The sequence below is a fragment of the Bifidobacterium colobi genome (assembly GCF_018555455.1).
GTDB classification, from domain to species: domain Bacteria; phylum Actinomycetota; class Actinomycetes; order Actinomycetales; family Bifidobacteriaceae; genus Bifidobacterium; species Bifidobacterium colobi.
Genome location: NZ_JAFEJU010000007.1, coordinates 57,672 through 113,191, shown reverse-complemented (window position 1 = coordinate 113,191; position 55,520 = coordinate 57,672). Strand labels below are relative to the sequence as shown.

The following is a 55,520-nucleotide window of genomic DNA, read 5'->3' as shown; positions in this document are numbered from 1 at the left end:
TTGACTATAAAGAAGTAGTACAAACACGCTCTTGAGTTCTCAAACCACCACCACACCAGCAGGCAGCCAACCAACCACAGGAAGGAAGCCCGCCGCGCTGAGCGGCAACAGATGAATAACCTACACGCAAAACCATAACCACGCAAATCGGCATGGTGAAAACCACCGACAAGCGGCTCTATAAAGCCATTCTATCGGCGTGTCGAAAACAGACTCCAAACGCTGTATTACACCCAGAATATCCCTCTCAGCATTGCCATGGAGTAACAAAACAATCTGTTCACCGGCGTGTCGCAACAATTCATCCCACGTTCAACTCCCTCAGTCAGCTTCCTTATCGACACTTCCCTCATCTATGAAGAGAAAACTGCAGATGTATTCCCAACATCCTTGTCCGCGGAAACAGCCACCTCGCCCATGAGGAATCGCAATGAACGCATGCAGCCATGCAATACATCAATTGCTGAATGATACGAAAAAGGGACTCCCCTTTCGGGAAGTCCCTTATGTAGCTTACTCAGCTAGCCTCGCTCAGGCCAGGGTGTTCGGGTCAACCGGAACGCCCGGGTTCATCGTGGAGGTGATGGTTGCCTTGGTCAGGTAACGGCCCTTCACGGTGGTCGGCTTCAGACGCTTGACTTCGTCGGCCACAGCCTTGAAGTTCTCGTCCAGAGCGGACTCATCGAAGCTCATCTTGCCGATGAGGAAGCTCAGGTTGCCGTTCTTGTCGACACGGAACTCGATCTTGCCGCCCTTGATGTCCTTGACAGCCTTGGTGACGTCCATGGTCACGGTGCCGGTCTTCGGGTTCGGCATGAGGCCACGCGGACCGAGCACACGGCCCAGACGGCCGACCTTGCCCATCATGTCCGGGGTAGCAACCACGGCGTCGAAGTCGAGGAAGCCGCCCTGAACCTTTGCGATCAGGTCGTCATCACCGACGATGTCAGCGCCAGCCTCGGTAGCCTCGGTAGCCTTCGGGCCACGAGCGAACACGAGGACCTTAGCGGTCTTACCAGTGCCGTGAGGCAGGTTGACGGTACCACGCACGAGCTGGTCAGCCTTGCGCGGGTCAACGTTCAGACGGAACACAGCTTCGACGGTCTGGTCGAAGTTGTAGGAGGGCATGCTCTTCAGGAGAGCGATGGCCTCGTTGGCGGTGTAGAGGTTGTTGCGATCGACGCGCTCAGCGGCTTCGCGGTACTTCTTGGAACGCTTTACCATCTGTCTATCTCCTTATCAGTCCGTAACCGTGATGCCCATCGAGCGAGCAGTGCCCTCGATGATCTTCATGCCGGCCTCGATGTCGCGAGCAGACAGATCTTCCATCTTGATCTCAGCGATTTCGCGAACCTGCGCCTTGGTGACAGAGCCGACCTTGTGGGTCAGCGGGTTCTCGGTACCCTTGTCGATGCCAGCAGCCTTCTTCAGCAGAGCTGCGGCCGGCGGGGTCTTCAGAACGAAGGTGAAGGAGCGATCCTCGTAAACGGTGATCTCGACAGGGATGACCTGACCCATCTTGTCCTGCGTCTGGGCATTGTATGCCTTGCAGAAGTCCATGATGTTCACGCCATGGGAGCCGAGGGCCGGACCCAGCGGCGGGGCCGGGTTGGCCTTGCCTGCCTGAATCTGCAGCTTGATCAGCGCTGAGACTTTCTTCTTTGGAGCCATAATATGGTTCTTCTTTCTATAACGCGGTTCAAATGGTGGCCGTATCTGTTCTCAGCATCCCATCGCGCACGGTCTTGACTCATTATTTATCCGTGGGTGATTGAGGCTGCTGATCCGAGACCGGTCTCCTCCCGCAACTTATAATTGCTGTGCTGTGCTAGCGGGTCTTCCCTCCAGACACAAGCTTTCCTATTATGCGAGACCAAGTGGACAACACGCCGCAATACAAAAAGAGCCCGACCGGAGTCGAACTCTTTTCAACAACTTTCAGCTACTGACGTGCAATGATGCGTGCGGCTTCAAGGCGCACCGAGGGAAGCGGTACAAAAGTACCGCGACTGAGGAGCAACGCAGAAGACGCTCCATCATTGTGCGTCAGTCGAGTTTCTTGACTTGGTGGAAGCCCAGCTCCACCGGCGTATCGCGGCCGAAGATGGACACGAGCACGGTGAGCTTCTGGGTGGTGGGCTCGACGTCGGAGACGACGGCTTCCATGGTGGCGAATGGGCCGTCAGTGACGGTGACCTGATCGCCAACGGCGTAGGAGACCTCGACCTTGCGCTTCTTGGCGGCGGCAGGCTTATCGCCAGCGGCCTTCAGAGCTTCGGAAGCAATCATCGGAGCCATCATGGCAACGACTTCCTTGCGGGAGAGCGGAGCCGGATCCTTGGTCGGGCCAACGAAGCCGGTGACGCCTTCAGTCTCACGGACAATGCGGCGAGCGTTCTCATCAGGCCACATGCGAATGAGCACATAACCGGGAACGCGCACGCGAGTGATGACCTTCTTGCCCTTTTCGGTGTGCTTCTCGACTTCTTCCATCGGAACTTCAACCTGGAAGATCTGATCTTCCATGCCGAAGGATGCCACACGGGATTCGATGTTGGTCTTCACACGCTTCTCGTAACCGGAGTAAGTATGCAGGACGTACCACTTACCATCGAGGGAACGCAGGGACTTGGAGAACTCTTCAACGGCCTGCTGTCCGGCATCAGTGCCTTCTGCTTCTTCAGACTCGTTGACTTCAGGCTCGTCTTCTTCGTCCAGTGCCACAGGAGCGGAAGTGGACTCTACGGATGCGACAGGAGCTTCAGCAGCCGGGGCCTCAGTGGTCTCGGAAGCGTCAGCCGGAGCAGCAGCTTCGGATTCCTCGTTCGGAAGAACAGCGTCGAGGTTTTCGAGATTCAGTTCGTCACTCATGCGTGTGTTTCACCTTAGGTTGTTGGAAATCAGCCAAACAGCCACAGAGTCGCCTTGCCCAGACCGAAGTCCATGCCAGTGACCAGGGCCATCAGCAGCAGCACGAAGATGAACACAGCCAGAGACCAGAAGAACAGTTCCTTGGCGGTAGGAGTAACGACCTTGCGAAGCTCGTCAATGATCTGCTTGATGAACAGACCAATGCGCATGAAGACATTCGGCTTGACTGCCTTTTCATTGTTGCTCGTCTTAGCCATTCTGTACCTCGCGTCAGCTGCTTGATTATTAGAAAGACTTGGCAGGGAAGGCGGGACTCGAACCCACAACCTACGGTTTTGGAGACCGTTGCGCTACCAATTGCGCCACTTCCCTAGGTGTTATCCACCTCAGCTGGCGTTCTGTAGAGAACGCTTCGCCATGGCGAAAACCGCCAAGCAGATAGTGTAACGGCTGAGGTGGATTAACGCAAATCGCGTGTCGCGATCAGTGCACTACTGCTCGATCCATTCCTTCATGCGCTTCATGCCTTCGGCCAAATCGGCGTCGGCAAGCGCGTAGGAGAAGCGGAGATAGCCGGGTGCGCCGAAAGCCTCGCCAGGCACGGCGGCCACATGGGCTTCGTCGAGCAGCGCGGCGGCGAAATCAGAGGAGGTCTCAGCTACAGTACCGTTCGGACCGAGCGGCTTGCCCAGCAGTGCGGTGATATCTGCGAACGCATAGAAGGCACCGGTCGGGGTCGGGCAGTGCACGCCTTCGATATCGTTCAGTGCAGCCACGATGGCCCTGCGACGCACGTCGAACGCTTCGCGCATCTTGTGCACTTCATCCAGTGGACCGGCCACAGCTGCCAGAGCAGCGCGCTGGGAGATGTTGGCCACGTTGGACGTCATATGTCCCTGCAGCTTGGTGGCGGCCTTGGCCACTTCCACCGGGGCGACCATCCAGCCCACACGCCAACCCGGCATAGCGTAGGTCTTGGCCACACCGTTCAACACCAGCAGCTGGTTTCGGCATTCGGGAACCACGGCACCGATGTAGGTGGTGTGGGCGTCGTCGTAGTTCAGGTGCTCGTAGATTTCGTCGGAAATGATCCAGATGTGATGGTCAACAGCCCAGCGACCGATGGCTTCCACGGTTTCCGGCTTCCAGACGGCACCGGTGGGGTTGTTCGGCGAGTTCACGATGATGGCCTTGGTGCGCTCAGTACGAGCGGCTTCCAACGCCTCCAGAGATGGCTCAAAGTTCACATCGGCACCAGCGAACACTTCCACCGGCACACCACCGGCAAGCTTCACAGCCTCCGGGTAGCTGGTCCAGTACGGGGTCGGAATAATGACTTCATCGCCCGGGTTCAACAAAATCTGGAAGGATTCATACACGGCCTGCTTGCCGCCGTTGGTCACGACCACCTGGTCTGCGGTGACCTCATAGCCGGAGTCACGCAGCACCTTGGCCGCAATAGCCTCGCGCAGCTCAGGCAGACCCGGGGTGGGCGTGTACTTGTAGTTCTTCGGCTCCAGGCAAGCGTCAGCGGCTGCCTTGACCACGTTGGCGGGGGTCGGGAAGTTCGGCTCGCCAGCGCCAAAACCAATGACATCGAGGCCGGCGGCCTTCATTGCCTTGGCCTTGGAATCGACGGCAAGGGTGGCACTTGGGGCCACGGTGTTAATACGGTCGGAAAGTGTTTGCCATTCAGCCATAGTCATGGTTCACACGATAGCCCGAACGCACGATGTTGCCAAGAGTGAGTGCCGTCATAGCCAATCGCCCTTCCACGGTGTTGTACATTCTCCACCGTGTGGCAACCCTCATTATTCACATTGGCGGAATAACGCCATTATTAGAGATCGCACTACAAGCGATTTGCCACACCGTGGAGGAAATGTCACACCAACACGAGATTGTCGCGATGCACCAGTGGGTGTGCGTACTCGGGACCAAGGAATCGCTTCAACTGTGCGGTATTGCGGCCGAGCATCTGCGGAATCTCCTCGGAATCAAATCCTGAGAGACCGCGCGCCAAGTGTGTGTCAGCTTCATCATCAATCCACACTGGGTCTCCAGCGGAGAAGTCACCGCGCGCTTCCAATGCACCGGCTGCCAGCAGCGAGGCACGGCCGCCACGGATGGCTGTGGCTGCACCGGCATCGACGATGATGGTGCCGCGCGGCTCGGCGGCAAATCCGATCCATAGCCGTCGCGCGGAACCGCGCGCTTTCACGGGCGCAAATACCGTGCCCACCGGGTCGCCCATCATGGCTGGGCCAGCATTTGCCGCACATGTCAGCACAGTCGGAATGCCGGAGACGGCAGCCACGCGCGCGGCTTCAAGTTTGGTGACCATACCGCCGGTACCTACCTTGGAACCGGAGCCGGAAACAGTGATATCACCCAACGCGTCAATCACATTGGGCACGTATTCCACGCGTCGCGAGCCGGGCTGGGAAGGCGGGGCCGTATACAATGCATCCACATCGGTGAGCAGTACCAATGCTTCCGCACGCACCAGATTGGCGATAAGCGCGGAAAGCCGGTCGTTGTCGCCGAAGCGAATCTCATTGGACGCCAACGAATCATTCTCGTTGATGATGGGCACCACACCAAGGTCAAGCAGACGGTCCAGCGTACGCTGCACATTGCGGTATTGCGTAGCGCGAATCGTATCCTCTGCAGTAATGAGAATCTGGCCTACGCGAATGCCGAACCGGCCAAACGCAGTCTCATACCGGGCCATCAGCAAACCTTGTCCGACTGCCGCAGTGGCCTGCTGAGTAGCCACGTCGGCAGGGCGCGCATCAAAGCCGAGCGGGCCGAAGCCGGCCGCGATGGCACCGGATGATACCAGTACCACGCGGCCACCCATCAGTCGCACTTGAGCCAAGGCTGCGGCCAGCGCATCCAGCTTGGCAGGATCCAAGTGGCCGCTTGGCTGGGTCAGCGAACTTGAGCCGACTTTGACCACGATGGTACCGGCTGCAGCAATGCTGCTGCGGACCTCAGCTTGGCTCGGTGTGCTCATGATTACTCTTCTTCTGCGTCGTTGTCCGATGTTTCGCCGCGACCAAAGAGACTGGTCTCGTCGTGGCGATCGTCATCAATGGACGGGTCGGCCCAATGGCCGGCCTTACGTTCGGCCATCATAGCTTCACGGACTGCGGCGCGGGCGTCCATCATCTCGTGGTACTGGGCGCGGCGTTCCGCGTTGGAGCGGCGACGGGCGCGCGGATCCTGCTCTTCAAGTCGCAGATCCTTACCGCGTGCACCCAGGTTGGAGCCGTCGAGGTTTTCGGCACCGGCGGAGATGGTCGGATCCCAATCAAACTCGACCATGCGGGCACCGCGACCGATGCGGATCTCGTCGCCGGGGTGAGCACCCTTGCGGCGCAGCTCGTCTTCCACACCGAGCTTGGCCAGGCGGTCAGCCAAGTAGCCCACAGCCTCGTCGTTGTCGAAGTTGGTCTGCATCACCCAGCGTTCCGGCTTGGTACCGAGCACCTCGTAGAACACTTCGCCATCGCCGAGCTCGCGGCGTTCCACGGTGAAGTCCAGCTGAGCGCCATTCTTGCCGGTGTTGCGGCGCTGGCGACGACCGGTTTCCAGCGGGTTGATGACCACGCGGGCTTCTTCTTCGGCCTGTTCGCGGTTGGCGACTTCCTCGCGCATCTCCTTGACCAAGCCAGACAGCGCGAAGTTCAGCTCCTTCAAACCGGCATGGGATGCGGTGGAAATCTCGTAGACCTTGAGACCAAGCTTCTCGAATTCCGGCTTGACGAAATCGGCGAGTTCCTTGGCTTCCGGCACATCGATCTTGTTCAGAATAATGATGCGCGGACGCTCAGGGATCGGAATCGCGCCGAGCGGCAGCTCCAGCTTGTCCGCGTACAGGGCAAGCTCTTTTTCGAGCGCCTCATAATCGGACATCGGATCACGGTTGGGCTCAAGGGTGGCGCAATCGATCACATGGGCGATGATTTCCGTGCGCTCGATGTGGCGCAGGAATTCGAGGCCCAGGCCCTTGCCTTCGGAGGCGCCAGGAATCAGACCAGGCACGTCGGCGATGGTGTAGCGGGAGTCGCCGGCGATGACCACGCCGAGGTTCGGCACCAGCGTGGTGAACGGGTAGTCGGCGATCTTCGGCTTGGCTGAGCTCATCGCGGCAATCAGGCTGGACTTGCCTGCGGACGGGAAGCCCACCAATGCCACGTCGGCAATGGACTTCAGCTCCAGAATCACATCGCGCTCCTCGCCCGGCTCGCCGAGCAGGGCGAAACCAGGGGCGCGACGGGTCTTATTGGCCAATGCGATGTTGCCGAGGCCGCCGTTACCGCCTTCCGCAGCAATGTAACGGTCGCCTTCGTGACGCAAATCGGCGAGCTGCTCGCCGGGGTGCTTCGGCTTACCCTGCGCACCACGAGCCTCGAAGATCACCGTGCCGCATGGCACCGGCAGAATCAAATCGGCGCCCTTGGAACCATCCTTGTTGTCGCCCAAGCCCATCGTGCCGCTGCCTGCGGTGCGATGCGGGATGAAACGATAGTCCAGCAAGCTGGTCGCATTACGGGTTGCTTCAAAAATCACGGAACCACCGTCGCCGCCGTTGCCGCCATTCGGGCCAGCCAACGGCTTGTACTTCTCACGGCGGATGCCTGCCGAGCCATTGCCGCCGTCGCCGCCCTTGACATGGACGGTCACTCTATCCACAAAATCACTCATAGCATTCCACTCTACCGATTGGGGGTGATGGGGTCAGTTTGCTTGGGGCGTAGCGGCTTTCTTCTCCCTATATTCATCGAACTCGTCACCAATCACGGGCCAGAATGGACGTTTTCGGCGATTCACAGCGCCAAAAGGACGTTCTAGCGGCTAATAATGTCCTATTTCGTACTGCGAATCGGTCAAAACGTCTATTTGAGCCCGTATTTTCATGCAGACGCATGAAAACGTATGTCTGCAACGGGTACCGCAGGTTGGCTCAGACGCGCCTGCACGTATTACACCCTGTACATGCGTCTACACTTGGTATATGAGAACGCATTATTCGGTTAATCTGCTGTTCGATACTGCACAGCGAGAACGTCGATGCGCCGTGCCGCGCACCGATACAGATATCAAGGCGGTTTCTCGTCGTGTCAAAGCAGGAACAGTAAAACGCGTCTACCGCGGTCTCTATGCCAGGCGACAGTATTGGGATACTCTCAATCCCCACGAGCAGACACGCCATATTGTGCGTTCATTAGCCATACAGCACCCTAATTGGATTTTCTGCGGCCCAACTGCCGCCATCATGTACGACCTCGACTGTTCATACCGTTTTTTGCTGCCCATTTGTATCGTCGCAAAACCAAGAACCCACGTTCGCGATACACCACAATTAGCCCACTACTCTATGGCTCATGCCGAAAGCACCATTGTTGACGGAGTACCCATCACCGGGTTGCTGCGAACCCTGTTCGACTGCGCAGCTAAGCTACCGTTGCGCTTCTCGTTGAGCATGCTCGATTCAGCGTTGCGAAACCACATGGTTGATCAACATGTATTAGCGGCATATCCGCATACAGTCAAATACACCAGGAATCGAAAAGCCGTATTGCGTGCGTTTTCTTTGGCTGATGCACGCAGTGAAAACGGCGGTGAGTCTGAGGCACGAGGCGTGCTAGCGGAAATCGGATATCCCGTCCATGAATTGCAAACAAGTTTCCCATGCTTGACACATTCGTCACGCACTCATCGCGTCGATTTTCTATGGACACGCGAAGATGGTACAAAAATCGCCGGCGAGTTCGACGGTGTCCGCAAATACGTAGATCCTACAATGACTTCAAATCAGGACATCCGCTCAGTCGTATCACAGGAACGCGAGCGAGAACACTGCCTAGCACAGCAACAAGTCGATGTTGTGCGCATGTTCTACGACGAACTCAACAAGCCAAAACAACTAGCCGCAAAGCTTGAGGCTAAGCGAGTGCCACACGGTTGATACGAGTCTGGAATACAGGGAGAATGCTACTGAGCGAATCAGAATTGGAGCGGTACTTCGAACTTGACTTCATAACGACGCTTGCACTGCCGGCCACAAGATGATTACCGATCTGAAGGAACACAATCCGGCAATTGGATCGCGCTTCAATGGGTGCTCTCCCACTTATGTGCCAAAAAACAGGCTCAAATGGACGTTTTGACTACTTCGCAGCGTGAAATAGGACATTTCAAGCCGCAATAACGTCCATTTGGCACTGCGAATTACGAATAACGTCCGTTTCAGCCCGCATTGAGAGCCTGGAGAGGCATCACCATGCCGCGAAGAGGTGTGAAAGACGCAAGAGACGCGAAACGCACGGTACGCAAGAGACGCGGAAAGCACGGGTACGCACGGCGCTGAAGTGCACGGTGGGCACGCCGGCCAGTTCGAGGAAGGAACACACGAGCACGCACGGCGCTGAAAGCTGCGAAACGCAAAAACCGCACCGGCGCTTGGGGAAGCGCACAGTGCGGTTTGAAAGTCTGCTAGACGTCTAGCGAATCGCTCAGGCAGCGATCACGTCGACGACCTTGCGGTCGCGGCGGACAGCGAACTTCACAGAGCCGTCAGCGAGGGCGAACAGCGTGTGATCCTTGCCCATGCCAACGTTCTGGCCCGGGTGGAAGTTGGTGCCACGCTGGCGAACGATGATGTTGCCGGCCACGACAACTTCACCGCCGAACTTCTTCACGCCGAGGTACTGAGGCGACGAATCGCGACCGTTACGAGAGCTGGACGCACCCTTCTTATGTGCCATGATTCATGGTCCTTTCTATGACTCAGGCGATCGCCGTGACCTTGACGGCGGTCAGCTTCTGGCGGTGGCCCTTACGACGAGCAACACCGGTCTTGTTCTTGTACTTCTGGATGTTGATCTTCGGACCCTTGGCCTCGTCGTCAACAACTTCAGCCTTGACGGAGACAGCAGCCAGATCCTTGGCACCGAGGGTAACCTTGGAGCCGTCGACCAGGAGAGCAACCGGGAACTCCACGGTGTCGCCCTTCTTGGCGTCGAGACGATTCACGAGGATGGTATCGCCAACCTCGACCTTTTCCTGATGGCCACCGGCCTTCACAATCGCGTACATAGTAATTCCTTTTATGTTTTGGAAAGCTTCCTTGCCCAACGCGCACCGAGCCTGCGGTCAGACACCGAATTTCGAATCTACACCTACATGCGGACTAAATCAACTGATTTATACCCGCGTGTCAAGCACGACACACCCGAAGTGGCGCGGAAAAGCGCCATCTCGGGGATTCACGTCTCATGCTGTGCTATAAGAGCCTCTCGTGAGCGGCGAGCGTTTACTCCTCGCCGGCATTGTTCGCGGCCACTGCTGCGGCTGCGATTTGCGCCAGCTTGGCTTTGACTGCGGCGCTGGACCCCGCCGGTTCGGGAGCGGGGGTGGTGCCACGGCCGTGCTTGTTGGTCTTGACGAACGGGTCGCCGCCGCGAAGCGCGTACGGGTCATCGTAGTCAGCTGAGACAGTCGGCTGATCATGCAGGATGAAACCGCGGCCCTTGCAGGTCGGGCATTCCTCGGAGAAGGCCTCCACCAGACCCTGGCCGATGCGCTTACGCGTCATCTGCACCAAGCCCAGCGACGTCACCTCAGCCACCTGATGCTTGGTGCGGTCGCGCGCCAGGCATTCCACCAAGCGACGCAGCACCAGATCGCGGTTGGCTGGCATCACCATGTCGACGTAGTCAATCATCACCATGCCACCAATATCGCGCAGACGCAGCTGGCGAGCGATCTCTTCGGATGCTTCGAGGTTGCAGCGGGTCACGGTTTCCTCCAACGACTTGCCGCGGCCGATGAAGCGGCCGGTGTTCACGTCGATGGTGGTCATGGCCTCGGTGCGATCGATCACGATGGAGCCGCCGGACGGCAGGTAGACCTGACGTTCCATGCCCTTGCGGAGCTGGGAGTCGATCTGCCACTTGTCGAACACGTCCTTACCTTCGTGCTCGGCCGGGTCCCACTTCTCCAGCTTGTCCTTCAGGTCAGGGGCCATCGTATCGAGGTATTCCTCGATACGGTCGTAGACCTTATCGCCTTCGACGATGAGCTTGTTGAAGTCATCGTTGAAGATATCGCGCACCACGCGGATAGCCACGTCCGGCTCGCCTTGCAGCAGCTTCGGACGCTTGCCATGCCAGAATTCCTCACGCTTGGCGTTAATGCGCTCCCACTGGCGCACCAAGGATTCGAGATCCTTGACGATGGCCTCTTCGGAAGCGCCTTCAGCCGCCGTGCGAATAATCACGCCCATGTCCTTCGGCGCGATCTTGGAGACGATGTTCTTCAGGCGGCTGCGTTCACGCTCCGAAAGCTTGCGGCTCACACCGGTCATGCCGCCGGACGGCACGAGCACCAGGAAGCGGCCGGCGAGCGTGACCTGAGAAGTCAGGCGGGCACCCTTATGGCCAATCGGATCCTTGGTGACCTGCACCAACACCGGATCGCCGGACTTGAACGCCAGCTCGATGCGGCGAGGCTGACCCTCGAGGCGAGCGGCATCCCAGTTGACTTCACCGGCGTAGAGCACACCGTTGCGCGCCTGGCCGATGTCCACAAAGGCGGCCTCCATGCTCGGCAACACGTTCTGCACGCGGCCAAGGTAGATGTTGCCCACGGTCTGCACTTCCTGAATATCGGAGACGTAGTGCTCCACGAGCACGTTGTCTTCGACCACGGAAATCTGGGTGTGATGTTCGCGTTCACGCACCACCATCAGGCGGTCCACGTTTTCGCGGCGAGCGAGGAAGTCCTGCTCCATCAACTGCGACTGACGGCTGCGTTCGCGGCGGTTGTCGCGGCGGCGCTGCTTCTTGGCTTCCAGACGCGTGGAACCTTCCACATCGGTGATCTCATCGATGTACTGCTGCTTACGGGAGCGGCGGATAACCGGCTCTTCGGTCTGTGCTTCCTCACCAGCTTCAGCGTTCTTGTTGCCACGGCGGCGGCGACGGCGACGCGTAATGGTCTGTTCGCCATCATCATCTTGGGCATCGCGGTCGGCGCGGTCTTCACGCGCACGACGGGAATCGGCATCATCCTCGCCGTTCTCGCTTTCGGCGGAATCCGATTCCGCAACGGCTACCGTTTCGCTGCGTGAACCGCGACGGCGGCGACGGCGGGAACGGGTGCGCGTGGAATCGGCGGATTCGTCATCGCCTTCTTCCTCGGTGATGGGCGCATACGCGATGTCGTCCAGTTCGAGGTCTTCCTCGATCTGCTCGACCTCAGCTGCGGCACGACGCTCCTGCGCGTTCAGGCGGCGGGAGCGACGGGAACGACGGGAATCATCGCTGGAATCCGTATCATCTCGCGTATCGGCATCGGCAGCGCGTGCGGACGCATCAGCCTGGTCAGCCTGATCGGTCTGGTTATCGCGATCGCGATGATCGCGCGAACGGCGGGAACGGGTGCGGGTGGGACGATCCTCTGTATCGGCATCGTCTTCAAAACGACGGGCACGGGAGCGACGACGGGCACGCGGCTCCTCATCGTCTTCGTCATCATCGTCGGCATGATTGCTATAACGGGTTGCCGGCAGTACCGGTTCCTGGAACAGCAGCGAGGTCATCGGCTTGCCGCGATGCACTGGCTCGTGGCCTTCCGGCAGCGAGTCGACAGCATCAAGCACGCGCTCCTCCGGATCATCATCGCGGGAATCACGGGAGCGATCCTGCTGCGCCGCACGGACGCGGGTCGGTCGGATGTCGCGGGCGCGATCATGATCGACATCGTCATCATGACGCACACGAGAACGACGGCGCACAACGTGGCGCTCTTCGCGCTCTTCGTGCTCATCATCATCAAAAACATCGGCAGCGCGCCTGTTGGCGTTCTGCGCCGTACGCTGCGAGGAATCCTCACCGCTGTTCGCAGCGGCTCCGGCGGTAGGCTGATCAGCCTTGGGCTCAGCCGGCAGTACCGGAGCTTCAAACAGCGGCGCCGAATGATCCTGCACCTGCAATTCCAAGGACGCGCCGGCAGCGCCTGTTCCACGCACCACGCGACGGCCACCACGGCGGCGACGAGTCACCGGGGTAGCCGCAGCAGAGGATGCCGCAGCAGATACAGCGTTGCTTGCCGAATCATGAGAGCCGGCATTGGATACGGTTGAGTTATCGGTTTCGCCGGCGGCGAAACCTTCAGGGTTTTCAGTGGGCACAATGCTCCTTGCGGCGCGCTGCATCACGACGCCATCCGGGCCTGTACGCTTCGCTCACACCATGCTCTCACCACGGCCGCGCGAAAATGCGCTTCGCGTAAAGGCAACTTCGTCTCAAGTCTGTCCTGCGAACGGCGGACACCGGCGCTTGCGTTGTCTCTTTCTCGAGAGCCGCAAGGGGATCGACGCCATTTCGCACGCTGATGGTTATGCAGAACCACCGTCTTTCAGTATGCCACACTTTTTGACATCGACGTGCGCGCGGTGAGTGCCGGCCAGAAAAGCCAAATACAGGTCAGATGAGAGTCACGCCGGAATCACACGAGCCAAGCCAGCAGCAGGTCGGCGAGCGCCGCCAATTCAGACTCAGGCACCTGCTCATCATGCTTATGCGCCAGCAGTGGCTCGCCCGCGCCCAAATTCACGGCAGGAATGCCGAGCTGGGAAAATCGCGCCACATCGGTCCAGCCGAGCTTGGCCAGGGGATCGCGTCCTGTGCGCTCCTTAACCAGTCGGACCAAGTCCTGAGCAAGCGGCGCGGAGAGCCCTGGGCGCGCAGACGTCGATTCGTCCTTCATCTCGATGCCGTAGCCCTCGAATACGCCGCCGGTGGCCACGTGCTCGCCGTTGCCCAGCTCAGCGCCGGCATCCGCGCCCATCATCAGTGCTTTGGCCTGCGCCAGCGTCTTGTCTGGAGCGAATCGGTAGTTGACGTGTACACGGCATTCGTCGGGGATCACGTTGGTGCCTTTACCGCCGGAGATCAGCGTGGCGTTGAGTCCTTCGCGGTAGTCGAGGCCGTCCACGTTCACAGTGGCCGGCTCATAGGCATTGAGACGGTTCAAAATATCGGCCGCCTTGTGGATGGCGTTCTCCCCCATCCATGCGCGCGCCGAATGTGCCGCTACACCGTGGGTGATCACGTCGAAGCGAATCGTACCGTTGCAGCCGCCCTCGATGCCGCAATTGGTGGGTTCGCCGATAATGGCGAAATCACCTTGGATCCAGTCGGGATGGGCTTCGACCACTTTCCTCAAGCCGTTCTTTTCGGCGGCGACTTCCTCATGATCGTAGAAGATATAGGTGAGGTCGACTTTTGGATCGCTTTGCACCGTGCTGCCGTCGAGCACGGCGGCCAAGTAGAGCATGACTGCGTCGGATGCCTTCATATCGGTGGCACCGCGTCCCCACAGCACGCGTTCGCCCGGATGAGCTGCGGCGATATCCTCGCGAATCAACGGGTCGCCGGGCTCCAGCCAACGCGGCGGGAAGTTGTCGATGACCGGCACGGTGTCGATGTGACCGGCGAGGATTACGCGGCTTGGCTTGCTGAAATCGGTGGAGGCCACCACGGTGTCGCCGTGGCGACGAACGGTCAGATGCGGCTGGGTCTTCAGGAAAGCCTCGATCTCGTCGGCGAGCGGACCTTCGCTATCGGAGACCGAGTAGTTCTCCATGATCTGAGTCAGCAGGCTGGAAAGCTGCTCAGCAGCAGCGGTATTACGGTTCAATGCAAGAGTCATGCGCACAGCCTACCGCGTAGTGAGATACGAAGCCCGCTCTGTCTCGTCATCCACACGCCGGATTCCGGTAAATCCGTCGTATAAGCACCTCCCCCACGCTGGATTCCGCCGAATCCGTCGAAAATGGGCTCAAAAAAGGCCTCTTAACGACGGTTTACCCGGAATCCAGCACTATGGTGGCCTCTCCGCGACGGATTCCCCGGAATCCAGTGAAAACGTATGAGGAAAACAGCCGCTACGTGAGATTTGCACCCCATATACACCCCACTGTGCCACACTGGGGGTGCGGTAGAGGGAGGCATCAGCAGCAATATGACCGGTTTGATTAGCGCCATGCAGGGCTTCTGCGTGATTGGCATCGTGATTTTCGTGGGATATGTGGCAGCCCGCATGCGCATTGGTGGCCCGTCCGCGCAAATGGTGCTCAATCGTTTCTCCTTCTTTGTATCCAGCCCCTGCCTGATGTTCGCGATTCTCTCCAAGGAACCGATTTTCGACATCTTCCATCCGTCGATTATCGTGGCGTTTCTTTCCGCCATGCTGGTGGGCATCGTGTTCCTCATCCTGAACCGCATGTTCTTCCATTTGAAGGCCCCGGACGCCACCATCGGCGCATTGAACTCGTTGTACTTGAACTCCAACAACATCGGTCTGCCGGTCGCCACCTACATTCTGGGCAATGGTGCACTGGTCGCCCCGATTCTGGTGATGCAGCAGGCGCTGTTCACACCGATTGGCTTGACCGTGCTGGATGTGACCACCAAGGGCAAGGTGTCGGTCAAGGAAATCGCCAAGCAACCGTTGCATCAGCCGCTGCTGATTGGCTCGCTGCTGGGCATTGTGGTCTCTGCGTTGAACGCCAAGCTCGGCTGGTTCCCAGTGCCGAACTTCATCTATGACCCGATCAATATGATCGGTGAATCCGCGGTGCCGATGATTCTGATGGCATTCGGCATGTCGCTGCACGGCACCAAACCGCTGCAAAAGAAGGGTGACATTCCAGCCATCTTCACCGTGGCGGTGCTGAAGAATATTGTGATGCCGATTATCGCTTTCCTGCTCGCCTACTTCATGATGGGCTTCCGCGGCCCGGAACTCTACGCCTGCGTGGTACTCGCCGCGTTGCCAACCGGCCAGAACGTCTACAATTACGCGGCCCGCTACAACGTGGGTCTTACCTTCGCGCGCGACGGCATTCTGTTCAGTACGATGACCAGCCCGGTGTTCATCGCGATCATCGCATTCCTGCTGAGCTAGTTCCCGCACAGTTCGCGATAATCGCGAATCACATAGTCATATAGTCCGCAGCCGGTCACATCCGCGCGCGCGTGACCGGTGACGGCGACGACAACGGCCCCAGAGGCATGCGCTGCGGTAAGACCGGGCAGGGAATCCTCGAAAATGACGCAGTCGCGCATGGTAACGTCAGCCATGCGCGCGGCAGACAGATACGGCTCTGGGCTGGGCTTGGGCGGCAGCCCATCGCTGCCGCTGATTGCACCGATGAACGCACCGGCTGGCGCCTGCCGCAGTACATTGTCCGCGATGACGCGCGGCGAACCGGTGACCAGCACGGAGGGAATTGCCGCGGCCGCCAGTTGAGTCAGCAGTTCCTGAGCACCTTCCACCCATGGCAGATGCTCCGATTCCATGCGCATGACTTCATCGGTGAGCACCTGCACAATCTCATCAGCTGGCAAGGCAACTCCACGCTCGCGCAACAGCCGGGTCAGCACTGGCAGCGAAGCGCCCTGCATCGCTTCGGCGAGCGCATCATTCCAAGTGCCACCATATGATTCCAGCAATGCGCGCTCGGCAGTCACCCAGTAAGGATCGGAGTCAATTAACGTGCCATCCAAGTCCCACAGCACTGCTTTGGACTTATGGACGACTTGAGCGGCATGATTCACGGACATGCTCAGCCTGCCTCTCCTATCATCGCGGCAATCCTTGACCTACACACGTATGGGATGACTCCGGCATACGCCAAGAGTCATCCCATAATCATTGCATCAGCTGCGTAGCCGTTGCGATCACGCCGTGTGCAGCACGGTCTGATACACCGGCTGCAGTTCGACGGATTCCAGACCGGCTTGCTGACCGTCAACGTTTTCCATGCGGGCCGCCATGGCGGACTCCACGTTCACGTTGGCGCCTTCCTTGATTGGCGTGATGGTGAGCACCAGCTGGTTACGGTGGTCTTCGAGCAGCTGCACGTATTCCTTGAGACCGATCTCCCATACGTCGCCGTTGCAGAAGTTGTCGTCCACCAGTGTGCTGCCGCACCACAGCCAGCCGATATCACCCGAGTAGCGCACGCGCAGACGCATGTCGGCCACGCCATCGGCGGCGAGCAGATCGTCGGGCAGGTCGATGACATAGCGGGTATCGGAGAGCTTGTGCACGCTCGGTTCCACGGCAACCGGCTTGTATTGGACGCTCTGCTCGGCAAGGAATTCGGCTGGGTATGAGGTCACAGGAACGTTGGCTTCAGTGGATTCCACGATGATGCGGCCATCCAGTTCGTAGACGGCGGCACCATGGTTGGTGATGCTCGGCTGGGCGGCGTCCTGGGAGACTACATCACCGGCAAAGACCAAGGCGGCGCCGTGGGCGACCACGGTCATCGAATCGGCCTTGGCACGGCTGACGCAGACGATATCCACGGTGTGGCCATTGCCGTCCGAAACCGGGAAGGTTTCCGTCTCCGCTTCCGCCGGCACATGGTGCACGGTGCCGTCCGCGAAACGGAACCAGCAGTCGTCCATGCCGTCGGGCTTCAAAAAGACGAAGGTGCGGTGGTTGGCACCGGCCGGGGCGATCACGGTAACGGGCTGCGCGGTGGCGGCGACAAGCGTCACGCCATCGAGATCCATGTTGAATGGCAGGATGCAGTTCTCGTCGGAAGCCAAACCAATGCCGTCGAAGGTCACGGTTTCGCCGGAGGCCAAGGTGACCGACACCGATTCGCCGTGCTTGGCCGGCATGCTGGCGTGATCCTGGAAGTTGTTGAGGAACACGAAGCCACGCTCACCATCGGTACGCACGCACCAGCGCAGCGACTCCAAGTCGGTCGGAGCCACGGATTCCTGGCCTTCCGGCACTGCCACGCCCAGCGGGCACAGGCGGTCGGCGAATGCCAAGGCAAAGTAGTGCACGGCCTTCATACGGCGGTAGGATTCGCGCGTCTGACCGAATTCGCCAAGCGCCGCCTGGAAGTCATAGGAAATCTTCGGCAGCTGGCTTTCGTTCAGGTAAATGCCGTCGCCAATCGGGTTGGAACCGCCCTGGAACATGTAGTAGCCGAGGAAATTACAACCGGACGCCATCTTGATGTTGGACATGGCGTCCACCGACTTCATCGGCAGCACGAAACGGTAGTTGTAGGAGCTGAACATGCCGCCGCCCATCTCGCAGCAGGCGTACGGCTTGGTTTCCGGCTCATAGGTGGGCGCGAATTCCTCGCCGCGCGGGCAGTCGTTGGAGTGGAAGTTGCGGTACACGTATTCGTCGGTGACCGGATGCTCGCCGGGGCCGGCGTAGAACAGCCACGGACGGTAGGCGTAGCCGCCCCACAGTGGCAACACGTCGTCCGGCACCGGGGAGCCGCCCCAACCGGTGTTCGTGTAGAACGGCACCGAGATGCCTTGCTCTTCGGCGATGCGGCGCAGCGCATGCACGTAGGCGAAGCCGTCGTGGCCGCCGGGCACCCATTCGTTGGTGATGCCGGTGGTCATCTCCCACGGGGAGGAGGAGTGCATGTATTCGTTGTCGAGCTGGGCGGCGACGATCGGACCACCATCCTTGAAGTACAGGCCGTCGAGCTGGGCGGCGACATGCGCGTACAGGTCGCGAACCTTGTCGAGGAAACCGGGATCAACGGAACGCACTTCGTAGGGCTTGCCGTACATCCAGTCCGGAATGCCGCCGTTGCGCACTTCGCCGTGGTCGAACGGTCCGAGACGCACGATGACTTTGAGCCCGTGCTTGGCGCACAGTTTGATGAATCGGCGGATGTTGCGGCGGCCGCTGAAGTTCCACTGGTTCTCATGCTCTTCATGATGATTCCAGAACACGTAGGTGGCGATGACGTTCACGCCGCCGGCCGTCATTTTGGCGAGCTGCTCATCCCAGCGCGAGGGGCTCATGCGCGAGTAGTGGAATTCGCCGCAGACACCGTAAAACGGCTTGCCGTCGAAGGTCATGTAGTAGTTGGTGAAGTCCACGACGGTACCGTCCGGCGCCACACCCCAATCATTGCGGGTGATGGAAAACGGCGTGATGGCCTTCGGCGTGAAACCGGTCAGGTCAAGCGTGTGATTCATGGGATTACCTTTCAAAAAAGTACGCAATTAAGGACTCGCCTACGGCGAGAGACGTTGATACCTTCGCTCGGCTACCGCCTCGCTCAGGCTGAGCCTACGAACAGCCCACAGGGCTGTTCGCTTAACGCGTCAGTCCTGCAATTACGGACCTCGCTACGCGAGGACTCAATATGACCTTCGCTCGGCTACCGCCTCGCTCAGGCTGAGCCTACGAACAGCCCACAGGGCTGTTCGCTTAACGGCTCAGCCTTTGACCGATCCAGCTACCAGGCCGGCGACGATCCACTTTTGGCAGAAGATGAAGAAGAGGAACACGGGGATCAGGGCGATGGTGGTGATGGTCATGAACAGCGGCCAATTGGTGCTGAACTGACCCATGGCGTTGAACACCTGCAGCACCAACGTCTGCTTCTCGGTCGAGGAGATGTAGATGTTCGGGGTCATGAAGTCGTTCCACGTCCACATGGTTTCGAATACCACCACGGTGATCAGGATCGGGCGAATCAGCGGCAGTACAATCTGCCAGAAGATGCGGAACGGGCCTGCACCATCCAAGCGTGCGGCTTCGAACAGCTCACCGGGAAGCCCACGCATGTACTGCACAATCAGGAAGTAGCAGAATGTGGCACCGCCCAAGTAGAGCACAATCAGACCAAGCAGCGTATCCACCAAGCCAAACTGCGCTTCCATCTTGTACTGCGGAATCAGCAGCGTCTGACCAGGAATCACGAACGAAAGCATCAGGAAAGCACCGATGCCAGCCGTGAGCTTGCTGCGCTTCTGCACCATGCCATAGGCGGCGAGCGCGCCGATAATCACCATGAAGAACACGCCCACCACAGTCACAATCAGCGTATTGATTGTGGCCTGCACCACGGGCAGATTCTCCAACGCATAGGTGTAGTTCTCCAGCGTGAAGTGGGTGGGCAGTCCGAACGGGTCGGCGGCCATATCACCGGAGTTTTTGAAGGTGTTCACCACCACCACGTAGAGCGGTACTGCGCAGATCAGTGCGATGGCGATGACCACCACTGAGCGGATGGCAGAGCGGATACGTTCGCGCTGGCTTAACGAGAGTCCGCGGGCAGTCGGCGCGGATGCGGCAACCGGCGTCGGAGCGGAGGAAGTGTGCTGCGTTGTCATGACAGCCTCTTTTCAATCAGCGAAGTGACGATTTGCTGCAGTGCCACGAGAATCACGCAGCACAGGAAGAACATCACGCCGAGCGCGGAGCCTACGCCGTAACGGCCGGAGCCGATGCCGGTAACGATGATGGACTGGGTGACGGTGTAAGTGGCGTTGCCGGGGCCGCCGGTGGTCAAGGTGAACGGCAGATCGTAGACCTTGAGGCCGCCGGTCAGGAGCATGAAGATGGAGACGCCCATCGCGGGCACCATCTGCGGCAGTGTAATGTGCACGAATTGCTGGCCGCGGGTGGCGCCATCCACTGAAGCCTGCTCGTAGAGGTCAGCCGGAATGGCTTGCAGGTAGGCCAGGTACAGCGTGGCGTGCCAGCCGACCTGAGCCCAGACGGCGATGAAAATCACACAGAACTTGGCGAGCGCCGGATCGGAGAGCCACGGTACCGGGCTCACACCGAACTTGCCGAGGAATGTGTTGACGGCACCGGTGCCGAGCGGGGAGAAGATGTACTGCCACACCAAGCCGAGCACGGCCATCGATGGTACCGAGAAGAAGAAGAACAGGGAGCGTGCGAAGTTGCGTCCGAAGAACTTCCGGTTCAGGGTCACGGCCAGCGGCAGCGCGATGGCGGTGATGAGCACGGTGGTGGCCACGGTGTACAGCAGGGTGAAGCCGAGGCCGGCGAGCAGTGTCTGATCTTGGAAGATCGCCTGATAGTTGCTCAGCCCAACGAACTTGGCGTTGGCGAAATCGTAGCCGTCGTAGTCGGTAAGGCTGAAGACGATGCTCTGGAGGAATGGAATCAGTACGATGATGATGTAGACGGCGAGCAGCGGCAGCAGGAATCGCACGGAGGTGAGGTTCTCCATGAGATTGCGGCGTTTGCGATCGCGGGTGTGCGAGGCTTCGAAATCCTGGACCGAGCGGGTTTCCGTCCGGGCCGGGACCACGCCCGCCTCAGCGAGGACAGGCGTGGCGGCGATGGTGGTTGCTTGTGTCATGGCACTTCACCTTCAGGACAGTGTCTTGAGCTTGGTGTTCAGGTTGGCGGTGGCCTGGGCTGGGGTGATGGATCCGAGTGCCACCTGCTGCAGCTGGGCGAAGGTTTCGGCGCGCAGGGCGCTACGGCCGCTGGCCGGCCAGCCGAGCGTATTCAGGTACACGTTGCCGGTCTTCAGGTAGAGGTCGTAGGGCTCTTTGAAGGTTGCGTCGATATCCGGCGTGTAGTTCTTGGTGGACGGAATCAGACCCATGTTGTCTTGGATGAGCTTCAGGCCTTCCTTGGAGGAGAGGAAGTCGAGGAAGGATTCAGCGGCTTCCAGTTTCTTGCCGTCAATCTTGGCGTTGATGGCGTAGCCGGAGTCCGCGGCACCGGGGGCGTATGGCGTATCTCCCTTGTGCAACATCGGCATCCTGCCGAACGCGAAGTTGATGCCGGCGTCCTTGAACGTGTTCACATCCCAGTATCCGGACGGCATGACGGCCAAGCGGCCGGCTGCGAACTCGGAGCGGACCTGATCGTCCGCGAGGCCGGTGACTTCGGAGCCCATTACGCCCGCATCGAAGAGCTTGGCCCACTGCTTGTAGTACTTGGTGTAGCTCTTGGCGAAGGTGGAGTCGCCGTCGCCGATCTGCTGGTCGATGCTCTTGGACTGCTTGGAGGAATCGTAGCCGATCCAGCCTTCCACCAGAGCACCGAGGCCTGCCTTGGGCTCCAGATAAGGCTTCTCCACGCCGGCGTCCTTCAAGGCCTTCAGCATGTCGACGAATTCGTCCCACGTCTCAGGAATGGAATCGTAACCGGCCTTGGCGAGCAGGTCTTTGTTGTAGGCGTAGGCGTTGGTCCATGCGGTAATCGACATGGCGTACACCTTGCCGTTCACGCTGGCCTGGGCTTTGTTCGTGTCGCCGATACGGCTCATGAACGGTTCGTCGGTGAGGTCCTTGGCCACGCCGTTCTTGACCAGGTCGCTCAGCTGCTCGGGCGGTGCCACGTATACGTCGGCGAGCTGGCCGCCGGAGATGCGGGTCTGCAGGGTCTGCTGGTAGCCAGCCTGGGCACCGTTGGTGGTGCTGAACTTGATGGTGATGTCCGGATTCTTCTTTTCGAACGCGTCAATCACTGGCTTGTAGACATCCTGCGTATTGTTCGCGAAGAATGTGAGCTCGGTTTTACCGGAGGCGCTGCTCGAGCCGCAGCCTGCAAATGATGCGATCATGGCAATCGCGGCACCGGCGCCGACGATGGTCTGCCAGGTTTTCTTCATGATGGTTCCTTTCATCAGAGCATGCTTGCGCCAAGCCTGTGAGTCGGGGGATTCGGCGCACATCACGCTCAAGGTGTGTGGCAAAGCGACGGCTGAACTGCTTCGTTCTCGTTGTCGCTTTGTTGTTATTGATTTCATACTATTGCGCTATTTGCTTGATTTACCGGCATAAATTGCGCGCCAATATGAAATTATTGCTATTGGTTATGGATGATTGCGGAGCATAGTGCCACTGTCTTTTATTGCCGGCTGACTGCAATCAGTCGTGCGACATTTTCGGCAGTGCGCGCAAGGTTGCGCGGCCCTGCGGCGAGCGCCTGCTCCAAGGATTGGGCTCCCGGAACGATGCCGAATATCGCATCAATGCCGAGACTGTAGAGCGGACTGATGCCGCAACCCACGTATCCGGCCAGGGCGATGACGCCGATGTTCGGATTGTGTTGACGCACGGTCTTGGCGACGCCGATGGGCGTTTTGCCGTATTGGGTTTGCTCATCAATGCCGCCTTCGCCGGTGATGCAGTAGTCCGCATCGGCGGCTCGTTGCGCGAGTCGCACGGTTTGGGCCACGATTTCTACGCCGGACTGCATCTGCGCGTTGGTGAACGCCAGCAATCCCGCGCCAAGTCCACCGGCCGCGCCCGCACCTGGATGCTGCGCCACGTCGCAGCCAAGTTGGCTGTTGATGACGGCAGCATAATGGGCGAGGTTCGCATCCAACTGGTTGACCATCGCCGGCGTAGCGCCTTTTTGCGGTCCGAACACGGCCGACGCCCCTTGCGGACCGACGAGCGGGTTATCCACATCGGAGGCGATGAGGATTGCCGTGGATTGCAAACGTGGGTCAAGATGAGCGGTGTCGATGGCGCTCAGTTGACCGAGCGCACCTCCCCCGCGTTTGATGGCGTTGCCTTGGTTATCCAGGAATCGGACGCCCAACGCTTCGGCCATACCCGCCCCGCCATCATTGGTGGCCGAACCACCGATGCCGATGATGATGCGCCGAGCGCCGTCGTCAAGAGCCGCGCGAATAAGCTGACCGGTGCCATATGTGGTGGCGATCAGCGGATTCTCGGTGGACTCGTTTACGAAACCGATGCCCGAGGCTGCGGCCATTTCGATGACGGCGGTTGCCGCGGAGTCATCGTCTTGGCCAGCGCCGTCGATATCCGCGCCCAGCAATCCGTAGGTTGCGGATACCGGGCGTTGCAGCGGATCGAGCACCGTGGCATGGCGCAACGTGCCACCGGTGGCATCCACCAGTGCTTGCACCGTGCCTTCGCCGCCGTCCGCCATCGGTACCATGTCGTATTCGGCATCGGGGAACACTGCGGCAAGACCGGAGCGGATGGCCTCGGCTGCCTCGCGGGCGGTCATGCAGTTTTTGAACGAATCAGGAGCGATCACGAACTTCACTTGAGCACCTCCTTACCGCACATCTCTTGGTGTTGGACAGTACTAGTATCACCGAGAAGGCATGGTACGCACAACCATCTCTAGGCCATGAAAACCGCTTTATTCTGAGATTCGGATAGTACATGTAACATATATATACTGCTATGCAATCAGTGCTGATTACCAGTTCTGATTACCAGTTCTGATTACACGTGGATAGGACTACCCCTCAGTCAGCTGCGCTGACAGCTCCCACGACAAGGGGAGCCGAGGAAGGTGCCCGCACAACACAAATCAGGCAAAGGAGCCGTTAGATGGATATCGATCCGCGCATCGCCTCCACCATCGTGGAGAACATCAAAGGCGCGTTAAGCCATGACATCAACTTCTTCGACACCAACGGCCACATTATCGCCAGCACCGACCCGGCGCGCGTCGATACCGACCATGAAGCCGCGCGTCTGGCCGCCCGCACCGGCCGCAGCGTGGCGGTGGATGCCGCGCACCCGTTCGCCGGAGCACGCGACGGCATCAACGTACCGGTGATGCAAGGCGACGCGGTGATCGCCGTCATCGGCATCACCGGCGAGCGCGCCGAAGTGGAACCGTTCGGCAACATCATCAAGAAGATGACCGAAATCCTAGTACGCGAGAACCTGGAGCAGGTCTCCCGGTTCGACAAACGTATGATGGCCGCGAATCTCACGAATCTGCTCATCGCACCGCAGCCGGATACCGGACTTATCGATTATCTGACGGACACATTGAATGTGGATCTCACCATGCCGCGCGTGGTGGCTGTAGGGCGACTGCATGTGCCGCAGAAACTACGTAACGAAACCATGCAGCACGTTGGCACCGAGCACAGCAGTGTCGCGCACGATAGCACCTATGACGTGGTCGACCGGCTGATGGCAGACCAACCGCACAGTTTGTATTCGGTGTATGGTGGCGAGTTTCGTCTGATTCTCGCCGCGAACAGCGATGCTGTAGATTCTGATGCTTCAGCGCATCGGGAAGTGCTCAGCAGTATCGCGCAGGCGGTGTCGCAATCCACTGGATATCCGCTGGTGTTTGGTATCAGCGAACCGGTGAGCGCTATCGCCGACTACCGAGAGGCGTATCTGCAGGCGCGCAGCGCTGAGCTTTGGCTGGCTTTTCTGCATCAGCAGCACAGTATGGAGACCCAAGCCGCAATCGAACCTGCAGTCAGCACTGATTACCCGCATACCCTGGATTATGATGATGCCGCACTGGGTATGGCGTTGTGCGCAATCAAGGACACTACCGCCGAACGATTCTCGAATCGTATCTTGAGCGGACTCACCGAGGAGGAGAAGGATGAGGCGGCTGTGCTGTTCGACGCGTATACGAAGCACAATGGCAGCATCGGGCACACCGCCGAGGCACTGTTTCTGCATAAGAACACGGTGCAGAATCGTTTGAATAAGATCGCTCGCGTAACCGGCTACAATCCGCGCGATTTAAGCGATTACACGTTGCTGGCCTTGGCGTTTGCGCTCAGGCGGCTGCTGAAGTTCTGGTGGACCACGCCGTGATTGCGGCATGCTGCGGCATACTGCGGCATAAGGGAGCGCCGGCTCCCCCGGAGGAAAGGAAGCCGGCGCTCGCTCAGTAGGCAGGAAATCACAGGATGTGACGGTTCATCACCTCATCGGTGAAGAGGTTGGCCTGGATGTGGCTGGGGTCGGCGGTCAGGGCTTCGGTGAGGAAGCGTTCGGCCTCCTCATGCTCGCCGCGGCCGATGTTCGCGAGTCCCATCAGGTATTCGCAGTGCACGCGGTTCATCTTCGTGTAGTCGTTTTCGAAGATCAGGAAGTCCGGCAGCGAGACGGCGAAGTAGTCGATCTTGACCTGATCGTCGAGGTGCTGCTCACCGTAGTCCAGCAGGCGGTAGAAGCGGGCGTTGGCCGGGCCGTCCTCGCCGAGCGCCTTGTGGGCGAGACCTTGGAAGAGGATCATTTCGGCGGGCTGGTCGTTGTAGTACATGGCACCCTTCACCTCATCCGGGCCGATAGTGGCCTGGCGGAATTCGGCGCGAGCGGCCTCCTCGTTGCCAAGGTGGCGCTCCACCACACCGAGGTAGTAGTGAATGTCGTTGTCCTTCTGGCCCTCGAGCTTGCCTTCACCCAAATTCTCGGGGTAGGCGAGCGTCTTGACCAGCAGTTCCTTGGCCTTGGCCCAGTCGCCGGAGGCCATCGCATCCTTGGCGAGCAGGGTCAGCGCGATGCGGTACTGGCCGGTAATCTTGCCTTCGCCGCCCTCCCACGGGTGGAAGCGGCGCTGGCTCATCAGCTCGTAGGCCTTGGCGTAGTTGCCGGTCAGGTTGAGCACGGTCAGGTATTCGATGAACAGGTCGTCGCGCTTGTCCACCACGTCGAGATGCTTTTCGAACTCGGTGAGGCGCTGGGCGTAGGTCCAGCCGATCTTGCGGTGCAGCTGGTCGGTTTCGAGGAACACGCGGGCATCGGATTCATCGAGCGCGTACGCCTGCTCGATCTCGACCTTGGCAGCAGCCGCATCGCCGCGCTTGTTGTAGTAGGCAAGCGCCAGATTGCGGTGCACGGTCGGGAATTCCGGGTCACGATCGCGCGACTGCTCCCACAGTGCGATGGCCTTGTCGGCCTGCACCTTGTCGTAGTAGAGGCAGCCGAGATAGTACGGCGCCTTGGCACCATCGACCACCGCAATGGCCTTGTTAAGCACGGCGATGTCTTCGAGCTTGTTCGGGAAGCAGTAGTCGCTCGGCGCAGCCTCGGCGGCCTCGAATGCGGCCTTGGCTTCCGCTTCGCGGCCGAGCTCGGCGAGATAGTAGCCCTCGTAGTACTTGACCATCGGCTTCGACTGGTCGGCCTTGGCAAGCAGAGCCAGCGCTTCCTCGTAGGCGCCGAACAACGCGTAATCGCGGGCGGCCTGCAGGTAGTTCTCGAAGAAGCCGCGCATCAGGCGTTCCAGTTCGGCCGGCTCTCCCCCGGCCAGCACGCGCTCGTAGCCAGAAACGAAGTCGAACTCGTCGATGGTGAGGTTCTCGGCGAGCGCCGCGGCCGCCTCGTCCGTGCGGCCGAGCTTGCGCAGCACGTAGGCCTTAAGCCCGCGGGCCTTGATGTTCATCGTGTTGCGGGTCAGCGCGTTGTTCACATACTCCAGTGCATCCGCGAAGTCGCCTCGGCGGGCGGCGATGGCGGCCATGTAGAAGAAGGCGCGCTCCTTCTGCGTATCATCCCAGGTCGCCTTGAAGAAGGCGTCGAATGCCTTGTCGTACTTACCTTGCAGGAATAGGGCGAGGCCGAGGTTGTAGTGCGGTTCGGAATCGTAGGGCTGGGTGTTGTGCTTGGTCAGGCGCTTGATTGCCGTGCGGAAGTGGGTTTCGGCGCACTTGAACACACCACGGCGCAGCTGCAGACGGCCGTACGCATTGTTGATGCGGGCGTCTTCCGGGTCGCGCTTCAGGCCTTCGAGATAGTACGGGTCAGGCATGTAGGTGGCGTGACGGTACTGCTCGAGGTGCAGGCCGGCGAGCAGCAGCTCCTCGTTGGTGGCGATCTTTTCCGGCTCGTCGGCGGCCTTGGCCGGTTCGGGCAGCTTGTCGATCTTCTTGGGTTGCGGGGTGTAGTCGATGAGCACGGTGCCGTTGGCGTCCGCTACGGTGGCGGTGATTTCGGTGGCTGGAACTTCACCGGTTTCGAATTCGGCGCGCACGGTGTCGTTCGGGCTGATGGTTCCGGTGTAAGCGTACAGCGTCTTGCCGTTCTTGGTGGTCACGGTCACGGTGGCGTTCTCGTACACGCTGGTGGCGTACACGGTGACGCGGCCCTGACCGGCCTTCAGACCCTGGGCTTCAATGCCTTCGGTTTCGCCGGCCGAGCCGAATGTGTCTTCCGGGCCGATTTCCAAGTTCACGGCGGCGTTGATGGACGCGTTCTTGACCTGTCCCACGGCCTTGTATGGCATGAAGTACTGGGTGAAGGTCTTGCCTTCGTAGGGCTTGAGCCAGGTGAAGTCGGGCTGGTTGTCGGTGAAGACACCGGTCATCAGCTCCACGTATGGGCCGTTCGCGTCGGTCAGGTTGCGGTCCCAGGCGCGGCCGAAATCGCCGTTGCCCCAGGTCCACTGCTTCTTGCCGGGGCTCACGTGGTGGTCGGCCACATGCAGGATGCCTGCGCCTACGCCGAAATCGTAGCCGCCGACGAAGTTGTAGTCGGAGTGTGCGGCCATGTAGCTGGTCGGCACCGGCACGTTCTTGTAGCGGCCGATATCCACGCCACGTGAATAGTCGTGCTTGTAGTAGGTGCCGGTGGCGATCGGGTAGCGGGAGACGTCGCGCTTGCCGTGGTCCATGACGGCGGTCACGTCCGGCGGCATCACGGTTTTGGTGTGCTCGTTGACCGGTACGGCCGGGTTCGCCCACCACAGGAAGGTCTGCGGCAGTGCGGTGCCGTTGTACAGTTGCGCGGTGATTTCGATGTAGGCCTTGCCGGGGTGCAGGGCGATGGTGGTGACCACCTGGGTGCCGTACATCTGATCGGTGTCGTGGCACAGCACGGCTTTGCCGCCGTCGGGCAGGTCCTTGATGTCGTAGTCCACCGGCGAGTAGGTGGTCGGGCGGTGATGCTGCGGCCAGTTGAATTCGATGCCGCCTGAGATCCACGGGCCGGTCAGGCCCACGAGCGCCGGCTTGATCACATCGTTGTGGTAGACGAAGTCGTAGTTATTGGTTTTGTCTTTGGCGTACTGGATGCGGCCGCCGAGTTCGGGCAGCACGGTGATTTCGAGGTATTCGTTCTCGATGATCACGGCCTTGTAGGCTTTGTCGTGCTTCTCGTCGCTGATGGTTTCGATTACCGGGTAGGGGTAGACGCGGCCCGAGCTGCCCTGGTAGACGCGCTTTTCGATGAACTGCGGGTTCTTGTCCGCGGCTCCGATTCCGTAGGTTGGGATGGTGATGACTGTGTCCTGAATGGTAACGGCCATGATTGCTCCACTTCGTTGTAGTGTTTACCGTTTTGGCTCCGCTTGGCCGCGATGGCATTGGGCTCACCTCGTTTCCGGCTCCCCTTGCCAGGGGAGCTGTCGGCTAAAGCCGACTGAGGGGTAGTCTCACCATCTCGGTTACACGAAACCTACCGTTGTAGTTCATATTGGTTCTTGCGAACCACAATCTTTTGATTGATTGCCTACAGTCTATGGCCAGAAATATCGTTGACATCTAGAGTAATTGTTCTTCAATATGAAATAATTGCTATTCGATGGCTGCTGTTGCCAGCAGCGGATCAATACAGCTCGGCGCAAGGAGGCGGCGATGAAACCGGCGGAACATGGAATCATCAACGAAGGCTCGGAATTCTATATCTATACGCCCAGCAAAACGGCATTGCGCACGTTCCTGCATCCGCTGCGCGCAGGATTCTTCCATTACCAGGCCGGCTACCGGCAGGAGCGTAGCTCGTTCGACAGTTTCCTCATCATGGCGATTCGTTCCGGCTCGTTTGACGTGGTCTCAAAGTTCGGGGAGAGCGCGCAGCATGCATCCGCCGGCGACTTCGTATTGGTTGACTGCTACGCCCATCATTCCTATAGCACTTCGGAAGACAGCGACGTACTGTGGCTGCATTTCGACGGCCCCACCGCACGGGCCTATTACGAGCTGATTCACGAACGTCTTGGCACGGTGTTTACGCTGCGCGAACCGGGGTATGCGATGACCCAGCTGACCAAAATCTATGAGACCTTCCACATGGCCGCACGCATTTCGGAACCGTTGATGGCCAAGTACATCACCGATGTGCTTACTGAGTTTGCATTGGGCGCAGACGATGCGGCTTCGGCCCCGGCGGGCGGCGGAACAGCGGCCGGCCGCAACGGCAAGGCGACCTCCGCTGCCGCTGGAGCGTCCGGACTTGCCGCCCGGCGCGGACCGCACGCCATCGAAAGCGTGCTGGCGTACATTGCCAATCATCTGAACGAGCCGCTCACCGTAGCTGAGCTGGCTGGACTGGTCTATATGAGCGAATACCACTTCATTCGCGTCTTCAAAAAGGAGACCGGTTACACGCCGTACGCCTACGTGCTGGACGCCCGCATGCATGCGGCGAAATATCGCCTCATCAATTCGGATATCTCACTGCGGCAGCTGTGCGAGGAATGTGGCTTCACCGACACCAGCTCGTTCTGTGCCGCATTCAAACGCAAGAACGGCGTCTCCCCCATGGAGTTCCGCAAGCAAAGCGAAATTCGACAGGACTAGCGGCTACGCAACCAATACAAATGACTTCGGACTATCTGCAGTTTGATTCCTCAGCCAGCTCGTTGAGGCGGGCGGCGAAGCGAGGCCAGTCGGTTTTCATGGCGGTCAGCAGCTTGCGGTTCGGCACGTCAGCGATCGGCACCCAGCAGATCTCCATGCTTTCATCGTCGTTGGCCTTGGGCTCAACGCGGTGGCCGGGCTTTTCGAATGCGAACACCGTGGTGTACGCCCAGTTGCCGTGGTCTTCGCGGTAGGAGCCGACCACTTCGATGTCTTCGGGCGTGATGTTCGCCTCTTCGTAGCTTTCGCGCAATGCACCCTCAATCGGCGACTCACCATCCGCCGTGGCACCGCCCGGAATACCCCAAGTGCCGCCTTCGGCGCTCCATGCCGCACGATGCTGCATCACCACATGCGTCACCTTGCCGGTCGTCGCATCGCGGCGGGCCAGCAGGATGCCGGATGCACCATTCGTGCCCCAATGCTTGCGACCGCATGCGCAGTCCACCCAGCCATCGCCGGGCTGATGCACGTTTTCCACAGGTGGCAGATTATCCTTTCCCGCCATGGCAATGCCGGCGGCGTCCGCGGATTCCGGCGCGATTTCACCGCGCTGCACATTCCACAAATCAGTCCATTCCACGCCCAATTCAGCGGCAAGCTTGCGCAGCAGCGGCAGACTGATGCCGATGATGCCGTGCGGGTCGCCTTCGATGCCGTCGATGAACGCGCCGCCGAAGCCTTCCAAGGTGAACGAGCCAGCTACTTCCAGCGGTTCACGGGTGGCGATATAACGCTCGATATCCTTATCGGAGAAGTCACCGAAGTGCACAGTAGCACGGCTGGCACCGCGAGCTACGCGGCCGGAAGCGAAGTCGATGATGCAGTGGCCAGTCCACAGTTCGCCGCTGTTGCCGCGCATCTTGCACAGGCGTTCGCGCGCGACTTCAGCACTGTGCGGCTTGCCATAGCATTCGCCATCCATCAGGAACATCGAATCACAGCCAACGATCAGCGGACCGACCGTAGATCGTGTCAGTCCCGGCTGCAGCGCGATGATGTTGGAAATCGGTTCGGTCACGGTTGGCATAGTGATGCCGGAGAAGTCGCGCGTGGTGGCGATACGGTCGGAAGAATAATCAATAGAAGAGCTCGAGGATGCCGCATCGGCACTTTCAGCAGCTGCAGCATCTTCGGCTTCGACTTCCGTGGCCCTGAGCGGATAGGCGATCACACGGTTGCCGGTGGCGGCGGCCGCGGTATCGGCCACGTTACGGTACGCGCGATGTACGGCCTGCGCTTTGGCTTCGGCCAGAATCATCACCCGCTGTTCCACAGTCAGATCGTCAACAGCGACCCCGGCTTTGGCTGCCGCAGTCTCCAGCGCCGCCGGCTCATCCACATGGGAGACGCGAATCGTGGGGCAGACGCCAGCCGCATACAGCACATCGCGGCGCGGCTTGGACTGAGACGCAAGAATCAGCGGAATAGACATATACCCTCCTGGCTTCGGTTACTACCTTGCATTGTATGGATGGGCGCGGGCATTGCAGACCACAATGCCGCCGCAAGCAGCATCACTGCGCACTCGCAAAAGACACTAAGTATGCGCCCCAACCATGGACTCGCATACATAGTGAGGATTATCGTGCCAAAACCAGCACTATGTATGCGGCTCGACCATAATCCCGCATACTTAGTGAGGATTCCCATACCAAAACAGACACTATGTATGCGGATGCTTCGTTCAGCCGCATACATAGTGTCTGTTTAGCGATAAAATCAGCCTGGCCGAGCTGAGAGCCCGATACAGCACGACTATCGGCGTTCGATTTCGACGCCCTTGGTGTTGATGGGCAGGTGCAGCACACGCCAGTGGCCGGATGCCAGCTGGGCTGCGGCCACCTGGTCGATGGCTTCGCGTGCGTTGCCGTAGTGCAGCACGAGCACGCATGGGCCGGCACCGGAAACGGCGGCGGCGTAGCCCTTGGCGCGGAACAGCTCAATCAGTTCGGATGATGGCGGCATCAGTGGCGTACGGTACGGCTGGTGCAAGCGATCCTGCGTTGCCGTGAACAGCAAGGCGTTGGCCTGCGCCGCCGCAGTGGCGAATGCGGCGGGGGTCACCTGAGCGGCACCCGCAGCGCCAGTACCCAGTGCATCGGCACCACCCTGAGCCTCGGCCTGTGCCAGCACCACCGGGTTCATCGCGGCCGGCAGCAGGCCCACGCGGGACACGTTGTATACGGCGTCCTTGTGCGGCACGTCCTTCGGCAAAGCCTGACGAGCCTTCTCGGTGGACAACTCGTAATCCGGCACGAATACGGCCGCGGTGATGGCCGGGTCGACCGGATAGTTGACGGTATGGAAACCACCATGCAGCGGCTCACCGCCAGGGATGGCGACCGAACCGACACCTTCAGCCGTGGCGAAGTCCCAAGACACCGTGAGACCACCGAACACGGCCGGCGCCACATTATCCGGATGGCCTTCAATCTGCGCGGCCATGTCGAAGATAGCCGGACGGTTGAGCTCACCCGGCTGGGCGAAAGCGGCGGCCGCCGCAATGCCGGCCACGATGGCTTCGGCGGAGGAGCCCATGCCGCGAGCCTGCGGAATGTTGTTGGTGGCTTCGAGCGTGAAACCGACGCGCCCCAGACCGAATGTGGCGCAAGCGCGGCGGAAGGTGGAGACCACCAAATGGGTTTCGTCGCGTGGCAGCGTGTCCTCGCCCTCGCCGTGAATGAACACGTGGGCGATGCCGTCGGTGGGATCCGGGTTCAGTGTGAATGTGAGCTCGTCATGGTAGTCGAGCGCCAAACCCACGGTGTCGAAGCCGGAGCCCAGATTGGCGGACGTGGCCGGCACGCGCACGCGCACCTGAGTACAAATCGGATTCATAGGTCTCTCCCTCAGCCAACTTCGTTGGCAGCTCCCTCATCAGAGGGAGCCATTTCCATCAGCGCCAACCATCGCACTGCATGCGACACTATTGCTGCTCGCTGCTATGAAAGCTCGCAGGTCTTTTTAGTCCAGTACGCGCAGGATGGACGGCTCACCGGTCACGAAGTCAAGCGACTGTACGGCCTTGACGGTTGCGCGCAGCGTCTCTTCGTCGGTCAGGTGGGTGACCACACGCAGCTGCTGGATTTCGCCATCGTAACCAGGATCGGTCATCGTGGGCTTCAAATCCTGATTCACACCGTTGATGGAGACACCGTTCTTGGCGAACTCGGCGGCAATGGCAGCCAGCACGCCCGGCTTGTCGTGAATCAGGAAGCGCACCGCGAATGCGGCCTTGGATGCGCTGGCCGGAGCCTTGGGCAGGTCCTTGTACAGCGGAATGGAGGGGCCGGTGCAGCCGGCTGCGATGTGGCGAGCCTCGGTCACCACGTCACCCACCACTGCGGAGGCGGTCGGAGCGCCGCCGGCACCGCGGCCGTAGAACATCAGATCGTCTGCTGCCTCAGCCTTGACGAAGATCGCATTGAAGGAACCGTGCACGGAAGCCAACGGGTGGGATTCAGGAATCAGCGCCGGGTAGACGCGAGCGGATACGCCGGCTTCACCGTTCTCCACCACGGCGAGCAGCTTGATGACCTTGCCTTCGGCGGTGGCTGCGGCGATGTCGTCGGCCGTGATCTTGGTGATGCCCTCCACGGACACATCGTCGATGGTCACCGGGGTGTGGAAGCCGAGCGTCGCCATGATGGCGGCCTTGTTCGCGGCATCGTAGCCCTCAATGTCGCCGGTCGGATCGGCTTCGGCGTAACCCTTGGCCTGAGCATCCTTCAACACATCGTCGAACTGGAGACCCTTGGTGGTCATTTCGTCGAGAATGTAGTTGGTGGTGCCGTTGACGATACCCAGCATGCTGGTTACCTTGTCACCCACCAAGGATTCGCGCAGCGGGCGCAGGAATGGAATCGCGCCGCCCACAGCGGCTTCGAAGTAGATGTCAACGCCCTTGGCTTCGGCGGCAGCGTAGATTTCCGGGCCGTACTTGGCCAGCAGCGCCTTGTTCGCAGTGACCACGGAAGCACCGGATTCGATGGCGGCGAGCACGAACTTGCGTGCCACCGTGGTGCCACCGATCAGCTCAATGACGATGTCCGAGTTGGTGGCCACGCTCATCGTGTCGGTGGTGACGATGGACTGGTCGATCCACGGGAACTTTTCGGTTTCCTTCGGGTCGAGGCAGGCCACGCCGGTCAGTTCGATCGGACGGCCGATGCGAGCGGAGAGCTCGTCCTTCTGCTCAACGATCAGTCGGGCGGTCTGGGAGCCGACGGTGCCTGCACCCAGCAGGCCTACGCGAATCGGGGTTTCGTTCAGTTCTGCCACTTCAAATCCTTCCAAAACAAGCTTGTTATCCCATGGCCATTGTACGGATTGATTGCTACAGCGGCCGGAAATCGTCCATTCGCTTGAGCAGCCCGCCCGCAGACTCACTCGCTGACGTCGAGGTCCAGCAGATCGTCGATGGCCTGGCGGCGCAGCATCACATGCGCGCCGGCCTCGCTCACACCCACGACAGCTGGAATCAGCGCTTGATTGTAGTTCGACGCCATCGTGCGGCCATATGCGCCGGTGACCGGCACGGCGAGAATATCGCCGCGCTTCAAATCGGCGGGCAGACGCACCTCGTGCACCACAATGTCGCCGGATTCGCAGTGCATGCCGCACACGCGGGCCAGCATCGTCTCCTCGGAGCCCTTGCGGTTGGCCAGTCGCGCGGTGTAGTCGGCGCCATAGAGCGCCGGGCGGATGTTGTCGGACATGCCGCCGTCCACGGACACGTACACGCGTTCGCTGATCGGGTTGCCTGCGGAATCCTTAGGTGTGTGGTCGCCTTCGCCGCTCAACTGCACATGCTTGATGGTGCCCACTCGGTACAGGGTCACGCCGGCCGGCGCTACGATGTAGCGGCCCGGTTCGAAGCTGATGGCGGGTGCCGGCATGCCGAGCGCACGGTTGGTGGAGGCCACGGCGTCGGCGAGACGGGCGAGTTCCACGTCGATATCCATCGAATCCTCGCCGTCCGTGTAGGCCACGGAGTAGCCGCCGCCCAGATCGATTTCCGGCAGTGTGAACGCGTCGGTGGCGTACAGGGTCTTGCGCAGCAGCATCATGCGCTTGCCGGCTTGGATGAATGCGTCGGCATCGTGGATGTTGGAGCCGATGTGCGAGTGCGCGCCCACCAGTTCGAGCACATCCTGATTGGTCAGGATGGTCTTCAGCACGGCGATGGCTGGGCCGTCCGCAATGGCGGTCATCGCTTCGGCCAGCACCTTGTCCTTTTCGGAAACCTGCTCGTGCGAGAGATCGTACGGGTACTTCAGGTCGTACTGCAGCTTGCGTTCACCTTTATGGCCGACTGCACCGGCTGCCTCGGCAGTGTTGGCGGCCTCGGCTGCAGCTTCCGCATGCTCAGCGAATCGCGCATTGGTGACCGCTGGAGTCACATCAGTAAGATCCGCCAATGCAGCATCCAGTACTGCGGCATTCGCGCCGGCTGGCAGCAGCGGTACGCCGAACTTCTGGTCCTCGTGCGCGGTGGAAATGTATTCATGACCGCCCGCGTGCACGCCCACGGTGACGCGCAGCATCACGCGCGCACGCTTGCCGAGCTTTCGTGCGATGGCAGCGATGCGCTCAGGCTCTTCGGGCTCGTCAACGACGATTTTTGCGAAGCCTTGCTCGATGGCCAGTGCGATTTCCTCGTCTGACTTGTTGTTGCCGTGCAGCACCAGTCGGCGACCGGGAGCGCCGGCAGCAAGGGCGATTTTCATCTCACCCATCGTGCAGGTGTCCACGTACATGCCGGCTGCGAGCACGAGGCGCACGATTTCCTTGGACAGGAAGGCCTTGCCGGCGAAGCTCACATGGGTGGTGGAGTTGTTGAAGGCGTTGGCGGCGGCACGCACAAAGTGATGCGCGCGCTCGTTTACCTCGTCGGTATCGATGAGGTACAGCGGCGAGCCGAACTCATCCAAGAGTGATTCGGCGCTGCGGCCGTGGAAGGTAATAGCACCGTCAGCGTTGATGGCCGTAGCAGCCGGCCAAATTGGAGTAATAGGCATAATTCATCACATCTTTTCAGGACGGACAGTCCGGTGGACTGTCCGTAGCAGCGAACAGCGATAGCGTCGTGAGCGTCGCGGAATACTGCGATGGCCGTCAGGCCATCACATTTTCTCGGGTGCGGAAACGCCGAGCAGGTCAAGGCCGGCGGCAATCACGTTGCGCACAGCGTCGTTGAGCTTCAAGCGGGCTGCAGCACGAGCTGGCTCCGGAGCCTTGGCGATACGCACAGCCTCAGCGTCATCACCGCGGGTTTCCGGATCGGTCAGCGCCATCGGCACCACGCGCTCGACGTTGTACCACTTGTGGTAGGCGGCAGCCAGATCCTCCAGATAATGCGCCACGCGGTGCGGGGCACGAGCGTCGCCAGCCAGAGTCACCAGTGCAGGCCACTGGGCGAGTGCGGCGAGCACTTCGCCGTCAGCCTCGGTGTCGAGCAGGCTCAGGTCAGCTCCTTCGTAGGAGATGCCGGCGGCCTCAGCGTTGCGGTCCACGTTGCAGGAGCGAGCGTGTGCGTACTGCACGTAGTACACCGGGTTGTCGTTGGAGTGGGAGGCGAGCAGGTTGAGGTCAATGTCCACCGGGGAGTTGTAGTCGGTGCGAGCCAGCGAGTAGCGAGAGGCATCCACGCCAATGGCTTCCACCAGATCGTCGATGGTCACCACGTTGCCGGCGCGCTTCGACATGCGCACGGCCTTGCCGTCCTTCAGCACGTTGACCAGCTGACCGATCAAGATCTGCATGTTCTCACCCGGCTTGTCGCCGAAGGCCGCGCACATGGCCATCATGCGGCCAATGTAGCCGTGGTGATCCGCACCGAGCATGTAGATGGCCACGTCAGCCGGATCGGTGGCGCGGTGGCGCTTGTTCCAGTAGTAGGCGATGTCCGCAGCGAAGTAGGCGAATTCACCGTTGGACTTCAGAATCACGCGATCCTTGTCGTCACCATGCTTGGTGGATTCGAACCAGGTGGCGCCATCCTTCTCGTAGATGTCGCCGCGTTCTCGCAGCACTTCGATAGCGCGATCGACTTCGCCGTCCTGATACAGGCTGTTCTCGTGGAACCAGACGTCGAAGTGCACGCGGAAGTCCTTCATGGACTTGCGAATCTCATCGAACATCATCGGAACCGCGCGCTTACGGAACTCTTCGCGTACCTCGGAATCGGACTCGCCGATTGGCTCACCATCGGCGTTCAGGCCCTGATCCTTGTGCTGCAGCGCGGTCAGTTCCACACCGTCGGCCTTGGCTTCGGCCTCCACGCGGCGGGCGATCTCATCGATGTAAGCACCTTTGTAGCCATCGAATGGCGTTTCGGTCTGGTAGCCGGCCTCGCCCAGATTGTTGTCGTTGGCCCAGGCGGCGACCAGCGACTTGGCGAAGCGGTTGATTTGCTCGCCGTGATCGTTGAAGTAGTATTCGCGCACCACCTTGGCGCCGTTGGCCTCAAGCACACGGGCCATCGAGTCGCCGGTGGCGGCCCAGCGGGTGCCGCCGATGTGAATCGGACCGGTGGGGTTGGCGGAGACGAACTCAAGGTTCAGGGTCTTGCCGGACAGGTGATTGTTGCGGCCGAACGTGGAGATGCCATGCTCGTCGGCGGGCGCGTTCAGCACCTGATCGACCACGGCTGCGGCGGACGCGGAATCAAGGGTGATGTTGATGAAGCCAGGGCCGGCCACTTCCACGGACTTGATGCCATCCGCCTCGGTGAGCGCGGCGGCAAACGGCTCGGCCAGATCGCGCGGCTTCATGCCAGCCTTCTTGGCCAGCTGCATGGCGATATTGGAGGCCCAGTCGCCGTGTGCGCGGTCCTTCGGGCGCATCACAGTCAGCTTTTCGACGGGCGGAATCAACTCGTCGGTCAATGTGCCGGCCTGACCGGCTGCGACGAGATTATGGGCAATCTTGGAAATCAGTTCACTTAACGCTTCAGGGCTCATTCTTCTAAGGATACCGGGAACACAGACAGTGTCCGAGGCTCTAAGTCGGATGAATAAATCACCGTCAAACATACTGAGACTCATGGCTGCCATGCGGACGAGTCATGCGGACCAACAGCGTTACGCGGTCACCCTTTTCCACTCTTTCGTATGCACCGCGCTGATTCCCTGCTAATACATACCGCCACATCATCGCCTATCCCGGACCGTTGCGCCATGTATGGGCTCGCCGCACGCCTATACATACCGACCGACGGTATGTATAGTGCGAGCCAGAATAACGCAACAGACTTGGCTCCCTCCCGGAGGGAAGCCGGACACGAAGCAGACTGAGGAGAACTGTCGCTTCGCACATCATCGACAGTTCATAAGGAGACGCACATGGCGCGCAACGCACATCCCGAGGTCACCGAGCGGCGTATTTTGGAGGCCGCGCGCGACCTGTTCATGGAACAGGGCTACGAGAAAACCTCCATCCAAAACATCGTGGACCGGCTCGGTAACCTTTCCAAAGGCGCGATCTATCATCACTTCAAATCCAAAGAAGCCATCCTCGACCGACTCAACAGCGCGGATTGGGACTACAGCCAAGGTGAGCGCGACCATGTCATGGCCCGCGACGATCTCAACGGACTGCAGAAATTGCGTGCACTGTTCACCGTCGCCATCAATAATGAAGAGCACCGGAAACTCAATGAAGCTGGACTGCCTTTCCTTGATGATCCCACTACGCTCGCATCAAACCTGAATTTCTGGGCCACCGAACTGCCCAAGCATTGGCTACCAATCATCGAGGAAGGTATGCGCGACGGCTCCATCCCCACCGAATACCCGCAGGAGGCCGCCGAACTGATCTCACTGCTCGCCAACTATTGGCTGCTCACCCGCTTCTACCCAGCCAATCACGCGCAACTCAAACATCGCATCCAGTGCCTTGCCGCGATGCTCAACGCCATCAACATCCCGGTTTTCAACGACGAGCTCATTGAACAGACCTACAAGTTCTACGCGGCGTTTCGCAATTAGCGCCGCAGCTCATCCCCCACCCATGTCACCCACCCACCTTTCATCTCCCGAATTTCTCTCACTGAGCGGCAGTCAGTGAGAGAAATTCGGGAAAACGACTACCAAATACCAAAGGAAACACCATGACATCGTCTGCGCATCACTCCCCACTCCTGGGCCGTGACTTCATCCTTCTCGTCACCGGGCAAGGCATCTCCCTGTTCGGCAATCTGATGCTGCGCTTCGCGATGGCCATGTGGGTGCTCGATGAAACCGGTTCCGCCACCGTGTTCGCATCGATTCTGGCCATCTCCATCGTGCCGACGATCATTCTTTCCCCGTTCGGCGGCGTGCTGGCCGACCGCATCAATCGCCGCACCATCATGGTGGCGCTCGACGCCATCTCCGCCGTACTCGTGTTGGCAAGCGCGCTTGTTTTCGCCACTATCGGCTTCAGTCTCGTGGCCATCGGCACCATGCAGGTATTGCTCGCCATGCTTGGCGCATTCGAAACCCCGACCGTGCAGGCCGCACTCCCCCAAATGTTCCGCGAACATGGGCAAAGCACCTTGCGCAAGGCCATGGCCGTGGTCAATCAGGTGCAGCAGCTCGGCTCACTACTGCCGAGCTTCCTCGGCGGCGTGCTGTATTCGCTGACCGGCATCCAACCGATGATGACGATCGCCATCGTGAGCTTTGCCTCGGCCGCCACGCTCGAATGCTTTATCCGACTTGCCGCGCCCGACCGAGGCGACGAGGAGCTGCCCACGCCGATCGAAGATCTGAAAGCCGGCATCCGGTTCCTCATCAAAGACCGGCCGAATGTGTTTGCGCTGCTGCTGTTTGCCGCCGGACTGAACTTTGTGATTATTGGCAATGCGGCAGTCGGTTTCCCCTATGTGATTCGCACGGTGCTCGGCTTTGATGCCACAGTGTATGGCGTCGCCGATGGCTTGGTGGGTGTTTCCGGTGTGATTGGCGCGTTTGTCGCCGGATTCTTCGCCGCGAAACTGACGATGCGCAAATTCCCGTTGTCGATGATCGCGCTGGCATTGTCGCTGCTACCGCAAGGCTTGGTATTCCTGCTGCCGGTTTCCGCTTGGGTGAAGCTCATCGTGCTGGTTGGCTTCACGTTCGGCACGATGATCGCTAGCTGCTTCTCGAATCTGATTGCACTGCCTACTATTCAGCTCAATACACCGGATGCGATGACCGGCAAGGTGATGGCGATGGTGGCTGCCATCAGTATGTGTGCGCAACCGTTGGGTCAGATGGAATATGGCTGGGCGTTCGATCATATGCCGGTGGCTGCAGTGCTGCTGATTTCCGCTGGATTGCTGGGGATTGGTGCTGTAGTCTCAGTGCCACTCAGCAGAAAGTTCAAGGATTAAATCCACTACCGGTTCCCCTCTCTGAGGGGAGTACAAAAAACTCCCCTCGATTCGCACCAAGGGGAGTCAATAGCAAATAATCAGCCAGGTTATCAGTCGAAATCAGCACCGAGAGCTTCCAGCTTGCCGCGGAAGTCGGCGTAACCGCGGTCGATCAGGCTAATGCCCTGTACGTTGGACGGGCCCTTGGCCGCCAACGCAGCGATCAGATGGCTGAAGCCGCCGCGCAGATCCGGCACGTCGATGTCGCGTCCGGTGAGCGGGGTCGGTCCGAAGATTACGGCGGAGTGCTTGTAATTGCGCTGCTGGAAGCGGCACGGCAGGGAGCCGAGGCACTCGCGATACAGCTGGATGGTTGCACCCATTTGCACGAGCGGCTTGGTGAAGCCGAAACGGTTCTCGTACACGGTTTCGTGCACGATCGACAGACCGTTCGCCTGGGTCAGAGCCACCACGAGCGGCTGCTGCCAGTCGGTCATGAAGCCGGGGTGCACGTCGGTTTCGATGGCCACCGGGTGCAGGTCGCCGCCCGGATGCCAGAAGCGAATGCCCTTGTCGGTCACGTCGAACTCACCGCCGACCTTGCGGAACACGTTGAGGAAGGTCATCATTTCCGGCTGGGTGGCGCCCTTGACGAAGATGTCGCCATGCGTGGCGAGGGCGGCGGATGCCCACGAGGCGGCCTCGATGCGGTCGGTCAGCGAAGTGTGTGTGAAGCCCTTGAGCTCCTTGACGCCTTCAATGCGGAACGTACGGTCCACGTCCACGGAGATGATCGCGCCCATCTTCTGCAGCACAGCCACCAAGTCCATGATTTCCGGCTCGATTGCAGCGCCAGACAGCTCGGTCTTACCTTCGGCAAGCACAGCAGCCAGCAACGTCTGCTCGGTAGCGCCTACGGACGGGTACGGCAGATGAATCTTCGCGCCATGCAGGCCGTCGGGAGCGGTGATATGAATACCGTCCTTGTGTTCCTTATCTACCGTGGCGCCAAGCTTGCGCAGGGTCTCCAGATGGAAGTCAATCGGACGGCCGCCGATTGCGCAGCCGCCGAGCGCCGGGATGAATGCCTCACCCAGACGATGCACCAGCGGACCAGAGAACAGGATCGGGATGCGGGAAGAACCGGACAGCGTGTCCACGTCGGCCACGTCGGCCAGCTGCACATGGGAGGCGTCGATGGTCACCACACCGTTGGCACCATCCACGTCCACGCTCACGCCATGCAGGCGCAGCAAGTCGGACACCACATGCACGTCGCGAATCTCCGGCACGTTCTTCAGCACGGACTTGCCCGGTGCAAGCAGCGCGGCCACCATGGCCTTGCTCACGAAGTTCTTCGCGCCACGGACCTTGATGGTGCCGTTCAGCGGTTTACCGCCTTCAACATGCAGCACATCATTCGTATTCTCAGCCACGCCACTCTCCTATATACCTACGTACGCATTATCTACGTACGGCTGTGCGATCAAAAACACTAGAGTCTAGTTTGCCATAACCCATGTGCGCACTCGGTGAAATGCGCCGCGAGCCAAACTTTGCAAAGCTTTGGTGAGCATCAGGCTGCACCATCACCAGCAATGCACAGCGCACACAATGTAATCTACCTCACATTTTCTGCCGCAGCATTCTCCAGCCCCCTACGCTACGATTCGAGGCAGGGCAATTGACGCCTAGGCCACAAGCAAAGGAGCATTTATGACCACCGTCGCCGTTATCGGCTGCACGCACGCCGGCACGTTCGCCGCCACTTCCATTCTCGCCGAGCATCCGGATTGGACCGTCCACGTTTTCGAGCGCAATGGCACGCTCTCCTTCCTCTCCTGCGGCATCGCGCTGTGGGTTGGCGACCATGTTTCCGACCCGAAGAAGATGTTCTATTCCTCCCCCGAGGCTCTGGCACAAGCTGGCGCGACCATGCACATGCGTACCGATGTGACTTCCGTGGACCCGGTGGGCAAGACGCTTACCTACCGTTCGCTCGAAGATGGCTCGGACGGCGCCGACGCTCCCGAGGAGACGCTCGCCTTCGACAAACTTGTCGTGACCACCGGTTCCCGCCCCGTGATTCCGCCAATCCCCGGTATCGACAGCCCACACGTGCTGCTGTGCAAGAATTGGGATCATGCCATCGCCATCAAGGAGAAGGCAAAGCTCGCCAAGTCCGCTGTCGTAATCGGCTCCGGTTACATTGGCGCGGAGATTGCCGAGCAGTTCAGCTTGACGGGCGTCAAGACCACGCTAGTGGACGGTTTGAACCGCCCGCTGGCCAACAACTTCGATAAGTCCATCACCGATCAGGTTGCCGCCGCATTCGAGGAGCACGGCGTGACGCTGGCCCTTGGCCAGAAAGTGGTGGAATTCCGCGACAATCCGGACAATACCGTGACCGTGGTCACCGAAAAGGGTGAGTACACGGCCGAGATGGCAATCCTGGCCGTAGGCTTCCTGCCGAACACCGACCTGCTTAAGGGCAAGGTGGATATGCTGCCGAACGGTGCCATCATCGTTGACGATTACATGCAGGCTTCCGTGCCGGACGTGTATGCCGCCGGCGACTCGGCCACCGTGTTCTATAACCCGACCGGCAAGCATGACTACATTCCGCTGGCCACCAACGCGGTACGCCAGGGTCTGCTCGTGGGCCGCAATATCGAAAAGCCGACCGTGAAGTACATGGGCACGCAGGCCACTTCCGCCGTGCAGCTCTACGATCTGTCACTGGCCGCTTCGGGCCTGACCAAGGCCGGCGCCGAACGCCGTGGCCTTACCGTGCACGAGACCGAGCTCACCGAGGACTACCGCCCGGACTTCATGCTCACCACCACTCCGGTCACTTCGATTCTCACCTGGGATCCGGAAACCCGCAAGGTCAAGGGCGGCCAGTTCTGCTCCAAGGCGGATATTTCCGGTGCCGCGAACGTGATTTCCATGGCGATTCAGGCCGGCTTTACCATCGACCAGTTGGCGAACGTGGACTTCCTGTTCCAGCCGAACTTCGATAAGCCGGTCTATTACGTGGGCGCCGTGGCCATGAAGGCCGCCGCCGAAGCGTAATTGCCGCGCTACTCCCTAGGAAAAAGCCTATCTCGTTTACAAGGGGTTGATTTACGGGCCGCCGGAGGTCTTTCTGCGTTACAAGGGGTTGTTGCCTAAGTAGCGACAACCCCAAAACGGCGAAATAACGTTGCGAGAGTCCGGTTTTTATCCACGGTTTCGCACCAAAGGAACCCCTTGTAACGCAGATAGATATTCCGATATCCCCAAATCAACCCCTTGTAAACGAGTTTGCCCCGACTGAAGCTCTTTCAGCCGGGGCAAACCTGTTTTTAGGCAGTCTATTCGCAATCAAACCGACGAGCAGCTCACAGACTTGCCTTAATCTTATGAGCCAATTCAGCATCCCACATGGCTCCGGTGGCAGACATCACCGAGTCCGCTCCGGCAGCCTTATATGCTGCGTAGTCCTCAGGCGAAACCACGCCACCCACACCGTTGATAGCAAAATCAAGCCCCAGACGTTCACGCAGCGCAGCCAGTCGGCGCACCATCTCCAGACCGGCTCCACGAATCGCGCTGCCGCATACACCGGAGCGATCACGGCCGGCGCCGGGCAGCGCCTGATTGCCGTCCTTATCCACCAGTTTCGCGGAAATGGTGTTAATCGTACTGAATCCCTGAACCGTGCCACGCCCCACAGTGGAGCGCACCATGAGTTCCAAGTCATCGTCGCTCGGAATGAACGCCAGTTTGATCATCAGCGGCGTATCGCCAATCTCGTTCTTCACCGCCTCGGTAATACGACCCACGAGCAGCGGATTGTGGCACAGCAAACGATTGTGTCCCTCATTCGGGCAGCTGGTGTTCATCACCATCAACTTCGCGCCGGTCTCCTTAACCAGACGCGCAGTGGTGGCGTGGTCGGCGATGTAGTCCTCTTCGCTCATACCTTCCACGCGCGAGCCTTGGAAGCTCGGCACCAGCACCTGACCGGGACCGGCGGCAGCAATGGCGGCCTTCATGTCCGGCTGCCATACGTCTGGATTCTGCGACGGCACGCCGAAACTATTGGAGATGGAAATCGGCTGCTCGTAATTAGTATCGGCCAGCACACCTTCATCCAGTTCGGCGCTGCCCGGAGTCAGCGAACCATCGGCTGAAGTCGGATGCACGGCGAGCACGTTCGGGAATGGGTTGCAACCCCATGCTCGCGAGCGCACAGTCTTGTAGGTGGCCAGATCGAAGCCCATGCGGAAGGCCGCCGTAGTGTAGCGGCTATTGAGCAGCGGGCCCGCCGGAATACCGAACGCCAGGTTCACCGGCTGACCAAGGAAGGATTCGCCCGCCTTTCCGAGCTCCTCCTCTTCGCCTGCGGTACCGGATTTCAGTGCTTCGGCGAACGCGCCGAACGGCCCCTGAGCATAGTTGTCTTCATAGGTGCGATTCACGTCATAGAACGGCTCAAAATCACTCATATTCCAACGATAAGCCATACCACGAACGTCACCGTCGCCATACTGCCGCCCCGAGCACCAGTTGACTGACGGATTTCCAACACAGACTGACGGAAATCTAACTCAAACTGACGGAAATCTAACTCAGACTGACGGTTTTATAACAAATTCCGTTATAAAACCGTCAGTCAACGTTGAAAAACCTTCAGTCAAGCACAAGTCACGTACAGGTCATACCCAATATGCGTCAGACCAGCCGAAGAACACGGTTATCACCGCAAATACTCAACAACGCCGTCGGACGTTCAGCCGTCTCAGCCCTCAACCACACGCGCCTACGCTACATACAGCACCAACAGCACAATCGTCAGCAGAATATTGGCCACCACGAACGCAATGAACACCGGCGACGACCATCCCGCATACGTGTCCGGAATACTACGGTTCTGCATACGGTACTGCTTCAAACCACGCCCGTACACCGCCAGCGCCACCGTCGCACCGATCACGCCAACCGCAGTCAGCACAATCACGTACACCGTGTACTGCGTATCGTTGAGCTGGCCAGCGAACCATGTATCAATCACACCGGAAAGAATCGCATTGTTGAACGCGTGCAGCGCAATCGACCACACCAGCGAGTATTCCATAGCCACAAAACCCAGAATCAGGCCGAACAGGAAGGCGAACGTGCCTTGCACGAAGTCGTCGTGGAACAGTCCGAAGGCGAATGCCGAGGTCACGATGGCGAAGTTCTTGCCGAGCGGCTTGAGCTCCTTCATCAGCACGCCACGGAATATGACTTCCTCGCAAATCGGCGCGGCCACACCAACGTACAGCCACATGGACACGGTGTTGGAACTGTCGCTAATCGCTTCGGATGTGGGCGAGCTCAATCCGCCGCCGATCAGCGCGAGCCCGATTTGCGCCAGCGAAACTATGCTCTGCACGCCCATGCCGAGCATGATGAACACCAGAAACCATTGCGGCCGCATTCGCCCGCCGCCGTATTGGCTTATGCGTCCGAGCTGGTTCGGCTCGCCGTAGGTGTCCGTATGCGGTCCACCAAGCCAGAATTCACGGGTCAGAATGTCGCGGTGACGCATGATGAGCAGGAATCCCATGGCCGCGGCCACTCCGGCGAGGCTGATGAAACCTTCTCCCCCATCCGGTCCATCCAACCAGCGCAGGGAAAACAGCTCTACGAATATCATGAGCGCGAAACCACCGACATACATGAGACTTTCGTAGATGAAGGCAAGTCCCATCGCGCGATTCACTACCCGGCGGCGCCAGGTCTTCCATGCTTGCCGTGGACTGACCATGACGACCGGCGGACGCACTTGCGCTGCGACATACGGCTGAGGCTGTGCAACATATGGTTGTGCAACATACGATTGCGCACCGTACTGCTGCACTGGTTGCGACTGCGCATACGGCCGCGCGGTCTGAGTCGCGTATTGCTGAGGCTGGGTGGCATATGACTGCGGCTGTTGGGCAACCGGCTGAGGTTGTGCATACGGCTGGGGCGACGCATACGACCGGTATTGCTGTGCGGTTTGCGACGGTTGAATGACCGGCTGAGCAGCCGCATTTGGCTGATACGCCTGTACTGGCTGCGGCTGCGCTGACTGCAGCTGCACTGGCTGCGGCTGCGCAATGGTTGACTGCACAATGGTTGACTGCGATGGCTGCGGCACAACTGACTGAGCAACCGGCTGCGGCATCGGGCGCGGAGCCGCATACGACAAGTTTGATTGCGACACAGCTGATTGTGGTCCAGCCTGAGATGGCACCTGAGTCGGATTGTTCTGCGACTGAGCAAACTGTGACTGTGCTGTCGGCTGCGACTGCGCAAACTGCTGTACTGGCGATTGTGCTGGCGGCGCAGGTTGCACGATAGGCTGCGGCACTTGCACAGGTGCTGTGTACGACTGCACACGGAACGGATGCTGCGGCGCTGGTGCCATGGGAACGGGCGGCAATGGCATGGTTTGCGGCGATGCAAAGGCGTGCGGTTCATAGTGCAACAGTATGGTCGCGTCGTCTTCGAGATTGTCGGGAGCATTATGCAAAGGATTACTATTGCCCGGCATCTGCGGATTCGCAAACTCTGTTGGCTGCCCCTGCGCCTGATAAGTCTGCGATGATGATGCCGGCTGTTGTCCCGGTGCCGGTTGCGGCTGCTGCCCATTCATAGTCATATGCTCAACCTATTCCCCGTTTCTGAACATTGTGTGACTATGTCCATAAATGTTGACATTTATTCGCCCTGTGTCTGATATCCGATGCACCGACTCGCATCAATCAGGCACGGTGCAATGCAAACTCACCGCATCATGCAAAAAGGCCTTCCGGCAGAAACCGGAAGGCCTTTGAGTCATATCAGCAGCAATCAGCGACTGATACTGTCAGCGCATCAGTCGTGCTGGCGCTTGGCGATAGCCAGTACCGTGACCGCCACAGCCACGAGCAGCAGGGCGACTACAGCGATGATGGCCACGCTGGAGCCGGTGTTGCTCAGGTTGTTCTTGGCGTTCTCGGTGGTGTTCTGGCCGGGCTTGGTGGTGTTGTCCTGCTTCTTGGCGGTGACGGTCACCGTGGCAGTCACCTGGTACTCAGTGCCCTGCTTGGGGGTCACGGTACCGTTCACGGTGAAGGTGCCGGCCTTGGTCAGCAGCTTGGCATCGTAGGTATCCCATGCCACAGTGGTGGGCACCTTGTCGTTGTTGGACCAGATCACGTTCACCTGTGCGGGCAGGGTCAGCTTGCCGCCGACCTCGACGCTTACCGGGAACTTGTCCTGTTCCACCTTGATCGGGGTGGCGGGAGCAACTTCAACGGTCACGTCCACGCCGTTCGCCCAGCCGTCCACGTCGCCGTGGACGGTGAAGGTATCGCCGTCACGGTTCTTGTAGCCGTCGAACTTGGCCCAGTTGATCTTGGCCGTGGTTTGTGCACCACCGTCATCCCAAGTGAGCTTGGCGTTTTCGGGCAGCTTCGGAGCAGTGCCAGAATCGGTCTTGACGGTGGTATCGCCATCAACGGTGGCTGCGGTCACCTTGGCACTGGCCACGGTCACCTTAGCTTCCACCTTCTGATTCCAACCCTGAACCGTACCTTCCACGGTCACGGTCTTGTCCTTGCCGGAGCGGTTGGAGAAGTCCACGGACTTGGTGTCCCAGACCACGGCAACGCTGGATTCGGTCTTGTTGGACCAGTGGGCGTTCACAGTAGACGGCAGTGTGGTCGGAGCCTTGCCGGCGCTCGTGGTGAACGGGCCGGCGGGGTTGTCGACGCTCGTGATGGTGGCGGCAACCACGTGCACAGTGACTTGAGTATCGAGACCGGCCACAGTGCCCTTGACGGTCACATCCTGACCGACCGTGTCATAGGCGGTGTCGGCCGGCTTGGTCCACGTCACACTTTCCTCGGTGGTCTCACCGTTGCTCCAGGTCACGGTTGCGGCTTCCGGCAGCGTGGGCACAATCTTGGCCGTGGTGGCGATGGCCTTGATTGGAGCAACGCTTTCGGCCTTGGCTGCGTTCACGGTCACTGTGAACGGAACAGGATCGGTCCAGCCGTCCACGGTACCAGTGGCGGTTACCGTGTGCTCGTCGATGCCCTTGTTCCAGTCCTTCGGCAGGGTCAGGTTCACCGTGCGATCTCCGGTCTTCTTGTCGTTCCAAGTCACGGTCACCTTGCCAGTCGGAGTCGGTGTCGGATCGGTGTTCTTGGCAGTGTCGACGGAGATCTTGTCGGTAGACGGCGTCACGGCGGTGATCTTACGCGCCGTAACATTCACGGTGACCTTGACGGTCAGCGCATTGTCATTGGCATCGGTCAGCTCATCGGCGGCCGCGCGAGCCTTGACAGACTTGGTGGTCGCAGCTTCCTTGAGCACAGTACCGGTTACTTCGAAGGACTTGCCAGCCTGATCTTCGGCGTACTTGGCAGCAGCGATAGATTCCCACTTCACCTTGTTGGTGGTCGTGGTGCCATTCGTGTACTGTACGGTGGCGTTCACGCCGCTCAGGACAGGTTCGTTCGTGGCGATGGTGTCCACGGACTTGCTGGTTGCCTCAGCGGAGACTGCAACCGGATAGGTGACGGTCACCGGCACGGAAACCTTGCCGGTCTGACCGTCCTCGGTCACCGTACCGGTGGCGGTAAAGGAACCAGCCTGCTGGTATGCGGAGGCGTCAATCTTGTTCCAGGCAACCTTCACGTTGTCTTGCGTACCGGTGTTGTGGGACCAGGTGATGGTCACTGTCTCAGGTAGCTTGCTGGTGGGGTCCACACCAGCGGGCACGGAAATGCCTGCGAGCGTCTGATCCTGAATGGTGGCGTGCTTTACGGTGATGGTAAGAGTCACGGTCTGGTCGGCCTGGCCGTTCACGGTACCCTTCAGCTTGATGGTGCCGCCCTTGTAGCTCTTCCAGGTCTCCGGCAGAGTATCCCACACAACGGATACACTCTGCTTCTCCTGGCCATTATCAAGGTCAGCCTGAACCTTGCTGGGCAGCTCGGAGGTTGGGTCAACGCCAGCTTCGGTAGTCATCGGAACCGGATCGTAAGCCTTGGTAACCTTCGTTTCCACAACGGTTACCTTCCAAGTGACCTTCTGGCCTGCTGCAGTACCGGTGAAGGTCTGAGAACCGACGGTATTGAAGGAGGCCTTCTTCGGGTCGGCATTAGCATCCCAAGTGATGGTCTCATCGGTCGGGTCGCCGTAGGACCAGTGCACCTTGACGGTGGTCGGGATGGTCGGCGTGGCGCCCTTGCTGACGGTTGTGGCTTCCGGCTGATCGACCTTGGTGATGGTGGCCTTGTTTACGGTCACATGTGCGGTGAGCGTGAAGCCCTCGACGGTTCCCTTGAGATCGTAGTAGGTGCCTGGCTTTTTGTAATCCTGGCTGGAGCCCCAATTGATGGTTTCGTCAGAAGTGCTGCCGTTTGACCAGGTCACGGTCGCGGTCTTCGGCAAGTTCGGTGCAGTACCGGCTTCCGTAGTTACGGAAGTCTCGGTATTAGTGGTGCCCTTGAACGTTGCGGCGGTAGCCTTGGCAGCCTTGACGTTGAGGTTCAGCGTAACGGTCTTGGTAGTGCCCTCAACCGTACCGGTCAGCTTGATGGTGTGAGCCTTGAGATCGGCATTCCAGTCATCCGGAATCTTCCACGTGACCTTGGCGGTGCCCGTAGTGTTGTCATCATACGTGACGGCCACTTCGGTCGTCAGCTGGTCGGTTGGCTTCGCAGTACCGGATTCCACAGTCACATCAGCGGGATTCGTCACCCCAGTGATGGTCTTCAACTGAGAAGCATATGCATTGAAATCATCCAGATAGTCGGAGGCATCATACTCATATCCTGATGAACCTTGCCACTGCATGCCGCCATACACTTGAGATTCGGTCATACCGTTTGCGTAATTGTTTCCATTGAAATTGGCACGCCTAGCGATTGCCAAACCCGTAGTAGAAAACGGAAGGACCTGGACCTTGGTTTCATCGGTCACACAGATTTTATTAGTCAACGTGCGGTAATGACCTATCTGCTGAGATGATTTGCAATCCAGCGGGTGATCATCGTAATTAGTAATTTCTGAATACCAGTTTTTGACCGCGGCGGACTGATTGTCAGAAGTCCACGGCGCATAAACAGAACCAGTGTACAAGTTTTCCAGCGCGAAATTCCAACTCTGGCCGTTGTTCGCAGCATGGCCCCAATGACGCGATGAGTAATTGACGTTGGACTGCGACGCAGCCATCATCTTATCAGTAATCTTTAGCGGAGTCAGACCATTCCCATTATCATCGCATGCGCGAGCTGGATTCCCCTGAGGCAAATCAGTACGGCATGGTTCATTCTTCAAAGAAGAACGGAAATTATTGATAGAAATAATCTGCTCAATAGCGACCTTCATATTATCCAAGGAAGTCGCATCGTCCGCGGCGCCAATGTTGGTTAAGTCCTTGAAAGGTGCAGTTTTGAGTAGATTAGCCGCATCAGCTGCAGTAGCTTTTTCATCGGCATCTGTCGCATTCTCGGACTTCCAGACGAAGTAGCCGTAGGATGACTTCTTCTCCGTGTCAGACAACGAATTCCATGTGCCGGTCGCAGCCTGGGCGGGCAGGGTGCAGAACAGCATTGCCGCGCTAATCAGCGCCGCAATACCCCCCCCTAAAGCTTTTTTGACCATGTTGGTAGACATGTTCCCTCTTCCCCTCTTCGGGTACGTGCACGGCCTTGAACCTCTCCGCGCACAGTAGTACGTATACAGAAGCTAAGTATAGGCGCGGGAAGGTATAAGAAACATGTCGAATTCCGCCACAACGCTGTGGCATTACTCACCTACAAGTAAGGCTCCCAATAGGGAGCCTTACTCATGTATTCGCTGACGACAATCAGATAATGCCGCGATCAGCTAATGGTCCGGCCCAATCCGAAGTCTCCGGCTCGCGAGCGGACTGGATCTGCTCTTCGGGCCAGTGCTTGGCGGGGATGGTCTTGGGCTTGAACGGGAACTTTTCGGCGCGCATCTTCTCGTAGGCGGCGATATCGTCCTCGTGCTGCAGCGTCAGGTCGATGTCGTCGTAGCCGTTCATCAAACGCCAACGGGTGTAGTCGTTCACTTCGAACGGCAGGGTCACGTCACCGCAGGTCACGGTGCGGGTTTCCAGAGAAACCGTCATTTCGCGGCCGGGTTCCTCTTCGAGCAGCTTCCACAGCAGCTCGACGGATTCCTGCGGCATAATCGCGGCCAGCACACCGTTCTTGGCGGTGTTGCCGTAGAAGATATCGGCGAAGCTCGGGGCGATCACCACGCGGAATCCATAATCATGCAACGCCCACACGGCGTGCTCACGGGAGGAGCCAATGCCGAACTCCGGGCCGGCCACCAGAATCTGACCCTTGCCGGCATACTCCGGCTGGTTGAGCACAAAGTTCGGGTCGCGGCGCCATGCGTAGAACAGAGCGTCATCGAAGCCGGACTTGGTCACGCGCTTCAAGAACACGGCCGGAATAATCTGATCAGTATCCACATTGGAGCGGCGCAGCGGCACACCAACGCCGGTCAAAGTAGTGAGTTTTTCCATAATTACAGTCCTTTACAGATCAGCCGGGCTGGAAATCGTACCGCGGATGGCGGTGGCGGCGGCAACAGCCGGAGAGGCCAGATGCGTGCGCGAGCCCTTGCCCTGGCGGCCTTCGAAGTTACGGTTCGAGGTCGAAATCGAGCGCTCGTTCGGCACCAGCTTGTCCGGGTTCATGCCCAGGCACATCGAGCAGCCGGCGTTACGCCATTCGGCACCGAAGTCCTTGAACACCTTGTCAAGGCCTTCCTTCTCCGCTTCCAGACGCACGCGGGAGGATGCCGGCACGACCAGCACGCGGTGAATCGAATCGGCCTTGTGATGACCCTTCATAATCGCGGCGGCCTGACGCAGATCGTCGATGCGGCCGTTGGTGCAGGAGCCGATGAACACGGTATCCACGGCGATGTCCTTGATCGGCATGCCGGGCTTCAGACCCATGTACTTGATTGCGCGCTCGGCGGCGGAGCGCTCGGTGGCGTCGGCGATCTTGGCCGGATCCGGCACATCGGCGGTAATCGGCAGACCTTGACCGGGGTTGGTGCCCCAGGTCACATAAGGCCCAAGCTTGGTGGCGTCAATATCAACCACCTTGTCGAACACCGCATCGTCATCGGTCTTCAGCGTCTTCCAGTAGGCCACGGCCTTATCCCACAGCTCACCTTCCGGCGCATGCGGGCGACCCTTCAGGTATTCGAACGTGGTTTCATCCGGCGCAATCATGCCGGCGCGAGCACCAGCCTCGATGGACATGTTGCACACGGTCATGCGCTCGTCCATGGTGAGGTTGCGGATGGCCTCGCCGCGGTATTCGATCACGTAACCCTGACCGCCACCGGTACCGATCTTGGCGATGATCGCCAGAATGATGTCCTTGGCGGTGGCGTCGGCCGGCAGCTTGCCGTTGACGTTGATGGCCATGGTCTTGAACGGCTTCAAGCTCAGCGTCTGTGTAGCCATCACATGTTCGACTTCGGAGGTACCGATGCCGAACGCCAAAGCACCGAACGCACCATGCGTGGAGGTATGCGAATCACCGCACACGATGGTCATGCCCGGCTGAGTCAAACCCAGAATCGGGGCGAACGCATGCACAATGCCCTGATCGGCATCGCCCAGCGGGTGCAGTCGCACGCCGAATTCCTTGCAATTCTTCTCCAGCGTGGTGAGCTGCAGTGCGCTCGTCTTGTCTGGATTCGGTCGATCGATATCCACGGTTGGGGTGTTGTGATCCTCGGTGGCGATGAGCTGATCGACGTGGCGCGGCTTACGGCCGGCCAAACGCAGGCCTTCGAATGCCTGCGGGCTGGTGACCTCGTGCATGAGCATCAAATCGATGTACAGCAGATCGGGAGCGCCGTCGCCGCCCTTGCGCACCAGATGATCGGCCCAGACCTTCTCGGCCAGTGTCGTTCCCATAGTGTTCCTCCAAAATTTTCCGCGCGAGGTATTGTGTTCGCGCCTTGTTCGTGGTATAAGCCTATGTGGTTGCGTTGGGGTCGGCCTCACTCAGGCCGGATATTGAGATAACCGCGTTAATACTTGTTTTCCGCTTTCTCCGCGCTGTCCTTGGATACCTTATATACTGTGTCGAGTTGCTCGTTCGCTGCGATTTCTAACATCGTGGATGATGTTTTGGACTGCGACCACCAAGTGAGACACTTCCACGATTTGGTATTTCACTATGTGAGATGGCATAATCGCATGTATTATGACTGATTCCCAAGAAGAACCATTAGAGACCGGCACTGCCGCGTCCGAAACGCTTGAAGCCACTCCGGCCACCGCACCCGCATCCGCAGCTGCAAACACCGCTGCGAACGACGGCGAAATCCACTCCGGTGTCGGCGTACTTGATAAAACCGTGAAGATTCTCGACGCCCTGGAGTCCGGCCCGTCCACGCTCGGCCAGCTCGTAGCTGCCACTGGGCTCGCTCGCCCGACCGCGCACCGACTGGCCATCGCACTTGAACGTCACCGCTTTGTATTGCGCGACCAGCACGGTCGTTTTGTACTCGGCTCCCGCTTTGCCGAGCTTGCTGCAGCTGCCGGCGAAGATCGCCTGTTGACTGCCGCCGGCCCGATTCTGCAGACTCTGCTCGACCGTACCGGTGAATCCGCGCAGATCTACCGCCGTCAGGGCGACCAGCGCGTGTGCATCGCCGCCGTGGAGCGCGTCTCCGGCTTGCGCGATTCGATTCCGGTGGGTGCCATGCTGTCTATGGAAGCGGGCTCCGCCGCCCAGATCCTGCTCGCATGGGAGGATTCCGAGCGTCTGCATCAGGGTCTGCGCCACGCCAAGTTCACCGCCACCAAGCTGGCCGCTGTGCGCAAGCGCGGCTGGTCCGAGTCCGTGAACGAGCGCGAAGAAGGCGTGTGCTCCATCTCCGCGCCAATCCGCAACGCTTCCGGCCAGGTGATCGCCGCCATTTCCATCTCCGGCCCGACCGGTCGTATGGGCGCCGCTCCCGGCCGCCGTTACGCGCCGCTGGTCATGGCCGCCGGCAAGTACCTGACCGAAGCGCTGGTCAAGGCTGTTCGCTAACGCACCGAGCGTCAATAAGAAATCGGTCTTCAGCCGACGCTGTATTCTTCCGTAGGTATTGCATCTGCTGCTCTTCTCTCCCTCAGTCTCCCTCAATCTCACTTCGTTCGGCAGCTCCCTCGTCAGAGGGAGCCATGGTTTACGGCCTCCTCTGACGAGGGGGCTCCTGCGAAGCGGGTGGTGGAGAGAAGAAAAGCAGCGTTAGCTGCAGAAAACTCGCAGCGGCTAAAGGCCGATTCCTTGTTTACTTGAACAACCCGGTCAGCTGGCTCCACAGCGACGGCTTGCGCAGCAGATCGTCACCCTCCCCCTCACCGGGCGTGGCCTGATTCACCGCGTAAGTGTATGCCTGCTTGGAGCTTGGCTTGCCCACCAGCTCACCGAACTCCAGCAGCTGCGTGCGCGGCTCATACGGGTGACGAATATCGAATTCAATTAGGCGCGTAGCCCTCTTTGCCGGCGCCGGACCATACGTATTGAACCCGCAGGTTGGGGTTGCGATCACAGTAATTCCCTCATACTCCCCCACGAAACCATTGCGATGGTCATGGCCAGCAGCCACGGCAAAGTAGCCGCCGCTATCGCGCAGTATCGCAAACTCATCCGACTGATCCGGGCAGGAGATACCCTCCCCCAGATAGCCGCCCAACTGGGTGTGCTGCTCATCAAGAATGTAATAGGTGTCCGCATGATCGCGGTAACCCTGCATCGCATACGCGGTATTGGACGGAACCGACTGCAGCACCTGGTAATACTCCGGCAGCGGCATGTGCTGGAACACCATCGAACGCACGACATCGCCGTCCTGGTTGTTCAGCAATCCCGGCACACGGCGCAGAAAATCAAACGCTTTCTCAGAAGGCACACCGAAACCGCCGCCGTGCGCATAATCGCCGGAATCAAGTATCACCAAACCCAGCACATTGCGCTGACCTTCCACATCCTTCACCGGGAGCGCCAATGTACCCGGTTCGCAAGCGTATATGGTCTGATCAGGCAGCAGCGTATC

Annotated in this window: 38 protein-coding genes, 1 tRNA gene and 1 pseudogene (1 of these 40 only partly in view); 8 read left to right on the top strand and 32 right to left on the bottom strand. The window is 59.5% G+C overall.

Going from position 1 to position 55,520, the window contains the following annotated elements:
- Positions 1-531 precede the first annotated feature (531 nt).
- The 8 genes from rplA to obgE form a co-directional block, all read right to left on the bottom strand.
- Positions 532-1,224 (bottom strand): 50S ribosomal protein L1, encoded by a 693-nt coding sequence (gene rplA / locus JS530_RS09390; protein ID WP_214376902.1) that lies wholly within the window; start codon positions 1,222-1,224, stop codon positions 532-534.
- Positions 1,225-1,239: 15 nt separating this feature from the next.
- Complete coding sequence (gene rplK / locus JS530_RS09385; protein ID WP_214376901.1) at positions 1,240-1,671, bottom strand: 50S ribosomal protein L11; 432 nt, start codon at positions 1,669-1,671, stop codon at positions 1,240-1,242.
- Between the two features lie 375 nt (positions 1,672-2,046).
- Positions 2,047-2,871 (bottom strand): transcription termination/antitermination protein NusG, encoded by an 825-nt coding sequence (gene nusG / locus JS530_RS09380; RefSeq protein WP_214376900.1) that lies wholly within the window; start codon positions 2,869-2,871, stop codon positions 2,047-2,049.
- A gap of 29 nt (positions 2,872-2,900) precedes the next feature.
- Positions 2,901-3,128 (bottom strand): preprotein translocase subunit SecE, encoded by a 228-nt coding sequence (gene secE / locus JS530_RS09375; RefSeq protein ID WP_214376899.1) that lies wholly within the window; start codon positions 3,126-3,128, stop codon positions 2,901-2,903.
- 39 nt (positions 3,129-3,167) lie between these two features.
- Positions 3,168-3,243 (bottom strand) — tRNA-Trp (locus JS530_RS09370).
- Between the two features lie 119 nt (positions 3,244-3,362).
- Positions 3,363-4,571 (bottom strand): pyridoxal phosphate-dependent aminotransferase, encoded by a 1,209-nt coding sequence (locus JS530_RS09365; protein ID WP_214376898.1) that lies wholly within the window; start codon positions 4,569-4,571, stop codon positions 3,363-3,365.
- A 185-nt stretch (positions 4,572-4,756) separates the two neighbouring features.
- Positions 4,757-5,890: a glutamate 5-kinase gene (gene proB, locus JS530_RS09360; protein ID WP_214376897.1), complete on the bottom strand. Its 1,134-nt coding sequence runs from the start codon at positions 5,888-5,890 to the stop codon at positions 4,757-4,759.
- A gap of 2 nt (positions 5,891-5,892) precedes the next feature.
- Positions 5,893-7,584 carry a GTPase ObgE gene (gene obgE, locus JS530_RS09355; RefSeq protein WP_214376896.1) on the bottom strand — a complete coding sequence of 564 codons (1,692 nt, stop codon included), beginning with the start codon at positions 7,582-7,584 and terminating at the stop codon, positions 5,893-5,895.
- A 310-nt stretch (positions 7,585-7,894) separates the two neighbouring features.
- Between obgE and JS530_RS09350 the strand changes: the two genes are divergently transcribed.
- Positions 7,895-8,848, top strand: coding sequence for a CTP synthase (locus tag JS530_RS09350; RefSeq protein WP_217625490.1), 954 nt, complete (start codon positions 7,895-7,897; stop codon positions 8,846-8,848).
- A 547-nt stretch (positions 8,849-9,395) separates the two neighbouring features.
- Here the strand turns inward: JS530_RS09350 and rpmA are convergent.
- From rpmA to dapE, 4 genes are all read right to left on the bottom strand, one after another.
- A complete protein-coding gene (rpmA, locus tag JS530_RS09345; RefSeq protein WP_214376895.1) occupies positions 9,396-9,647 on the bottom strand; it encodes a 50S ribosomal protein L27 in 252 nt (83 codons plus the stop codon).
- A gap of 22 nt (positions 9,648-9,669) precedes the next feature.
- Positions 9,670-9,978 (bottom strand): 50S ribosomal protein L21, encoded by a 309-nt coding sequence (rplU, locus tag JS530_RS09340; protein ID WP_214376894.1) that lies wholly within the window; start codon positions 9,976-9,978, stop codon positions 9,670-9,672.
- Positions 9,979-10,195: 217 nt separating this feature from the next.
- The gene (locus tag JS530_RS09335; RefSeq protein ID WP_425350868.1) at positions 10,196-13,075 is read right to left on the bottom strand and encodes an Rne/Rng family ribonuclease; all 2,880 of its coding nucleotides are present in this window, start codon (positions 13,073-13,075) and stop codon (positions 10,196-10,198) included.
- Between the two features lie 317 nt (positions 13,076-13,392).
- Positions 13,393-14,598 carry a succinyl-diaminopimelate desuccinylase gene (gene dapE, locus JS530_RS09330; protein WP_214376892.1) on the bottom strand — a complete coding sequence of 402 codons (1,206 nt, stop codon included), beginning with the start codon at positions 14,596-14,598 and terminating at the stop codon, positions 13,393-13,395.
- A gap of 312 nt (positions 14,599-14,910) precedes the next feature.
- On the opposite strand from dapE, the gene JS530_RS09325 reads away from it, so the two are divergent.
- Complete coding sequence (locus tag JS530_RS09325) at positions 14,911-15,855, top strand: AEC family transporter (protein WP_214376891.1); 945 nt, start codon at positions 14,911-14,913, stop codon at positions 15,853-15,855.
- On the opposite strand, the gene JS530_RS09320 is transcribed toward JS530_RS09325, so the two are convergent.
- The 6 genes from JS530_RS09320 to JS530_RS09295 form a co-directional block, all read right to left on the bottom strand.
- Entirely contained in the window at positions 15,852-16,514 is a 663-nt protein-coding gene (locus JS530_RS09320) for an HAD family hydrolase (RefSeq protein ID WP_214376890.1), read from the bottom strand. The two genes, JS530_RS09325 and JS530_RS09320, sit on opposite strands and share 4 nt — an antisense overlap.
- Before the next feature lie 117 nt (positions 16,515-16,631).
- Positions 16,632-18,923 (bottom strand): beta-galactosidase, encoded by a 2,292-nt coding sequence (locus JS530_RS09315; RefSeq protein WP_214376889.1) that lies wholly within the window; start codon positions 18,921-18,923, stop codon positions 16,632-16,634.
- Between the two features lie 243 nt (positions 18,924-19,166).
- On the bottom strand, positions 19,167-20,066 hold the full coding sequence (locus tag JS530_RS09310; protein WP_214376888.1) for a carbohydrate ABC transporter permease: 900 nt from the start codon (positions 20,064-20,066) through the stop codon (positions 19,167-19,169).
- The gene (locus JS530_RS09305; protein ID WP_240541175.1) at positions 20,063-21,067 is read right to left on the bottom strand and encodes a carbohydrate ABC transporter permease; all 1,005 of its coding nucleotides are present in this window, start codon (positions 21,065-21,067) and stop codon (positions 20,063-20,065) included. The genes JS530_RS09310 and JS530_RS09305 overlap by 4 nt, the downstream gene beginning before the upstream one ends.
- A 12-nt stretch (positions 21,068-21,079) precedes the next feature.
- The gene (locus JS530_RS09300; RefSeq protein WP_214376887.1) at positions 21,080-22,333 is read right to left on the bottom strand and encodes an ABC transporter substrate-binding protein; all 1,254 of its coding nucleotides are present in this window, start codon (positions 22,331-22,333) and stop codon (positions 21,080-21,082) included.
- A gap of 239 nt (positions 22,334-22,572) precedes the next feature.
- On the bottom strand, positions 22,573-23,748 hold the full coding sequence (locus tag JS530_RS09295) for a glycerate kinase (protein WP_214376886.1): 1,176 nt from the start codon (positions 23,746-23,748) through the stop codon (positions 22,573-22,575).
- 293 nt (positions 23,749-24,041) lie between these two features.
- On the opposite strand from JS530_RS09295, the gene JS530_RS09290 reads away from it, so the two are divergent.
- Positions 24,042-25,286 carry a CdaR family transcriptional regulator gene (locus JS530_RS09290; RefSeq protein ID WP_214376885.1) on the top strand — a complete coding sequence of 415 codons (1,245 nt, stop codon included), beginning with the start codon at positions 24,042-24,044 and terminating at the stop codon, positions 25,284-25,286.
- 88 nt (positions 25,287-25,374) lie between these two features.
- On the opposite strand, the gene JS530_RS09285 is transcribed toward JS530_RS09290, so the two are convergent.
- Complete coding sequence (locus JS530_RS09285; RefSeq protein ID WP_214376884.1) at positions 25,375-28,719, bottom strand: tetratricopeptide repeat protein; 3,345 nt, start codon at positions 28,717-28,719, stop codon at positions 25,375-25,377.
- A 328-nt stretch (positions 28,720-29,047) separates the two neighbouring features.
- On the opposite strand from JS530_RS09285, the gene JS530_RS09280 reads away from it, so the two are divergent.
- Positions 29,048-29,992, top strand: a complete 945-nt coding sequence (locus JS530_RS09280) for an AraC family transcriptional regulator (protein ID WP_214376883.1) — start codon at positions 29,048-29,050, stop codon at positions 29,990-29,992.
- A 31-nt stretch (positions 29,993-30,023) separates the two neighbouring features.
- On the opposite strand, the gene JS530_RS09275 is transcribed toward JS530_RS09280, so the two are convergent.
- The 5 genes from JS530_RS09275 to argS all read right to left on the bottom strand — a co-directional run bounded on the left by JS530_RS09275 (position 30,024) and on the right by argS (position 38,019).
- The gene (locus JS530_RS09275; RefSeq protein WP_214376882.1) at positions 30,024-31,487 is read right to left on the bottom strand and encodes a Maf family protein; all 1,464 of its coding nucleotides are present in this window, start codon (positions 31,485-31,487) and stop codon (positions 30,024-30,026) included.
- Positions 31,488-31,810: 323 nt separating this feature from the next.
- The gene (locus JS530_RS09270; protein ID WP_214376881.1) at positions 31,811-32,893 is read right to left on the bottom strand and encodes a homoserine kinase; all 1,083 of its coding nucleotides are present in this window, start codon (positions 32,891-32,893) and stop codon (positions 31,811-31,813) included.
- Positions 32,894-33,019: 126 nt separating this feature from the next.
- The gene (locus tag JS530_RS09265; protein WP_214376880.1) at positions 33,020-34,336 is read right to left on the bottom strand and encodes a homoserine dehydrogenase; all 1,317 of its coding nucleotides are present in this window, start codon (positions 34,334-34,336) and stop codon (positions 33,020-33,022) included.
- 104 nt (positions 34,337-34,440) lie between these two features.
- Positions 34,441-36,075 (bottom strand): diaminopimelate decarboxylase family protein, encoded by a 1,635-nt coding sequence (locus tag JS530_RS09260; protein WP_214376879.1) that lies wholly within the window; start codon positions 36,073-36,075, stop codon positions 34,441-34,443.
- A gap of 105 nt (positions 36,076-36,180) precedes the next feature.
- Positions 36,181-38,019, bottom strand: a complete 1,839-nt coding sequence (argS, locus tag JS530_RS09255; RefSeq protein ID WP_214376878.1) for an arginine--tRNA ligase — start codon at positions 38,017-38,019, stop codon at positions 36,181-36,183.
- Between the two features lie 381 nt (positions 38,020-38,400).
- Here argS and JS530_RS09250 point away from each other — a divergent pair, with 381 nt between their 5' ends.
- Positions 38,401-39,045, top strand: coding sequence for a TetR/AcrR family transcriptional regulator (locus JS530_RS09250; protein ID WP_214376877.1), 645 nt, complete (start codon positions 38,401-38,403; stop codon positions 39,043-39,045).
- Positions 39,046-39,167: 122 nt separating this feature from the next.
- The gene (locus tag JS530_RS09245) at positions 39,168-40,415 is read left to right on the top strand and encodes an MFS transporter (RefSeq protein WP_214376876.1); all 1,248 of its coding nucleotides are present in this window, start codon (positions 39,168-39,170) and stop codon (positions 40,413-40,415) included.
- 92 nt (positions 40,416-40,507) lie between these two features.
- Here JS530_RS09245 and murA read toward each other — a convergent pair whose 3' ends face one another.
- The gene (gene murA / locus JS530_RS09240) at positions 40,508-41,833 is read right to left on the bottom strand and encodes a UDP-N-acetylglucosamine 1-carboxyvinyltransferase (RefSeq protein WP_214376875.1); all 1,326 of its coding nucleotides are present in this window, start codon (positions 41,831-41,833) and stop codon (positions 40,508-40,510) included.
- A 280-nt stretch (positions 41,834-42,113) separates the two neighbouring features.
- Here murA and JS530_RS09235 point away from each other — a divergent pair, with 280 nt between their 5' ends.
- Positions 42,114-43,472, top strand: a complete 1,359-nt coding sequence (locus JS530_RS09235; RefSeq protein WP_214376874.1) for an NAD(P)/FAD-dependent oxidoreductase — start codon at positions 42,114-42,116, stop codon at positions 43,470-43,472.
- Between the two features lie 308 nt (positions 43,473-43,780).
- Here JS530_RS09235 and JS530_RS09230 read toward each other — a convergent pair whose 3' ends face one another.
- The 6 genes and pseudogenes from JS530_RS09230 to leuC all read right to left on the bottom strand — a co-directional run bounded on the left by JS530_RS09230 (position 43,781) and on the right by leuC (position 53,385).
- Entirely contained in the window at positions 43,781-44,890 is a 1,110-nt protein-coding gene (locus tag JS530_RS09230; protein WP_214376873.1) for a beta/alpha barrel domain-containing protein, read from the bottom strand.
- Between the two features lie 314 nt (positions 44,891-45,204).
- A complete protein-coding gene (locus JS530_RS10840; RefSeq protein ID WP_240541174.1) occupies positions 45,205-47,073 on the bottom strand; it encodes a CPBP family intramembrane glutamic endopeptidase in 1,869 nt (622 codons plus the stop codon).
- 215 nt (positions 47,074-47,288) lie between these two features.
- Positions 47,289-50,288, bottom strand: a complete 3,000-nt coding sequence (locus tag JS530_RS09220) for an Ig-like domain-containing protein (protein WP_240541173.1) — start codon at positions 50,286-50,288, stop codon at positions 47,289-47,291.
- Positions 50,289-50,408: 120 nt separating this feature from the next.
- Positions 50,409-50,795: pseudogene (locus JS530_RS11115) on the bottom strand (CAP domain-containing protein); the annotation flags it as partial.
- A gap of 481 nt (positions 50,796-51,276) precedes the next feature.
- Entirely contained in the window at positions 51,277-51,969 is a 693-nt protein-coding gene (leuD, locus tag JS530_RS09215; protein ID WP_152210167.1) for a 3-isopropylmalate dehydratase small subunit, read from the bottom strand.
- Between the two features lie 12 nt (positions 51,970-51,981).
- Complete coding sequence (gene leuC / locus JS530_RS09210) at positions 51,982-53,385, bottom strand: 3-isopropylmalate dehydratase large subunit (RefSeq protein WP_214376871.1); 1,404 nt, start codon at positions 53,383-53,385, stop codon at positions 51,982-51,984.
- 292 nt (positions 53,386-53,677) lie between these two features.
- Between leuC and JS530_RS09205 the strand changes: the two genes are divergently transcribed.
- Positions 53,678-54,511 carry an IclR family transcriptional regulator gene (locus tag JS530_RS09205; RefSeq protein WP_217625488.1) on the top strand — a complete coding sequence of 278 codons (834 nt, stop codon included), beginning with the start codon at positions 53,678-53,680 and terminating at the stop codon, positions 54,509-54,511.
- Between the two features lie 244 nt (positions 54,512-54,755).
- On the opposite strand, the gene JS530_RS09200 is transcribed toward JS530_RS09205, so the two are convergent.
- On the bottom strand, positions 54,756-55,520 hold the 3' portion of the coding sequence (locus JS530_RS09200) for a metallophosphoesterase family protein (RefSeq protein ID WP_214376870.1). The gene runs 504 nt beyond the window's last position; 765 of the gene's 1,269 nt are visible here — the last part of the coding sequence; its start codon lies off the right edge, out of view; the stop codon is at positions 54,756-54,758.

Excerpts from the sequence above, each read along its gene's own strand:
- dapE (WP_214376892.1), bottom strand. The coding sequence starts at position 14,598 with ATGACTCTTGCATTGAACCGTAATACCGCTGCTGCTGAGCAGCTTTCC.
- JS530_RS10840 (WP_240541174.1), bottom strand. The coding sequence starts at position 47,073 with ATGACTATGAATGGGCAGCAGCCGCAACCGGCACCGGGACAACAGCCG.
- JS530_RS09315 (WP_214376889.1), bottom strand. The coding sequence starts at position 18,923 with ATGAATCACACGCTTGACCTGACCGGTTTCACGCCGAAGGCCATCACG.
- rplK (WP_214376901.1), bottom strand. The coding sequence starts at position 1,671 with ATGGCTCCAAAGAAGAAAGTCTCAGCGCTGATCAAGCTGCAGATTCAG.
- JS530_RS09280 (WP_214376883.1), top strand. The coding sequence starts at position 29,048 with ATGAAACCGGCGGAACATGGAATCATCAACGAAGGCTCGGAATTCTAT.
- rplU (WP_214376894.1), bottom strand. The coding sequence starts at position 9,978 with ATGTACGCGATTGTGAAGGCCGGTGGCCATCAGGAAAAGGTCGAGGTT.
- JS530_RS09245 (WP_214376876.1), top strand. The coding sequence starts at position 39,168 with ATGACATCGTCTGCGCATCACTCCCCACTCCTGGGCCGTGACTTCATC.
- JS530_RS09325 (WP_214376891.1), top strand. The coding sequence starts at position 14,911 with ATGACCGGTTTGATTAGCGCCATGCAGGGCTTCTGCGTGATTGGCATC.
- JS530_RS09260 (WP_214376879.1), bottom strand. The coding sequence starts at position 36,075 with ATGCCTATTACTCCAATTTGGCCGGCTGCTACGGCCATCAACGCTGAC.
- proB (WP_214376897.1), bottom strand. The coding sequence starts at position 5,890 with ATGAGCACACCGAGCCAAGCTGAGGTCCGCAGCAGCATTGCTGCAGCC.
- secE (WP_214376899.1), bottom strand. The coding sequence starts at position 3,128 with ATGGCTAAGACGAGCAACAATGAAAAGGCAGTCAAGCCGAATGTCTTC.
- JS530_RS09305 (WP_240541175.1), bottom strand. The coding sequence starts at position 21,067 with ATGACACAAGCAACCACCATCGCCGCCACGCCTGTCCTCGCTGAGGCG.
- JS530_RS09310 (WP_214376888.1), bottom strand. The coding sequence starts at position 20,066 with ATGACAACGCAGCACACTTCCTCCGCTCCGACGCCGGTTGCCGCATCC.
- JS530_RS09230 (WP_214376873.1), bottom strand. The coding sequence starts at position 44,890 with ATGAGTGATTTTGAGCCGTTCTATGACGTGAATCGCACCTATGAAGAC.
- rplA (WP_214376902.1), bottom strand. The coding sequence starts at position 1,224 with ATGGTAAAGCGTTCCAAGAAGTACCGCGAAGCCGCTGAGCGCGTCGAT.
- argS (WP_214376878.1), bottom strand. The coding sequence starts at position 38,019 with ATGAGCCCTGAAGCGTTAAGTGAACTGATTTCCAAGATTGCCCATAAT.
- JS530_RS09285 (WP_214376884.1), bottom strand. The coding sequence starts at position 28,719 with ATGGCCGTTACCATTCAGGACACAGTCATCACCATCCCAACCTACGGA.
- JS530_RS09275 (WP_214376882.1), bottom strand. The coding sequence starts at position 31,487 with ATGTCTATTCCGCTGATTCTTGCGTCTCAGTCCAAGCCGCGCCGCGAT.
- obgE (WP_214376896.1), bottom strand. The coding sequence starts at position 7,584 with ATGAGTGATTTTGTGGATAGAGTGACCGTCCATGTCAAGGGCGGCGAC.
- JS530_RS09350 (WP_217625490.1), top strand. The coding sequence starts at position 7,895 with ATGAGAACGCATTATTCGGTTAATCTGCTGTTCGATACTGCACAGCGA.
- leuD (WP_152210167.1), bottom strand. The coding sequence starts at position 51,969 with ATGGAAAAACTCACTACTTTGACCGGCGTTGGTGTGCCGCTGCGCCGC.
- JS530_RS09365 (WP_214376898.1), bottom strand. The coding sequence starts at position 4,571 with ATGGCTGAATGGCAAACACTTTCCGACCGTATTAACACCGTGGCCCCA.
- leuC (WP_214376871.1), bottom strand. The coding sequence starts at position 53,385 with ATGGGAACGACACTGGCCGAGAAGGTCTGGGCCGATCATCTGGTGCGC.
- JS530_RS09205 (WP_217625488.1), top strand. The coding sequence starts at position 53,678 with ATGACTGATTCCCAAGAAGAACCATTAGAGACCGGCACTGCCGCGTCC.
- nusG (WP_214376900.1), bottom strand. The coding sequence starts at position 2,871 with ATGAGTGACGAACTGAATCTCGAAAACCTCGACGCTGTTCTTCCGAAC.
- JS530_RS09220 (WP_240541173.1), bottom strand. The coding sequence starts at position 50,288 with ATGACCGAATCTCAAGTGTATGGCGGCATGCAGTGGCAAGGTTCATCA.
- JS530_RS09320 (WP_214376890.1), bottom strand. The coding sequence starts at position 16,514 with ATGTCCGTGAATCATGCCGCTCAAGTCGTCCATAAGTCCAAAGCAGTG.
- JS530_RS09290 (WP_214376885.1), top strand. The coding sequence starts at position 24,042 with ATGGATATCGATCCGCGCATCGCCTCCACCATCGTGGAGAACATCAAA.
- rpmA (WP_214376895.1), bottom strand. The coding sequence starts at position 9,647 with ATGGCACATAAGAAGGGTGCGTCCAGCTCTCGTAACGGTCGCGATTCG.
- JS530_RS09300 (WP_214376887.1), bottom strand. The coding sequence starts at position 22,333 with ATGAAGAAAACCTGGCAGACCATCGTCGGCGCCGGTGCCGCGATTGCC.
- JS530_RS09250 (WP_214376877.1), top strand. The coding sequence starts at position 38,401 with ATGGCGCGCAACGCACATCCCGAGGTCACCGAGCGGCGTATTTTGGAG.
- JS530_RS09270 (WP_214376881.1), bottom strand. The coding sequence starts at position 32,893 with ATGAATCCGATTTGTACTCAGGTGCGCGTGCGCGTGCCGGCCACGTCC.
- JS530_RS09235 (WP_214376874.1), top strand. The coding sequence starts at position 42,114 with ATGACCACCGTCGCCGTTATCGGCTGCACGCACGCCGGCACGTTCGCC.